Here is a 57,671-nt window from a genome sequence, read left to right on the forward strand (position 1 = left end):
CCTGGGGCCCATCATTTTGCGGGTTGAAACGGCCGCGATGTTCTGCTTGAGCGTGTTGACGCACGAGCTGATGCTGAACCGCCCTCATTAACCATCCTTACAAACCGATACAAAAATCTGGTGGGATTCTCGCCCCGCTTTGCTACGCTCTCCCTGTGCTGAACGAAACGCCAACTGAACGAGCCGCCCTGGAGTGGCTTTACAGCACCCAGCTTTTTGGCATCAAGTTGGGGCTGGATAATACGCGCAAACTGCTCGGCGTTCTCGGTTTGCCCAAGGAAGGGCAAAAATACATCCATGTCGCCGGCACCAACGGCAAGGGCAGCGTTTGTGCGTTTTTACACGGCCTGTTTCGGGCTTCGGGCCTCTCCGCCGGACTGTTCACCTCCCCGCACCTGGTGCATTTTCGCGAACGGATCCGCGATGGCGAGCGTCAAATCTCCAGCGCTGAGATTTCACGAGGGATCGAAACCCTCAAAAAAATCACCGCCGACTGGCAGACGCCGCCAACTTTTTTCGAGCTGACCTTTGCCCTGGGCATGGATTGGTTCCGCAAACGCGAACTGGAATGGGCCGTGCTGGAAACCGGCATGGGTGGCCGGCTCGATGCCACCAACACCATCACCCCGGAGGTGTGCGTCATCACCAACATCGGTTTCGATCACCAAAGCTCCCTTGGCAACACGCTTGAAGCCATCGCGAGCGAGAAGGCGGGCATCATCAAACCGGGAGTGCCCGTGGTCACCATCAAACAGAAACCCGAGGTGATGAAAATCATCGCCGACACCGCACGCGAACGCGGAGCCCCGCTGACGATCGTCACCACCCCGATTCGCGGATACCAGATCGGCCTGCTGGGCCAGCATCAGTTGTGGAATGCCACCCTTGCGGTTGCTGCATTCAAAGCCGCCGGTTTCAAACCCCGTGAACCGGTGCTTCGGCAAGGATTGCGCGACGTCGAATGGCCTGCGAGATTCCAGCGTTTTGACAACGAGAACATGGTGCTGGATGGAGCGCACAACCAGGATTCCATCGACACCCTTGTGCGCGTCTGGCAGCAGTTTTTCCAGCGCGAAAGGGCTCAAATCGTCTTTGGCTGTGTGAAGGGACGCGAACTCGTGCCTCTGCTTCGCTCGCTGCAATCGATCGCCGCCGGGTGGCACTTTACCAACTTTGAAAGTCAGCGCGCCGAACTTCCAGAAGACGTTCAGGGCCATCTAAAATCCCTCTACGGAGACCAGATGCAAAGCTCCGTCCATGCCAGCCCGGAACACGCCCTCAACAGCGCCCGCAAACATCCGGAACGTGTGCTGGTGACCGGTTCGCTCTATCTCGTCGGCGAAGTGCTGGCGCAGTTGCGCGGCGAGAAGGAGTGGTTCCAGAGCAGCTTGCAGTAGGAATGGAAATTCGCTGCTGCGGACCCTGCCGTTATTTCTCCGCAATCTTCACCTCGTCCCAAACCGCATCCATCTCTGCCAAGGTGCAGTCGGTCATCACCCGACCGCGCTCCGCCAGGGTTGATTCCACCTGTCCAAAGCGGCGCTCGAATTTGTGATTCGCAGCGACCAGAGCGGTCTCGGCATCCACCCCCAACTTGCGGGCGAGATTGACGACGGCGAACAACAAATCGCCAACCTCCTCCGCGATATTCTGCGGATCACCTGCGACAATGGCTTCTTCAATTTCCACCGTTTCCTCGCGAATTTTATCCAGCACCGGCGTCGCATCCGGCCAGTCGAATCCCACTTTGCCGGCTTTGCGTTGCAATTTTTGAGCACGCATCAATGCGGGGAGGCCATGGGAGATGCCGTCAAGATGGGCCGATTTTTGTGATCCCTTTTCCACCCGTTTGATCGCCTCCCACTGCGTCAACACCGCATCCGAGGTTGCCGCCGTCGCATCGCCAAACACGTGCGGATGACGTCGAATCAGCTTCTCGCTGATTCCGCGCGCGATGTCATCAAACGTGAATCCCCCGTCTTCGCTGGCGATCTCGGCATGAAACACCGGCTGCAGAAGCAGGTCTCCCAGCTCTTCACAAAAATGCGCCATGTCACCGCTTCGTGCCGCCTCTGCCACTTCGTAAGCCTCCTCAAGCAAATGCGGGATCAATGAGTCATGCGTCTGCTCGGCGTCCCATGGGCATCCGCCGGGCGCACGCAGTTCGTGCATAACGGCGCGTAGTTGCGCCATGGGTTCAAGTTCTGAGTGAGTTGGTCTTTGATGGGAGGCCACGTGGGCACCCTAGTCCAGCCCTGCGGGGTTTCCAGAAAAACCACAAACCACAGAGGCCTGGCCCTCAACCTTTCACGAGGCCTTCCTGACGCAGGAAGTTCTCCACCCAGGTGATGTCGTAGTTGCCTTGCTGGAAATCTGAGGTCGTCAGAATTTTGCTTTGTAACGGAATCGTTGTCTTGATGCCTTCAATCTGAAACTCGCTCAAAGCCCGACGCATGCGCTTGATGGCCGCATCGCGGGTGGCCGCGGTAACGATCAGTTTGGCAATCATGCTGTCGTAATACGGAGGCACCGTGTAACCGGAATAAACGTGCGTATCGACCCGCACCCCACGACCGCCAGGAGCATACCAATGGTGGATTTTTCCAGGGCTCGGCTGGAAATTGTTGAACGGATCTTCCGCATTGATCCGGCACTCGATGGAGTGGTGGCGCGGCTGGCTCTTCAAAATGTGTTCGGACAAGGGCATGCCCGCGGCAATTTGAATCTGCTCCTTGATCAGGTCACAACCATAGACTTCTTCGGTAATGGGATGCTCCACCTGAATCCGGGTGTTCATTTCCATGAAATAGAAATTTTTGCCGTCGTTGTCGACAAGGTATTCGATCGTCCCGCAGTTCTCGTAACCGATTTCGCGGCACAATTTCACGGAGGCATCGCCCATCTCTTTGCGCATTGCATCGGAGATCTTCGGCGACGGACATTCTTCAATGATCTTCTGGTTGCGACGCTGCATCGAGCAATCGCGTTCGCCCAGATGAATGACGTTGCCGTGGCTGTCGGCCACCATTTGGAACTCGATGTGATGCGGACGCTCCACGAGCTTTTCCATGTAAACCGATCCATCGCCGAAACACTTCAGCGCTTCCATGCTGGCCTGTTGATAGCTGGAGCGCAGGGTTGCCTCGTTGAGAACGGGACGCATGCCACGACCACCACCACCGGCGGAGGCCTTGATCATCACTGGCAATCCGATGGCGCGCGCCACTTCCATGGCTTCGTCCTCGGTTTCGATCACCCCATCGGACCCGGGAGTGATGGGCACTCCGAGCCGCCGTGCAGTAGCGCGTGCGGTGTTTTTGTCGCCCATCATCGAGATCACTTTTGAGGAAGGCCCGATGAACTTGATCTTGCAACGGTCGCAAATTTCCGCGAACTCGGCTTTCTCACTCAAAAAGCCGTAGCCGGGATGGATGGCGTCGACATTGGCGATCTCAGCCGCCGCAATGATGCGCGGGATCTTTAAGTAACTCTCCGTGCTGGGACCAGGCCCGATGCAGATGGCCTGATCGGCGAGCTGGACGTGCATGGAGTCGACATCCGCTTCAGAATAAACGGCGACGGTTTTGACATCGAGTTCCTTGCAGGCGCGAATGACGCGGAGCGCGATTTCACCACGGTTGGCGACGAGAACTTTTTTGAACATTGGCATGAAGATGAAGGACGGGAGACGAAAGAAAAAGCGGCAGTGACACTACTGAAAAACCGGCTTGCCGGTCATGGAATGACGGTCCCTGCTACTTCAGTTCGAACAGCGCCTGGCCGTATTGGACGGGTTTGGCATCGTCCACAAGGATTCGGGCGATGGTTCCGCGCGCCTCGGCTTTGATTTCGTTCATCACCTTCATGGCTTCGATGATGCAAACCACCGTATTCTCGTCGACCGTGTCACCCACATTGATGAACACTTTTTCTTTCGGTCCGGGCGAGCGGTAGAAAGTTCCCACCATTGGGGAATTGATGGTTGGTCCGCTGCTGGCTGCTTCAGGGGCTGCGGCTGCCGGAGCGGCTGCCACGGGGGCCGGAGCCACGGGAGCGGCTGCGATCGGTGCAGCCATCATTGGAGCGGCGGCCATGGCACCCTGGGTGACCGGCATTTTGGAAAGCAGATCTTTCGCCGCTTCGACATCGGTGCCGCGACGGAGTTTGATCTTGAACGAGCCGTGCTCGAGGTGGAAAAAAGAAAGGTCGTTCTTGCTCATGAGATCCACGATCTGGCGGATCTCTTTCAAGTCCAAACCTTGGTCTTCATGCTGGGAATGTTGTTCGTCCATGTAGTTGATGTTGAGGAGACAAACATGAAACGAGAATCGCCCGCTTGGCAAGAAGGAAAGTGTCCTCAGCCAACGTCGCGCTCGGGACGAGCCTTCTACTTTTTCTTCCACCGCATGGCCCGAAACGGATGGTTGTCGATCATGTTCGCCCGCACGCCCTCCAAATTTTCCCGGTAAAACTGCACGCCCACGTAATGATAAACCGGAATGATGGGCGGATCGGTGCTGACCAAAAGCTTCTCCGCCTCATTAAAAATGGCATGCCGACGTCCGATGTCCGCCTCGCGCATCGCCGCAGGAATCAACTCGTCATAACGCGAATTGGTCCAACCCGTGCGATTGTTGCCGTTGCCTGTGGTGAACATCTCAATGAAAGTGTTCGGATCATTGTAATCCCCCACCCAGCTGGAGCGGCACATGTCAAAAGACAGCTCGCGCATCGAAGCAAGCCAGATTTTTTGCTCCTGTTTGACCAGATTGACCGTGATGCCCAGATTCTCCCGCCACATGGCCTGCAGCTCGACGGCAATGTTCCGCTCAATGGTCTGCGGGAGATGCAGATACTCGATCCGCGGAAAACCTTTGCCGCCGGGAAAGCCCGCTTCAGCCAGCAATTCGCGGGCTCGCTTCGGATCGAAATCCAACCCAGTCGGGGGTTGATAATCTTTGCCCGCACCGGGGGGCACGAGGGAGAAAGCGGTGTTTTCACCCAACTGGGTGATCTTTTCGACGATGCGTTTTTTATCCACGCTTAGTGCAAGTGCCTGGCGCACCCGGGCATCCGTGAAAGGGGCTTTGGTCACGTTGAAGCGGATGAACCAGGTGCCGAGGAACGGTCCGGTGTGGAAATAAGGCTGCTCTTTCAACTTCGGGATGATCGATGGATGCAGCATCCCTTTGTCCATCAACAAGTCTGCCTGCTCCGTCATGAAATAGTTCAATGCGGTGTTCGCGTCTGAGATCGGCAGCACGTCCACCACTTCCATGCCGACGTTGGCCCGGTCCCAATAATCCGGGCTTCTGGTGAGACGAATGAAGTCATCAATGCGCCAGTCCTTGATGCGATAAGGCCCGTTGGTGACGATCGAGTCCGGCTTGATCCACCCACCGCCAAATTTTTCCACCGTCGGCACATGCACCGGGGCCAGCGTGAGAAAGGCGGTGAGGTCAATCCAATACGGAATCGGATTCTCCAGCGTCGTTTCCAAAGTCCGATCGTCCAGTGCTTTGACCCCGACCTGGGCGAAATCGGAGATCGTCCCTTCATGAAACGCCTTGGCATTAAGCAAAGGGTAAAGCTGTGACGCATAATCGGAAGCCGTCGCCGGGGTGAGCACCCGCTGCCACGAACGCACGAAATCATGAGCCGTCAGCGCCTCGCCATTGCTCCATTTCAATCCAGCCCGCAGGTGGAAGGTGTAACGTTTTTTGTCCTCGCTGACCTCCCAACGTTCTGCACAACCCGGTTCTGCTTTTCCATCGGCGGTTCCCCGACAAAGCCCCTCGAACAAGGCTTCACTCACCCGCATGCTGACCTGATCCGTGACCAGGGCGGGATCGAGCGTTTCGACCTCGGCGCTGTTCACGAACACGAGATCCGCACGCTCCCGCAGCTCGCCGCAGCAGGCAAGCATCAGGGCAGCGAGGCCGAGGCACAAAAAAGGGATGCGGTGTAAATCTCGCATCCCTTAAGATAATGTCGCGATAACGGCGTCGCGCGAATTTTTAATTCGCAGCGGGGGCAGGAGCCGGAGTCGGCGTGGGCTCAGCGGCAGGAGCAGGTGCTGGTTCCACAGGAGCTGGTGCCTCAGCCGCTGGAGCTGGAGTGGGTGCGGGAGTTGCAGCAGGTGCTGGCTCAGGCGCAGGTGTCGGAGCAGGAGCCGCAGGAGCAGGTGTTTCAGCAGCAGGCTGAGGAGCTGCGGCGGGCGCTGGGACCGGTGTTTCGGTTGGAGGAACAGGTGCGGTGGCAGCTGGGACAGCCTCAGGGGCAGGAGAAGCCTCGGTAGCCGGAATCGCCACTTCCGCAGGAGCGGTTGCGGCTGGTTTGATGTCGGATTCATCAACGAGAGGCTTCAAGTCCTGGTCGCCACTGCGATGAGCCATCAAAACGGCGACCGCAAAAGTGAGGATAAAAAGCATAATGCCCAGCCAGGTGGTGCCTTTTTGCAAAACGTTGGTCGTCTGGGCACCAAACATCTGATCGGTCATGCCGCCGCCGAAAGCTGCTCCAAGTCCTTCCTGGCGAGGACGTTGCATCAAAACGATAAGGATGAGGAGGGCGCAGACAATGCCTTCCAGCACCATGAGAAATCCGATTAAAATGTCCATAAGGGGTGGTGACTATGGCACAGATGTCTTCCCACACAAGGAAAAGATGCGTGCGCTTTCGGAGGCAACCGCCTGGCTGCTCCCTTTCAATCAAAAGCCAGTTTCATTTTGACCCAGCGATGATCTGAACCCAGTGCAGGGCCGACCTCGTAGGACATCACGTTCGCTTGGTCCGATACCAAAAAATGATCAAGAGGAATTCCCAGCACCGGAAGGATGGGGTTGAAAGGCAATCGGGGACCCCAGGTCGGCATGCATCCGAACCCTTGAGCCGCATGGCGCAAATTTGTCGTCTCCACAATTCTGCGAAAGGTCGGCGAAAACGGTGTGGTGTTGAAGTCTCCCGCCAGTATGGATACGTCGGCGGCCGGATCGGCCAACAATCCCTTCTGGTAGAGTGCCGCCTGCGCTTTTTGCTGCCATCTTTTGGTGCGATTGACCGGAGTGGGCGGATGAATGGCTCCAATCCGGATTCGCTTCCCGTTAATCAATAGGGTGGCCACCATCAATTCGTTGTCCCCCCAGGATTCTGACTTCGGTTTTCCTTCGGGCACCCTCGCTTTCCCAGCGGTTTCATTGGACGCCACCACATGCTCGAAATCCAGCAGGACAATTTCCGTTTTCTCCATGGGATGTTTGCTGAGCAACCAGTTGCCGTAGGGCGTCGCTGCCAGTTGGTGCGGATAGCGGTCCGCCAGCGGCTTCAATAGTTGCGCCCATTCATCGGTGACCTCCGTCAGGAAAAGCACGTCGAGATCCTCTTTTAAGAGCGCAGCCAACACTTTTTCAGGAGTCCGGTTCTTTCGGTAGACGTTAAAGACCATCATGGTGGCTGTCTGCGCGTCTGCACTCACCAACGGCTGCGAAACAGGGATGGAATATCGGGCCATCGGCCATGCGAATCCTGCCGCCAGACAGGATGCAAGGGCCGCGCGCTTCCAGCGTTTTTGGAAGGCAAAGTAGGCCCCCAGCATCGCCGCCGCCAAGGCTTCCTGAAGCACCAAATGGGTGAACTTTTCAAATTGGCCAACCCATTCCGCCCAGGGGGTTGCTAGCGCAGCAAGCGTCAGCAGTCCCAGGCCAACACAGGCAAGGAGATGCAGAACGCGGGGGAGGTGGCCGATCCATTGAGGCCGTTGCTTAAGGGGGTTTTTCACAGGTCTAACTCATGCAAGCATCAATAAGCAAGCCAGGGGCCCAGCCATTTTTCAGCGAATTCGACAGTGACGCCTTTGCGCGCAGCGTAATCTTCGACCTGGTCCTTGTTGAGTTTGCCGGTGGCGAAGTAGCGGGCTTCGGGATGACCAAAGTAAAGGCCGCTGACAGCGGAGCCGGGATGCATCGCCATGCTTTCGGTCAGGGTAACTCCGGTATGCTCGGTGGCGTCGAGGAGGCTGAAAAGAATGGGTTTCTCGGTGTGGTCAGGTTGTGATGGATAGCCGGGAGCAGGACGGATGCCGCGATAACGCTCTTTGATGAGGTCTTCGTTGGTGAGATCGTCCGGCTTTTCAAATCCCCAGTTGATGCGGGCCTGGAGATGCAGGTATTCGGCGGTGGCTTCGGCAAGTCGGTCGGCCACGGCTTTGATCATGATGCTGGTGTAGTCATCGTGAGCGGCTTTGTAGGTGTCGGCAAATTCATCGGCACCGTGAACCCCAACGCAGAATCCGCCAATGTAGTCGGTGCGACCGCTTTCTTTGGGGGCGATGTAGTCGGCGAGGGCGAAGTTCGGTTTGTCCTTTTTCACCATCTGCTGACGCAGAGTGTGATAGACGCATGCGATTTCTTTGCGGGATTCGTCGGTGTAGACTTCGATGTCGTCGCCAATGCTGTTGGCAGGATGGAAACCGTAGCAGGCCCGGATTTGAAACTGGCCCTCGGCGATGACGCGATCGAGGATGGCGTTGGCATCAGTGAAAAGTTTGGCGGCTTCGATGCCGACCTGCTCCTGGAATTCGGCAAGAGCGCTGCGGAAGATTTGTTCTTCGGGCATCCAGCGTCCGCGCAGTTCCCAGGTGTGGAAGAAAGGCGACCAATCGATGAATGGGCGCACGGTTTCGATGGGCAGCGGATCAAACGTGGTGATACCGAGTGTTTTTGGAACGGCGATTTCCTGGGTGGCCCAGTCGCAGTCGAATTTTTTGGTCTGCGCTTCGGCGAGGGGGATGAGTTTCGCGGCTTCGTTTTTGTTGGCGAAGTCGGAGCGAAGTTTCTCGTAGCGTTGGTTGTGGGAATCGACGAATCCGGCGCGTTGATCTTTACTGAGCAGCGCGGTCATCACCGGCACGGAACGTGAGGCGTCGACGACATGCACAACGGGCTCCTTGTATTTGGGCGCGATCTTGATGGCGGTGTGGGCAGCGCTGGTGGTGGCTCCACCAATCAGCAGTGGCAGACTGAATCCGGTGCGTTCCATCTCGGAGGCGACATGCACCATCTCGTCGAGTGACGGGGTGATGAGGCCGCTGAGGCCGATGATGTCGGCGTTTTCGTTTTTGGCGGCATCGAGGATTTTGTCGCAGGCGACCATCACCCCGAGGTCGATGACGCGGAATCCATTGCAGGCGAGGACGACGCCGACGATGTTTTTGCCGATGTCGTGCACATCACCTTTGACGGTGGCGAGGACGATGGTGGGTGCGCCTTTTTGCGCTGCTTCGGCCGGGAGGAGGTCTGAGACGGTCAGTCTTTTTTGCTGCTGTCCGTCTGGACTTCCGCTATCTGCTGTCGTTGCTGACCCGCTTCCTGGAGGGACTGCAATGTCAGATCTTGAACCAGGACGAACTTCTTCTGCCAGTATTCCGTCTTGGAGGAATCCGCTGCGAACTTCGTTTGTGTATCGAGGGTCTTCGGCATGGCGTTCAAATAGGTTACGTAAAAGAGTGTCGCCTTGGTTGGCCAGATCAGCAACTGAATTATGCAGGTGTGCTTCCAGCCAACCCGCATCCCGGATGACCGGGGTGGTGAAGATTGAGTTGTCCACCACCAAGAGACGAAAACGGATGAGGTGCTGATACTCCTTCACCAAAGTGAGCGTGCTGCGTGCGGATTGAAAGTGTCCTTTGGAGGAGCGCGACAGCGGGACGATGCGACCACCTGTCTCTTCCATGGCGCGGTGAACCATGTTCTCCACAGCTTGTGGCCACGGGCAATACACGAACCGGATTTCCACCCCATGGCCGTGGGTGAAAGCGGCTTCCACGTGGGCCTCGCTGCGAGCCAGGTTTTGCAGGGTGCCGTCCATGATCAGGCCGATTTCCTGATGATTGGCGAGTTTTTTCGTGGCAGTGGTTTTGCCGCTGCCCTGACCGCCGGCGTTGAAGACGATGAGGCTGTCGGCGGGGAGTTCGCGGAGCCTTTTGTGGTAGAGCCAGTCGATGAAGGCACCGGCGGGTTCGAGGGTGGCAATGCTCCATTTTTGGCGGGACTCGCGGGTGGCGGCGTATTCGGGGCTGAGTTCCTGGACGTTGTTGCGGTCGAGGACGTTGCCGAATTGGGCTTCGTAAGCTTTGGCGGTGAGTTCGAGATCGGCGGAGAGGTCGGCCGCGAACTGGATTTCGAGACGCCGTTCTTCGACATTGAGGCTAGGCTGGGGGGTATAAACAAATCCTTCGGTGAGGGTGATGGTGCCGCCGCTGGCGAGGGCTTCCACGGTTTTTTCTGCCGCCTCAACGAGCAGTTCGCGGGCGCGAGCTTTGGCGGCTTTTTCGGCCTCCATGAAGGGTTGCAAATAGGCGACAGATTTTTTCATCACGCGGGCGCTTTTGACGACCTGCGGGAGGAACATTTTCCCGGCACCGAAGAGGTCGCCGACGACACTCATGCCGTCCATGAGGGGTCCTTCGATGACCTTGAGCGGGATGGCGAGCTGGTCGAGGGCTTCCTGGGTGTCTTCGTCGATGAAGTCGGTGATGCCACGCAACAGGGCGTGTTCGAGGCGTTTGGCGACGGGGGCTTCGCGCCAGCTGAGGTCGGCCTCCTGTTTTTTGGCGCCGGTCTGGCCTTTGAATTGTTCGGCGTAGTCGACGAGGATTTCGGTGGCGTCGGGACGGCGGTTGAGGAGCACGTCTTCGACTTTTTCGAGGAGTTCCTTGGGGACTTCCTCGTAGAGTTCGAGCATGCCAGCGTTGACGATGCCCATGTCCATTCCGGCCTTGATGGCGTGATAGAGGAAGGCGGCGTGCATGGCTTCGCGCACCTTGTTGTTGCCACGGAAGCTGAAGGAAATATTGCTCACACCACCGCTGACTTTGGCGCCGGGAAGGTTTTCTTTGATCCAACGCGTGGCGTTGAAGAAGTCCATCGCGTAGTTGTTGTGCTCCTCCATGCCGGTGGCGACGGTGAGGATGTTGGGATCGAAGATGATGTCTTCGGGGTTGAAGCCGACTTCATCGACGAGGATGCGGTAGGCGCGTTCGCAGATGCGGATTTTGTCTTCGTAGGTGGCGGCCTGGCCTTGTTCGTCGAAGGCCATGACGACGGTGGCGGCCCCGTATTGTTTGACGGTGCGGGCGCGATCCTTGAAGGCTTCTTCGCCTTCCTTGAGGGAGATGGAGTTGACGATGCCTTTCCCTTGCAAGCATTTCAGGCCGGCTTCGATGACCTCCCATTTGGAGGAGTCGACCATGAAGGGAACTTTGGCGATCTCGGGTTCGGAGCCGATGATTTGCAGATAGCGCGTCATCATTTCGACGCCGTCGATGAGGCCTTCGTCCATGCAGATGTCGATGACGTTGGCGCCGTTTTCGACTTGTTGACGGGCGACGGAGACAGCTTCGTCGAGTTTGCCTTCCTTGATGAGTTTGGCGAATTTGGGGGAACCGGCGACGTTGGTGCGTTCGCCAATCATGAGATAGTTGGCGTTCTTTTCGAGGGTGAAGGCGTCGGAACCGCTCAAGCGCAGACGGGGTTCGATTTTGGGAATCGGGCGCGGTTCGATGCGTTCGACGGCTTTGGCGATGGCGGCGATGTGATCGGGGGTGTTGCCGCAGCAGCCACCGGCGATGTTCATGAGGTGGTTGGTGCCGAAGTCGGTCATGAACTCGCCCATGTGGTGGGGATCGAGATCGAAGCCGGTGGGCGACAGCGGGTTGGGCATGCCGGCGTTGGGATAGGCGGAGACGAAGGTGTCGGCTTTGGAGGCGAGTTCGGCAAGGAAGGGGCGCAGTTTGTCGGGTCCAAGCGAGCAGTTCAGGCCGACGGAGAGCGGGTTGACGTTGCGCACGGCGTTGAAGAAGGCTTCAACTTTTTGCGCGGAGATCATGGTTTCGCCACCGAGTCCGACGGCGGCGGAAATGCTGATGGGCAGTTCGATTTTGTCTTCGGCGAAGACCTGCTGGACGGCGACCAGGGCGGCTTTGGCGTTGAGGGCGTCGAAGATGGTTTCGACAAGAATGATGTCGGAACCGCCGGCAATGAGGGCGCGGGTTTGACGTTTGTAGTCCTCGACGACTTGATCAAAGGTGACGACGCGGAAACCGGCATCGTCGGCATCGGGCGAGACGGAGAGGGAGACAGTGAGGGGGCCGATGGCTCCGGCGACGTAACGTTTGCGACCGGTGTCGGTGCCGATGTTGTCGGCCCAGATGCGGCAGAGGCGGGCGGATTCGTAGTTGATATCCCAGGCGAGATCACGCAAAAATTGGTCGTCCATGACGCCCTGATAGAAGGCGGGGTCTTTGCGGCCCTTGCCGGTTTCGCGGGGATCTTCGACGAAAAATTCGCTCTGGGCGATGCTGCTGCCGGAGAAGGTGTTGGTTTCGATGATGTCGGCACCGGCGACGATAAATCGGCGGTGGATGTCGCCAATCACATCCGGGCGGGTGAGCGAGAGGATGTCGCCGTTGTTTTTGAGATCCTTGGGGGCGTCAGCAAAACGTTCGCCGCGGGTGTCGGCTTCGGTGAGGCCGTAACCGCGAATGGTGGTCCCCATGGCGCCGTCGATGACGAGGATGCGTTTGGAGAGGGCGTCTTCGAGTTCTTTGCGTTGGTTCGGCTGGGCAGGCATGGAGATCGTCAATTTAGCAAACGCTTTACGGGATTCAAGCGTTGCATGAACACATCATGATGTGTCGATGGGTAAGATAGACAAGCGGAATCGCTGTCAACGATGGTCCGGCGGGTAAAAGAGATTCGAATTGCCTGATAGGGACGAATTCGGATAGAATCGACCATTATTTGCTTTTGGTCTGTTTATGGAGTCCTTGATATCAAGAAACAAATTCGCTGGGATGGCGCGTGGGGCGTGCGCGGCGGCATTGATGCTTGGTGGGGCGACGTCGACTTTGTTGGGATCGACCGTTTTGGTGGACTTTAGTGATGCGTTGGGTTCTGGGGGGCCGGGGGGAACGTGGAATACCGTGGCGACGCCTGCGGCGATAACGGCTGGGGTTGGGTTGCTGGATGTTGGGGGGGTTGCTACAGGCATTTCGGTGAGTCGGACGGCGGGGAATTTGATTGAAAGCAGCAATACGGGGCCGCTGGTTTTTGTGCACGATTCGGGTGTTTATGCGGGTCTTCCTGCCTGGGCGGCGTCGACATCGAACAATCTGGCGGCGGGCGATATTTTTTATACGGACAATGGAACGGTTCAGGGGACGGCGACGTTGACGTTTACGGGTTTGACGGTTGGGAATGTGTTGAGCATGGATATTTTGTCGTCGAGGAATGCGGCTTCGGCGAGTGGTGGGTTTTTTGAATATTCTTTGGATGGGGGAACGACATGGGCGGGATTTTCGGTGCTGGACGCGAATGGGGTGCTGGAGACGGACAATGGCTGGGGACTTGGGGTGACCACCGTTCAGGGAGGAAAGTCATTCAATTCATTTACAGATGGATTTAGTGAACACCGTTATCTGAATGTTGCGGGTGTGGTGTTGACGGGAACGACGCTGCAATTGCGGTTGTGGGACGCAAACTTAACGAGTGGGCATTTTACGGCGTTGAATGCGCTTCGGCTGGAAGTGGGTGCTGTGCCGGAACCGGGTATCGGCTTTTTGCTGCTAGGGGCGCTTGGGGGAATGTTGTTGAAGCGGCGGCGCTGCTAGTCAGACCTTGCGCTGGTTGACGAGCAGGGTGACGACCACACCGAGGGCAACGCCGACCATGAGGATGAGGGTGAAGTTGGTCGGGGTGTCGGCAAGTCCACTTCTGATTTCCATACCGAAAATGCTGGCGATGGCGGTGATGGGAAGAAACAGGGCGGCGATGATGTTGAGTCGGTGGGCGGTGCCGGCCATCTTGTGGGCGGCTTCGGATTGCGCTTCGGACTGGCGGGCCACGGTGAAGTTGAGGCCGAATTGCGCGTCCTGGAGGAGAAGATCAGCGGAGCGTTCGATGGCGGCGGCCTGGTCACGCAGGGTGATGAGATCGCGGTCGGTTTTGACCAGTTCCCTCGCTTGCTGAAGGGCGCGATGGAGACCACGTGAGGCGCGCAGGATGGGGGCGAGTTCTTCTAAGAGCGAATGGAAATCTTGGGCACGGCTGGCTTTGCCTTCGAGTGATTCGAGTTCAAGGACCTTCTTTTCGTAAGTTTCGAGCAATTCCAGCAGGGAGGTCAGTCCTCCGCGACCTTCGGTGCAGCGCCATTCCCCTGTGGGGCTGCGCCAAAAAAAGGCGGGCGTGCGTTCGTGTTGGTCGGGGAGCGGGGGTTTGTGGAGGATCAGAAGCAGGTGGCTTTCTTCAAAAATGGCGCGTTGGGGACCGGCGTCGCGGCCGAGACGGGCGCGGATGGCTTCGGGCAGGGCCCACATTTTGGGGACAGGGCTGCTCTCGGGTTTGGTGGGTCCGGTCATGGGACGAGGGTGAAGGGTCAGTGGTTTGCGGTCAAGGAAAACTCGTCCTCGTCCTCGTTCTCCTAATCGTCCTCGATTTTCACGGATGATGGGCTCCATGGGGATCGAGTTTACCGTGGATTGGCAACCTTGAGGGCTGCGTTACGTTTGGTGGGGAGTAAGAGGAGAAGGGCTGCAGCTACCCGCTGTGGTTGATTGATAACTTTGTGGGTTGGTGTTGGCGCTGTTTTCGAGGACGAGTAGGAGAACGAGGACGAGGACGATTGAAGGCCTTCAGCCTCAGGTCTTGCGTTTGTGGACTCTGCACGGTATGCTGATACGTAACCCTTATTGCCATGGCTGAATCACCCAAAATCACTGCTTACCTGAAAACCTTCTGCGGCTGGAGCGAAGGCGTTCGTGCGATTTTTCGCAAATACGACCTCCCCTATGAAGAAAAGGACATCATCAAAAATCCGGCGTTTCGCTGGGAGATGGAACAGCGCAGCGGCCAGCCCTTGAGTCCTTGTGTGGAAATCAATGGCACGATGTTGGCCGACATCAGTGGTGAGGAAGTGGAGCGCTGGATGATTGAAAACCGCGTTCTCGAAGGCAGCGACAAGGAGGCGGATGCCCCCATCAATTCCTCCTGCACCGACGAACAGCATGAAGCGATGGCGCGTCAGGTTATGCCAGTGGGCAACATCAAGTTCATCGCCTGAGCTTTTTGAGCGACAATTTTTGCAGGTGAGCTGACTGGTCCGAATCGGAATCGGACTTGCAGCTCACCTATTTTTTTGCCTCAGGCAGTTTTGGGTGCCAGCGCGGGAAGGGGTTCTTCCAACACGCCGCGAACCTTGGGCCAGAGCAGAAAGGCTTCGATGACCATCCAGATTTCGACGGTGATGGTGATGAGGCCAAAGATGACAAGGAGGTAACTGCCACCGTTGAGCCATTTGTTGATGTCGATGAACAGGGCCCAGGCAGGCATGATAAGCATAAAAATCATGGGCAGCGAGGCAAGCCAGCTGGGAATGCCACGACGGATCAACCAGAACGCCACGACCATGAGGGCAAGGCCCGCCATCAACTGGTTGGTGGCTCCAAACAGCGGCCAAAGCACCAGACCACCGGTGCCGATGGTGTCCCAGCTCCAAGGTTTGCCGGGTCCGGGAAACAACGCGAGTCCAAAGGCGGTGATAACGGCGAACATCGTGGCTCCATGGGTGCCGCGCAGCAATCCCAACGGATTCCAGCCGGCGCTCTGTCCAGTGGCTGCGGCTTTGGCGGCAGCTTCTTGTGTCGGTTCAAATAAATCGGCGAGTTCCTGGATGACGTAACGTTGCAAACGCGTCGCGGAGTCGAGCGTGGTGCCTGCGAAACTGGCGACCAGCACGCCCATGAGCGCGGTGGCCATCGTGGCATCGATGCCCAGTGTCTGCACAAAATTGGAGGAACCGACCACGAACGCGCCGATGGCTTTGCCGCCGGTGACCATCGTCCAGTCGGCATAAGCCTGATTCCACAAGGCGGTGCCGCTGGCACCCGGAAATGCCGAGGGCCAGCCGAAGCCGATGCCGGCACCGACGGCGAGGATAACGAGAACGGCGAGGAACCCCTCCAAAAGCATGGAGCCGTAGCCGACAAATTTGGCGTCGGTTTCGCTCTTCAACTGCTTGCTGCTGGTGCCGGAACTGACGAGGCAATGGAAACCGCTGACGGCTCCGCAGGCGATGGTGACAAACAGGAACGGAAAAATGGGCGGCGCATGCAAGGGGGACATGTTGAGCGCCGGGGCAACGATTTCCAAAGGCATGCGCGTGGCTGCCGCACCTTCGCTGGCGACGGTGGCAGGGAATCCGAAGAAGGCGGCGATGAGCAACCCGCCAACAATCAGGGCGAGACTGCTGATGAGCTGCAGGCTGTTGATGTAGTCACGCGGCTGAAGGAGAATCCACACGGGCATGACGCTGGCGGCATAACAGTAGGCGAGAAGGATGGCGACCCAGACCCAGATCGGCCAGGCGGCGAGGGTGGCGTTGAGGCTTTGAATGGCGGCACCGAGAGTGCCTCCGGTCCATTCCATGCCCGGGCAACCAGCGCCGAGCCACACGGTGAGATACATCAGGGTGAGGGCAATGATGCTTGGCCAGAGAAGATTGCCGCCTTTGCGATGGACCTTGACGCCAATCCAGATGGCGATGGGAATTTGCAGAAACACCGGGAGGATGGACGCAGGGAATTGCACAAAGACACTGGCAATCACCCAACCGAAGATGGCCAGCACGAGCCACAGGGCAAAGAACAGAAGGACGAGGAAGAGAAGTCGGACACGGCGATTGATGAGACGACCGGCCACCTGACCCACGGTCATGCCGCGATTGCGCATGCTGACGACCAGCGTGCCGAAATCGTGCACCGCACCAATGAAGATGGAGCCGAACAACACCCACAACAACGCGGGCACCCATCCCCACATGATGGCCAAAGCAGGGCCAACGATCGGACCGGTGCCAGCAATGCTGGTGAAGTGGTGGCCGAACACAATGCTTTTGGAAGTGGGCACGTAGTCGACATCGTCACGCATCTCTTCGCTCGGCACTTTGGCCTTGGCATCCAGCTTAAATATTTTGCCACCCAACCAGCGGCCATACGTGTTGTAGGCGATCAGATAGAGAACAATGGAACCGAGGGCGATGAGAAGGGTGGACATGGCGGATGAATGACCTCTACGTAGGTGGAGGGGAATTCTGGCAAAGAACCCGCGTTCAATCCACGACTATTCCAAAAATGTTCGCCTGACTTTTCGCCTGGGGAGGCGACCACTGAAAACATCAGGGAGCGGTTGGTGCGGGCGCTGGCGCTGGCGCTGGCGTTTCGGATGGATTGCTCTCTGCCTCAGGAGTAGGACTTGTTGGAGCTGGTGCTGCTGCTGGAGGCGTTGTGGGTGCCGGAGCTGGTGTCTCAGCAGCAGGAGCAGGAGCGGATGTTGCCGGAGCTGGTGTCTCAGCGGCAGGAGCAGGAGCGGGAGCAGTTGTTGCCGGAGCAGCGGGCACCGGTGGCGCTTCGGAAGCCGGGGCTGGTGCTGGCGCCGGAGCTGGCGTTGGAGCGGCGGGAGGAGCCAGACTGCTGGGATCGGTCGCAGGCGGTGCAGGGACGGGGGCTGGTTCAGGAGCTGGAGGCGGCTTGGGAGCGTCGATCTCGGTAGTCGGAAGTCCGGCGTTGATCAGACGCAGACGTTGGTCGAGTTCCCCAACGAAGGTGCTCATTTTCCCGGGATAGGTTTGTGGAAGGCTCTCGAAAAGTTTTTTTGCTTCGTCAACTTTGCCTTCGGCCAACAAGATGTCACCGAGCTTGATTTGTGCAGCGGGTGCAAGCTCGTTGTCGGCATGGGATTTCAAAAAGGTGTCGAGAGTCTGACGGGCAGCGTCTTTTTCACCCAGGGCCGCCTGCTGGCTGGCGAGGGAAAACTGGGCCTCGGGAGCGAGGTTGTGTTCAGGATGCGTCGAGAGAAATTCCTGCAAAGATTTGACGGAAGACTCCTTTTTGCCCTCGTTCCACAAGACCTGGGCCTTGAGCAAGAACGCATTGCCCGCAGCAGCGGTGTCCGGATATTCCTGAATCAGCTTGTCGTAATCTTCAATAGTCCGGGCCGAAGTGAATTGTTCACCGGCAGCCGTTTCCTTTTGATGTTTGGTGTAACGAAGGAAGCCCAGAGTAGCGAGCAGCAACACGACAAGCAGCAAGAACAGGAGGATTTTCTTGAAGTTGTGCTCCAGAAAAAGTTCGGTCTTGCTGATGGGCGCGATATCAACCGGCTCATGCGTGGGAAGGGAGGAAGGGGCGTCGGCCATGGAAATTGATGGAAGGTGCGGGCAAATGAATTACTGAGGATGCAGGAGAATGATGCGAGATCAGGCCCCAACTTGGGCGCGTGCTTCATCAGCAAGCGGGGTCGAAAGATAACGTTCTCCGGTGGAGCAGGCGATCGTGACGATCAGCTTGCCTTTGTTTTCGGGACGTTTGGCGATTTCAATGGCGGCGACCACGTTGGCACCGGTGGAGATGCCGACGAGAAGACCTTCCTCTTTGGCGAGTCGACGGGCCATCGCAAATGCATCGTCGTTAGAAACTTTGACGGCTTCAGCGACCACGGGAAGATCGAGGTTCTTGGGGACGAATCCGGCACCAGTGCCTTGAATTTTATGCGGACCAGGCTGCACGGGTTCGCCGGCGAGGGTCTGGCTGATCACAGGTGAGGCTTCCGGCTCAACAGCATACGCCTTGAAGCTGGGTTTGCGTTTGCCGATCACGCGGCTGACGCCAGTAATGGTGCCTCCAGTGCCAACAGCGGCAACGAGGATGTCGATTTTACCGTCAGTGTCTTCCCAAAGTTCCTCAGCGGTGGTTTTTTCGTGGACGTCGGGGTTGGCCGGGTTTTCGAACTGCTGGGGCATCCAGGCGTTCGGGGTGCTTTCAACGATTTCGGTGGCCTTGGCGATGGCGCCTTTCATGCCTTGGGCTCCCGGGGTGAGGACGAGGTCGGCCCCGAGCAGCGCAAGAAGGGTGCGGCGCTCAAGACTCATGGTCTCGGGCATGGTGAGAATGAGTTTGTAGCCTTTGGCGGCGGCGACAAAGGCAAGTGCAATGCCGGTGTTGCCGGAAGTGGGCTCGACAATGATGGTGTCCTTGGTGAGTTTGCCGCTTTTTTCGGCGGCTTCAATCATCGCCATGCCAATACGATCCTTGACCGAACCGAGCGGGTTAAAGAACTCACATTTGAGCGCGATGGTGGCGTCAAGGCCTTCGGTCACACGGTTGAGTTTGACCAGCGGAGTGCGGCCGACGGTTTCGACGATGTTGTTGTAAAGACGGCCCATGGCTAGCGAATGGTTGGGTGGTTGGAGGAAAAAATGAGGGCCACGTGCAAGTGGCGGGAAGGTGTTTATAGGTGGAAGCGCCGTGGTTGCAAGACAAAAAGCGGCTTCCGGGATCTCAGAGCACGAGGGGGAGCGAAGGCAAGGCATCCATAATGCAGCTCCCAGCGGCCTTTGGGGTGCATTGATTACAACGATTGTGATTGAAAGTAAATTCTCATCGGATAATTTGGTGGTTGAACGCTAAAATTTTCCCTGCGCTCTGGGGATGCTTTCATCGTCATTCTTTCGGGTCATGAATCTTGGACTCTTTGCTCTTACCTTGATTGCCGTTGCTGCGGCTTTCCATTTTAAATCGGTGTCCGACGATCTCCGCTCCAAGCTCGATGAGCATGAGCAGACCAAGGCTCAACTCGAAGCGCTCCGCGAAGAATTTGACTACTTCAAAGTGAAACGTCGGGCTGGAATCATTGGACAAAAATTTCCTGTGCTGGAGCTGGTTGATGGTTCGAAACTCCATCAGGCTGAAGTCAAATCGATCAATGCCGCCACCATCAACGTCATGCACGAGGTCGGAGTGTCGCGCCTGAAGCTGTGTGATCTCAAGGATGAATTTTTGAAATGGGAAGCCGTCTGGAGCAAGTCGGAAGCCGAAAAAGAACTTCAGTTGCTGACACAGAGGGACGAGTTGGCCGCCAAGATATTCGCTGAGGAATCCGCAAAGATTCAGCGTGAACAGGTGCAGACCACGCTGACCTCTCACAGTCAAAATCAGTCTGCCGACCGCGATCGCAAGATTTCCGCATTGACCGCGCAAATGGGACAGATCGATGCGAAGCTTTATCAGTTGCGAATTGCCTATAACAAAAGGCAATCGTCCGTTGGCAGGGAGGTTAGCCGCCCCCTCGTCTCGAGCGGTTGCGCCACCTCGACTGTTACGACGCGTAATAAAATCAATGCGTCCGGGCCAGTATTGACCAGGCTGAGTTTGGAAATTGGAAATTTGGAGAGTTACCGGCAGAAACTGTTGGCTCAGCAGGAAGCTCTGCGGACTCAGCTTGAGTAGCATGCCGATCGACATCAGTTGAGTGAATTTGAACTGCGACGGCAAAAGTCAGTTTTCATCAAACGCCACATGACCGCTCTACTCAATGAGGCCCAGATCACATCACAGCTTTCCGATTTGCCGGGCTGGACCCGGGAAGGCACGGAGTTGGTCGGGGTCTTTGTATTCAAACAGTATCTGGACGGAGTGGCTTTTGCGGGCAGGGTTGGGGAGGCGGCGGAGGCGGCAAACCATCATCCGGAGATGCTGATTGGCTGGCGCAAGGTGACCGTGCGGGTTTCCACTCATTCAGCCGGCGGATTGACGGAGCTGGATTTTGCACTGGCGCGAAGGGCCAATGAACTGGCGGGTGAATGAATGAAGCGTCAGCCCGTTTCCCGCTTGTCACTGGACGGTTCCGACTTCAAGCTTGGCGGGTGAGATCGATTTTGTTGTTTCCTTTGTGGTTGGGTTTGAGCCTGGTGACCTCTGCCGATGCGCAGTCCCCTTCCCCAACGGTTGCCCGGGCGCTCAAACCGGAGACGTATCTGCTTCAAATTGAACCGAAAGCCATGCGCACGGCGAATTCGCGGCCTTATGGCAGTGCGCAAAAAACGGTCTTTACACCCGCCAAGGAGGTGGGCGGCGACGACTGGCTCGACCCTTACAACAAGGAGGACTTTGAGAAGCTCGGGATCAGTTGGGAGAGTTTTGTGGAGCGGGCCCGCAAAGCGGCTGACCGTCGGCTGGCGTCTCTGAAGCCGGAATTGGTGAAGGATCGCGAGGGCCGGGTTCTTTATGCGGTCTATCGCGGAGCAGAACCGGTATATTCCAGCCTTCTGGTGGCACCGTCGCTGGCGAAGGTGTTTGAAAAGATTTTTGGCGGCGAAGTCTGGCTGGCGACGCCGGATCGGAACAGTTTGTATGTATTTCCTGCGAATGCCGAGGTGGTGAACGACTTTGCTGGCGATCTTGAAGAACGTTTCCAAACCAATGCTTTTGCTGCGAGCGAAGAGATCTTCTCGCTCAACACGGCGGGTGAACTGCGTGCGGTGGCGGTGTTTACCGAACGTTGATTTTTTTCTGCACTTTCCTTTTCAAGCGAGTGGTTCGTGGCAGTGTGGCGGTCATGGCTTTTTTGAAGCGGTTCGAAATCTGGGTATTGCTTGCGGTGGTGATCGCGGGTTTGGCGTGGGTGTTTTTGTCGGGGCCGCCGGATGAGTTTGACGAAGAGGTGCTTCCGACGGAACCGGGTAAAGCGACCGTTTCCAGTCCGGCGCTGACGTTGCGAAAACTCGTAATCAAGCGTGATTACGGCAATGCGCGGCTGGATGTCGATGTGAAGCTGCGCAACGAAAAGTCGGAGAAACTGGTGCTTACGTCCCCTGCCGTCCGACTGATGAACGGTGCTGGACGCGAGGTGCCGAGTTTTTTTCTGCCTTTTGATGCCCTGCCTGAGGTTGCTGCGAAAAGCACCCAGGAGGCGCATCTGCGTTACTGGCTGGAGGAGGAAGACTTGCTGGGGACGCTGACCCTTGAGATCGACGGCCTCAAACTGCTGCTAAAGGACGGCACGGCAGTGCCGATGGACTCGCTGAAAAACGGCGAGGAAACGGTGCTCAAATCGACGAAATGGACATTGGATTAAGACTTTTTGCAGAACGATGAATGCGGATTACCTGCTGGTGGATGTTGGCAATGGCCGGACCAAATTTGGCATCGCCTCCCGCGATGAGGTCTTGCAGCAGCGGGACATGCCGACGTCCATGATTGGACCGGATGCGCTGCGCGAGCGCCTGGACGGCTGGCAGTGGGAGCGTGTGGTGGTTTCGTCGGTGGTGCCGGTGGCGACCGGGTTGTTGCGCGAGTATTTTGGCGAGGCCATGCTGAACCTGCGGCATGATGTCGGCCTGGGCATCGGCGTGCAATACCCGAAACCGGAAAGCATTGGTGCCGACCGGCTGGCGAATGCGGTGGCTGTGGCGCACTTGTATGGTGCTCCGGGAGTGGTGATTGATTTTGGCACGGCGGTGACGTTCGACATCGTGTCGGAAGAAGCCGCGTATATCGGCGGCGTGATCGCGCCGGGGTTGAATTTGATGACGGAGTATCTGCATGAACGCACTGCGCTGCTTCCAAGAGTGGTTCTGCGTGAGCCGGAATCAGCCATTGGCCGCTCGACCGAAGAAGCAATCTTGAGCGGAGCGGCCATCGGATACCGAGGCATGGTGCGCGGAATTTTGCAGGCATTGAAGCGCGAACTGGGTGATCCGGCGAAGTTGCAGGTCGTCGCGACGGGTGGTGATGCAGCCTGGATTGCCTCGCAATTGCCGGAAATTGATGGGGTGGACGCGGATTTGACCTTGCAGGGATTGCGTCTCGTGGGCAATTTGCACGCCCCTCTTCAGCCTTGAGCCTTGAGCCTTGAATCAAATCATGCAAAACAACAACATCACGTCCATCGGTGTGGATTTTGGCGGCACCACCATCAAGCTCGGCGTGTGTCGCGGGGCTGAATTGCTCGCCACGGATGAGCCGATTCCAACCCAGGGCCATGCCAGTCCGACGGCCTTGATCCGGGTGATTGCCGACCGCGTGACGGCGTTGCAGGCCAGATACCCTGAGATTGCCGCGGTGGGTGTGGGCGTTCCTGGACTGGTGGATTTCGACCGCGGTTTTGTGCACATTTTGACGAACGTGGCAGGTTGGAATCATATTCCGTTGAAGAAAGTTCTCGGGGACATGACGGGGCTTCCTTGTGTGGTGGAGAACGACGCAAACGCCATGGCGTATGCCGAATGGCGTCACGGCGCGGGAAAAGGTTTGCGTAACGTGGTGGCGTTGACGCTTGGCACCGGGGTCGGCGGCGGGTTGATTTTGAATGGCGAGATGTATCGCGGCAGCCACTTCTCTGCGGGTGAAATCGGACAGATGAGCGTCGACTACAATGGCGTGGTGGGGCATTACGGAAATTTCGGGGCTCTGGAAAAATACATGGGCAACCAGCAGATCGCGGAATATGCCATGCGTTGTTATGCCGACGCCGGGATGGTCAAAAAGGCTGAGGACTGCACCCCGAAAGCCATTGCGGAAGCCGCTGCAACTGGCGACGACGTCGCGTTGCAAATCTGGCATCAGATCGCCGACTGGCTCGGCACTGCGCTGGCGAGCATTGCCTGGCTGTTGAATCCCGATGCGTTTGTGATTGGCGGAGGCGTGGCCCAGGCAGGCGACTTGTTGTTCGAACCGCTGGAGAACAAAATGAAGTCAATGCTCTCGGCAGTGGTGCTGGAGGGCCTGACCATTGTGCCCGCCAAGTTCCAAACCGAAGCCGGCATCATCGGCAATGCGGCGCTTGCGGCAGATCTGGCTTTTGAGAAGTGAGTCGCCGAGATCAGTGAGGGACCTGTCTGGGCTAATCCATCTCGACGCCAATTTTCTCGGACAGGAAGGCACGCAATTTTTCAATGCCTTCGCCCTCGTTGGCGGAAATGGGGAAGATCTTGATGCGCTTGAAGCGTTCCTTCAACCGCTCGATGTTCTCGGCGGCGGCCGGAAGATCGGTTTTGTTGGCAAGGATGCACCAGGAACGTTTAGCCAGTTCTTCGCGGTAAAGTTTGACCTCGGTGCGCAAGGTTTCGATGTCGGTGACCGGATCGCGGGCTTCGCTGCCGGCGGCATCAACCACAAAAAGCAGAACGCGACAACGCATGATGTGACGCAGGAAGTCGTGGCCAAGCCCGACGTTCGCGTGTGCGCCTTCGATCAAACCAGGAATATCGGCAACGGTTCCGCGACGGGAATCGCTGAACTCCATGACTCCGACGTGCGGTTGCAGGGTGGTGAAGGGATAGTTGGCGATCTTGGGTTTGGCGCCTGAAAGTTTGGTGAGCAGGGTGGACTTGCCGGCATTGGGAAATCCGACCAGGCCGGCATCAGCGATGCTGCGCAGTTCAAAATGAAAAAATCCCAACTCGCCCTCTTCACCCGGAGTGAATTCGCGCGGTGCCTGGTGGGTGGGGCTTTTGAAATGGACGTTGCCTTTGCCGCCTTTGCCGCCTTTGCAAAGCACGTATTCCTGACCAACCGCCGTGAGGTCGGCATGAGGGATTTTGGTTTGGATGATTTCCCCGGTCTCGGGATCTTCGGTCTCTTCAATTCGGCTGATGAGCAGTCCGGCGGGAACGCGGTAGATCACGTTTTTGCCGGATCGTCCGGTCATCTGGGCGCCGGAGCCACGTGCACCATCTTCAGCCGCGAGCTTGGCGTTGAAAAAGAAATTGCGCAGACTGTCCGTGCTGTTGTCGACCATCAAAATGACGTCGCCACCTTTGCCGCCATCGCCGCCATCGGGTCCGCCTTTGGGACGGAATTTACCGCGATGGAAGTGGGCGCTGCCATCGCCGCCGCGTCCGGCTTTGGCATAAACTTTGATTTGGTCGACAAACATGAACTCGCAAGTTAGTCGCGGACGGGGCCGGGGTCAAGGATGGACACATTTCTTCGGGGAAGGGCCCTGAATCCTAGTTCTTGTTCGAAGTCGGTTTGACGTAATCTCCACGGCTGAAGAATTTCTCCAGCCAGACGTAGGCGATAATGAAGAAATAGCGGCTGCCCATCTCCTTCAGCTTGAGTTTGGCTTCACCGGTGCGGCGGTTTTTCCAAGAAATCGGGATCACCGTCCAGGTGTAGCCGCGCACGATGGCCTTCAGCGGGATCTCCACGGTCAGGTTGAAATGCGGGGCAATGAGAGGGCGGCAGCCTTCGATCACCTCGCGCCGATAGGCCTTGAAAGCGTTGGTGGTGTCGTTGAGCGGGATGCGGAAAACGTGTTTGATGCCAAGATTGACGAGGCGGTTGACGAACAGTTTGATTTTGGGGTAGTCCGTCACGGAACCGCCTTTGATGAAGCGGCTGCCGAGCACACATTCGTAACCCTCATTGAGCTTGTTCCAGTAAGCGACCACTTCGTCGGGAGAATCGCTCTCATCCGCCATCATGATGACGACGGCGTCGCCCTTCATGTGGTTCAACCCGTAGATGATGGCGCGTCCAAATCCATGCGGCCCCAGATTATTGAGGGGACGGAGGTTGGGAATGTTCGCCTGCATGCTTTCCAGCAATGCCCAGGTGCCGTCCTTGCTGCCATCGTTGACCACGAGAATTTCATGCGGCACACCGTGCTGGGTCAAGGTCGCATGAAGATGCTCCACCGTGCTGGGGAGGCTGCCTTCTTCGTCCCTGGCGGGAATGACAATGCTAAGAAGTTGAAGAGGAGGCATGAATCGATCTTGAAGTTCGGAAAAAAGTTCCTTAGTGCTGGAGGATTTTCTTTGCAGCGTCAACGGAAAATCCTTATGGACGGTGGGTATGTCTATCGCATTGATCACCGGCTCCTGTGGACTCATCGGCTCTGAAACCTGCAAACGCCTTCATGCCGAGGGGTATGAAGTGGTGGGTGTCGACAATGACATGCGCCGCTATTTTTTCGGTGCCGAGGCATCCACAGCGAAAACGCAGACCTCGCTCTCAGAGTTTCAACGTTACACCCATGAGTCCGTCGACATCCGCGATTGGGCGGCCGTGGAGGCGCTGTTCAAGAAACACGGCACCGCCATCGAAGTGGTGGTGCATACCGCCGCACAACCTTCCCACGACTGGGCCGCCAAGGAGCCGTTGACCGATTTCGGGGTGAATGCCCTTGGAACCCTGCACTTGCTGGAAGCCACCCGACTGCATGCCCCCGACGCGACCTTCATCTTTACCAGCACCAACAAAGTTTACGGCGACACCCCCAACCTGCTTCCGCTGGTGGAGACGGAAACCCGCTGGGAGCTGGATGCGTCCCATGTTTGGCACGAGCGGGGCATCGACGAGACGATGAGCATCGATCACTGCAAACATTCCGTTTTTGGTGCAAGCAAGGTGGCGGCCGACGTGATGGTGCAGGAGTATGGTCGCTATTTCGGCATGAAGACCGCCTGCTTTCGCGGCGGCTGCCTGACCGGCCCGGCCCACGCGGGAGCTGAGTTGCATGGCTTCCTCGCCTACCTGATGAAATGCACGGTGACCGGGCGGCCTTACTCTGTGTTCGGATACAAGGGCAAGCAGGTGCGCGACAACATTCACAGCCATGATTTGGTGGAGGCGTTCTGGCAGTTCATTCAAAAGCCTCGCTCGGGCGAAGTGTATAACTTGGGAGGTTCGCGGCACTCCAACTGCTCCATGCTGGAGGCGATCCGCCTTTGTGAAGACATCAGCGGCAACCAACTGACCTGGACCTACAAGGAAGACAACCGCATTGGCGATCACATCTGGTGGATCAGCGACGTCAGCCGCTTTCAGCAGCATTACTCCGACTGGAAATATCGCTACGATCTGCGCACCACGCTTGAGGAAATCCATGCTGCCTGCGTGGCGGGTTGACCTTATCCAGCGGAGATGTCCATCCAGTTGGGGCGCTCCGACGCGAACCCGGCGACTTCCTGAAACAAGCTCTCGCGGGTGATTTCCGGACGCCAATCCCACGTTTCACGGGCAAGCGAATCGTCCAGAACCAGCCAGGCAATGTCGAAAGGTCGCTCACTTCCATCGCGATGCACGGGCTTGTCGACACCGAAATGATGAGCGCACCATTCGCTCAGTTCAGCCAATGAGAAGGCGCTTTCCAAGCCCCCAGAGACGTTTGCGAGACGCGGTCTGGAGGTATCAGTGCCATAGGCCATCTGTTTGAGCAAAAGCGCGGCGAGGTCGTCGGGATGCAGGCAATCCCGCACTTGATGACCGTGACCGCCAAAGCCCAGATACCGCAATGGACGACCTTCCCGCCAGCTGTGAATCCAAAAAGCAATGATGCCTTGATCCGCGCGCCCGAATTGACCCGCTCCAGCCATGACCCCGCAGCGATTCACCCACACCGGCAATCCAAACGTGCTGTGGTATTCAAGGGCCAAGTCTTCGCTCATCTTTTTGCTGACCCCGTAAAGCGAAAGAGGTGGCGCCGTGCTGAAAGATTCAGTCACGCCCCCGGCACTCGCTCCTGAAGGAAGTTTACTTGTGTCGAGCACGAACCTCGAGCCCTCGGTCTTCGTTGGCAGCGCCACCAATGATGGAACGGAATACACCCGGCTGGTGCTGAGAAGGATGAAACCCGCGCCGTGACGTTTGCAGTATTCCAGCATGTTCACCGTCCCGGCAAGATTGTGCTCAATGACCTGACGGCTGCTGCTTTTGCCATCCACACCGGCCAGCACACTGGGATTCGCCGCCGCATCGATCACCCAATCCACCGCAGGCAGACTCTCAAAATCACTCACCGAGCGCACATCACCGTGGAAAAACTTCACGTCGAGTTTTTTGAGCAACTCGCGGTTGGATTCGCTCCCCGGACGGCAAAGGTTGTCGAGGCCAATCAGGGTGGCACTTTCCATGGCCTCGCGGAACCGCTTCAAAAGGCGGCTGCCAACAAATCCACAAGCTCCGGTGACGAGAATACGCATGCGATAAAAAAATGAACGAGGTGATCTAGGGATTCTTCCAAACAACGGGTCCCCACCAAACGTGCGCGGCAAGGCGTGTTTTGGTGGAGGCGGCTTCAACTATCAGCCGCTGTTTGGCATCAGGGCTGAAAGGAGGAAAATCAACATCAAAAAAGTGCGGTTGTTGATCAAGATCATGCTTCTGCGGGATCAGTGTCTGCGCGTATCCGGCAATTTTTTCTCCCCGTTTATTGACAAGATGAATGCCGACGCTCACCTCTTCAGGAGTTGCGCCGGGAGCACTCACCACTGCAAACCGACCCGTGACTCCTCGCACCTGCGCCGGAACGCTGAACTCAAACCGGTTGGGTGCCCGACCCCCACAAGCCTCCAGTCCTTCCTGCAATCCGACTTGAAGGCTGCCATTGGCTCTCACCACTTCCGGAATGCCTGGGAAATACGGATACAGCAGCCCTTCCACAGTGGAGGTGGTCTCCAAACGCGTCGCCGGAGGAACCCATTCGAGCAACGTGTAGTGATAATCCCTCTTGTATTCTCCATCTGCATCCGCTTCCGCCTTGAGTCGAAATGACACCACCTCATTTTTTCCGCCGACATTGGCGCGCCAGCTCAAAAAGTCATCAATTGTCTCAAGGTAAGGACTCAACTGCACCCCGGTGCTGGCCAAGCTGGGAATGAACCGACGATTCACCTTTCGCCCGTCCTGCATCTGCAGAGTGAGCACTCCCAAAGCGGGTTGGTAAGCAAACCCTTTGAGTTTTCCTGAGCGACTGCGCGGAGCATCAACCTTGAGGGCGATCAGAGTGTTGGGTGGCCGGGAAGGCAGTTCGATCGTCCGCCCCCAACGTGTCTTGCCTGACTGTAGCTCACGCCAGGTTCCTTGGGGAGCAATTGGTTGCGGTTTTTCAAGTAGCAAGAAACCCTTCTCACGCAGCCGTGGCGTCCACCCGGTCAGCAAGTCGAGCATCAATGGCGCATCGTCGAGCCATGGATGGCGGGCATCGATCGACTCCAATTGAAACAACACCCAATCCGGTCGCGAAGCAGATCGATAGTAGTCAAGATTCACCTGATGCAGATAAGGCGTGTAGCTGCTGTAACTTTGAAACACCGGACGCGGTTGGTAGTTCAGTCCGTTTAAGAATGCGTAGTTCTGTTGAAAATTGACAATGTCGACCTTCGCTCCCCGCACAAGATTGGTGATTTCTGGAAGCTGCCATTCGATCCTTTGTTCCGCAGGAATTTCGTTGAGTTGTGGCAGTTTGACGGAAGGCGAAGCAACGATGCGCTGGGCGGCGGTCTTCAGCGCCCAACCAGGGTGCATCCATCGTCCAGCACCTTGATAAGCGGCGGCAGCCGCAATGAACAACGCCACCAAGGCGGCACCGACGACCAAGGCAGGTCGCCAGGAAAACGTTTTTGGTTTTGTCCCAAAGGCTTCCAGCCCGGGAGCCACCGTCAGCAAACATGCATACGGAAACGCCATCGCCATGAAAAAATCCACGTGTCCCATGTCGGCTCGGACGAACCCGTGCTTCCAGGACAGAAACGCACAACCGAGCACAATTCCAGATTTCAATCCAGTCTCCATCCATCGACGACCAGAGACCGCCACATTGACCGCAGCACAAACAAGCAGTGCCGCTGCCAGCGCCAACCCCCATCCCAGCATGCCCGGAGCCGGCGGATAACTCATGGTTTCGCCATAGCCTGCCGAGATCTGCCAGGCACCGATGAGGTAGCTAGGAAAGCCGAACAGCGATTGTCCGGCCAGCATCCAACCCACCAGATGCAACCCGGCAAAAGTGGTAGGCACGGCGATCGCGAATTTCCATCGTCGCTGCATCAGAAGCAGCGTGGTGAATCCAAAAATCATCGCACTGATGGCGAGAAAGTCCGTGAACTTTACCAAAGCGACCACAGCGCATCCGGCCATCAATCCGAGCCATTCCAGTCGGTCCGCCCTGGTGCGTTTGGATCCATTCATAAGCACACATGCCACCCCGGCGGCAAGCAAGGTGGGCGTGCTCGGGAAGAGAATTATGAACGCCCAAAACGGAATGCGCAAAATCCAGGGAAGCCTTCCTCCCACACGCCAGCCGACATAGGCAATGAACATGGCATATGCCCACGCAAAGATCAGCCGCTCCACTGCAAACCCACCCAAGCCCCGCCCATCGAAAAGAAACCCGAGGGGTCCAAAGGTGTAAATCAAATCGCTGCCAAGCTGCCAGTTCCTCTGCGCGCCATACTCAAGCACCAACGGCCATGAATCATCAAGGCTTACTCCGGTGATCGACATGGTGCCTGCCAGTTTGAAATTGCCGGCAAAAATCATCAGCCATGCCAGCGGACCCAGGGCCCGCATCACCCGGTCAGTGCTTGGAGTTGACCACGAGCTTGCGGCCCCAACCGCGCCGACAATCCCGAGCGCGAGGAAGGCGAAGAGATAGATCGCAAGCGGCCAATTGGTCGGAGGTGGCGGTGGGATCAGTGGAAGTGGCGGAGGCGAAACCACGGCTGGCAGATCCACTTCAAAGGTGCGGAAAATCGTCTGCCGGATTGGATCTTTGACGAGTCGGTGTTCACTTGCAGGTGCCGCGTCATCAACGGGCAAAAGCGTTTCAGGATCGAGTCGGCTTATCCGTTTCCCCGTGAATGTCTGCACAACAAGACTCCGCAGAATGACTTCTTCATTCGTCCCTACCCAAGAAAGCGTCAGCGACTGCCTGCCTTCCGTGTCCACCGACAGGGGCAGCGCCAGCCTCTCTGCGATGTTGTCGCCCTGAAAAGCAGATTCCGCGATGACCTTTTTGCCTTCATCAGCATGCCCCAATGACAGCGCCAATCGACCGGGATTTGAGCTCGAAAATTCGACAACCACCAAAACTTGCCCGTCATTTTTCCCCGCCGGCTCCACCGCTGACAGCACCCGGACAGATGCGGCCAGCAAGAGCAGTGAGACAACAGACCACCGGAGGCAGGCAATGACACATTTTTGCAGACGACTGGTCGATGCGAAGATTTGGCGCATGTGAATGCCCAAGCGCATGGACATCCATTGTCAAACACGGATTGATCGACGTTTGACGAATTGTCCCACCGCTCGATCAAACGCCATCCACAAAACGCTTCTTCAAATGCGCCAGATAGGGGGCCGTATCCGTCGCCTTGCCGGTCGCTGCGATCATCAAATCCTTCGGCGACAGGACTGAACCCGCCGCGTGGACATTCGTCTGAAGCCACTTCAACAGCGGTGCATACTCCGCATTGGCAACGGCTTTTTTGATGCCTGCGTTTTTAACCGCCGCTTTGAAAAGCTGCGCTGCATTGAGATTACCCAAGGTATAGGTCGGAAAATAACCGAAGCCGCCCATCGACCAATGAATGTCCTGCAAACATCCGCGCGCATCATCCGGCGGCGTGCGTCCGAAGCTGGATTCAAACTCGGCATTCCACGCATCCGGCACCTCAGACACCTTCAGCGTGCCGTTGAAAAGTTTCCGCTCAATCGCAAAACGCAGCATGATGTGCAGGTCATAAGTCGCCTCATCGGCCTCCACCCGGATGAACGAAAATTCCGCGCGGTTCACGCCGAGAAGGAATTGCTCCAAAGTCAGCTTCTTCAAATGCGGAAACAGCGATTGAGCCCTTGGAAACCAGCGCTCCCAAAACGCGCGCGAACGTCCCACATGATTCTCCCAAAAGCGCGACTGCGATTCGTGAATGCCCAGTGATACCGCCGTGCCGGAGGGCAACCCCCACTCCTCTTCAGGCAGCCCTTGCTCATACATGCCATGTCCGGCCTCGTGCAGAACGCCGAAAAGGGACGAAAGAAAATCACGCTCATCATAGCGGGTCGTCAACCGCACATCACCAGGTCCGAATCCCGAACAAAACGGATGCGTGGTGGTATCAATGCGACCCGCATCGAAATCAAAACCCACGGACTCCGCCACTTCGCGATTCAACTGCTGCTGTTTGGCAATCGGACACGAACCCAGCAACGCTTTCATCGGTGGCGCTTCCCGTTCCGACCGCTCAACCGCCGCCCTGGCAATCTTTACCAGCGACGGACGCAATGAATTGAACAATGCCTCCACATCGTTCGCCGTGATGTCGCGTTCGTGCTCGTCCAACAGCACATCAAACGGCTCCGCCCCGTCGCTGATGCGACCCGCCATCTCGCGTGAAATTTCCACCAACTTCTGCAAGTGCGGTGCAAACCCTGCGAAATCCGATTCACCACGCGCCTTCGCCCAAGCCGCCTGACCCAGCGAGATCGCCGCACTTTGCTGCTCCACCAATCGCTTTGGAATGCGCACCGCCCGATCCACCTTCCAGCGAAACAACTTCACATTGGCTTTCGCGACGGAATGCTCCTCCGCCACCGACACCTCATCTTCCGCCTTTTCCAGCAACCCCTGAAACCGTTTTGAAGTCAGTCGTTCGTGAGCAAGTCCGCTCAAATGCGCAAGAATGCGGGAGCGATGCGTGATGCCCTTGGGCGGCATGTAGGTTTCCTGATCCCAACCCAAAACATGGGTCGCTCCATTCACCAGGGCGACATCACGCGCCGCCTGACACAATTGATCATACGAGGAAAGAACCAAAGCCATGACTGAATGGTGAGCCCTCGCGCCTCAACATGCAAGCATCAGACACGGCAAAACCAAACTCGAACCAAGTCCACCTAGCGCCCCGAAGCCAGACGGCGATAGGCAAGCTTCTTGGAAAACGAGTCATCCGATTTTGGCTCGGGTGCGGTCTCCGTTTTCGATTCCTCTTCTTTCTTGGCCTCCGGTGCCACCGGCGTCACTGCGACCGGTTGATCCTTTGGCAGCACCGTCACCTCCACCGCGACCACGCCCGCATTGGTCATGCGCAATTCCCTCGCCGCACGGGTTGATACGTCAATGATGCGCCCTTTCACATAAGGGCCGCGATTGTTGATTCGCAGCGTTACCTCGCGGCCATTGCGCAAATTTTTCACCAGGACCTTGGTGCCAAACCGCAACGTCGGATGTGCCGCCGTCAGCGTGTTCTGATCGTAGATTTCGCCGTTTGCCGTTTTTCGACCATGCCAGTAGCCTCCGTAAAATGATGCCTTGCCGCGATACACACTGGAATCGGCGGAGGTTGCCTGAAGGGTGGTTGATTTTCCGCTGATCAAAAACAAGCCAATGGTGGCGAGGAGAACGGAAGTGAAGCGTGGAGTCGGGCGAATCAGTATAAGCATGTCACTATCAAGGGATTTCGTGCAAATCGGGCAAGAAGCCTGCCGCACTCCGACCAGCTTGGCAACCCTGAAACGACTTTTGCATACCCCAAAAAACGGCCTTGCTTCACCTCAGATGCCCACCCAATACTCATTTTGAACGACTAACGGGCATCAATTCCCCTTTTACATCCGGGTAATATTCTATCGAAAATACCCCTCTTCATAGTCGTTTCGCGTCTAAATTTGGCGTTTTTATCGCCTAAAACATGGAAAGTAGAAGGCCCGTCCCGGGCCTTACCATCATTCATTCAAGGCTCGGGACGAGCCTTCTACTCTCTTTCCCCTCAACCCGGCGGCCACCCCAACTCTCTCCCGGCCAGCAAATGCACATGCAAATGCGGCACCGATTCCCCGGCGTCGCGGCCATGATTGATCACCAGACGAAATCCTTTACTCGTCTCACTCACTCCCAATTGCTGCGCAATCTTCCCTGCTGCGACCATCAACGCCCCAAGCGTCGACTGATCACTTTCTACCGCTTCTCCCACCCTCGGGATCACCCGCTTGGGCACAATCAACACATGAATCGGAGCCTGCGGATTCACATCGTTGAACGCCGCCACCAGGTCATCCTGATAAATGATTTTCGCAGGAATCTCACCCGCGATGATTTTCTCAAAAATCGTCATGTCTCCATCTCAGCACGGGAAGCCCTCCAAGGCAACTTCCGGAACCAACACGTTTGCCTTGCTTGCGCCACCCAATCTCCCCGGATTACCAACTACCCATGGCCAGACTCAGCGCCAAAATGCTCCACGGCCTTCTGGAAGCCACCCGCATCATCCACGATCACGAACATGGCACGTTTCATGACCGGCTGTTCCGCGCCTTGGACCTGGTCTACTCCGATTCCGTCTACGCCCTCGAACTCTACGGTCGCGGCAACTCTTACTCCGCCGAAACCAACGTCCCCTTCGACCCTGCGCACAAACTTGAGATCCTCAACCGCACCAACGAACTGGTGCAACTTCAAAGTCCCATGTTCCAGCGCCTCGCCGCCGGCGAAACTCAGCCCATGCGCCTGAGCGACTTCATCAGCCTGCGCGAACTGCGCAGAACCGACCTCTACCAGGAAATCTTCCGTCCCGTCGGCATCACCCGTCAGATCGGCATCCCCATCCGCTCCTCCTACTGCCTCGGCGGACTCACCATCAACCGCGATCATCGCGATTTCACCGTTGAAGACCACCTCGTCGCCTCACTGCTCGCCCCGCAAATCGCCACCGCTTTTGAAACTGACACTCTCCTCAAAAGTCTCACCCCCGCCATCCAGCGCAACCAGTCGACTGACCTCGCCCAACTGCGCCGACTCGGTCTCACCCGTCGCGAAGCCGAAATCTTTCTCTGGATGATCGAAGGAAAACGCGATGGAGAAATCGCCATCATCCTCAGTATCAGCGTCCGCACCGTCAACAAACACGTCGGAACCATCCTTGCCAAACTCAACGCCGAGACCCGCACCGCTGCCGTCGCCACCGTCTTGAACCAGGAAATCCTGCATTCATCAGACGCTGGCCCTTTATTACGGAACCCTTAACTACCGCGACGTCCGCCAGCCTTCCTCTTGAGAACCTTCACTTGGCATTTGACAACCATTCCCTTCCCGGTAATTTACCCGCCCCTCTGAAACTGCCTGCGTCTTTCTACCGGGCCCTTGCAACTCTTTAATCCACCGTCACCATGCCTAAACGCACCTATCAACCCTCCAAGCGCACCCGCAAGCAGCAGTTCGGTTTCCGCGTTCGCACCAAGACCGTCAACGGTCGCGCCATCCTTGCCCGCCGTCGTAAAGCAGGTCGCAAGCGTCTCCTTCCTAAAGGCGTTGAAGTCCACTTCAAGCGCCACACCCATCAGCACAACACCAGCGGTCGCCCGACTTACTAAGTCAGCCACCGGGTTCCTGCCCGGGCAAGAATCCTCGCGTCACGCATGGGTCTGCCCACCTCCAGTCGGCTGAGGTCCACCACGGAATTCAGCCTTGTGCGCACCAAGGGAACCTCGTTCCCTGCCCGATTCCTGGTTTTCAGCGTGCTGAAACTCGACGAACCCGACACGCCCACGCGTTTCGGGTTCATTACTTCCAAAAAGGTGGGCGGAGCCGTGCAACGCGTTCGTTTGCGCCGCCAATTTCGCGAAATCGCCCGCCTCAATCCCCTCAAAAGCGGCTACTGGATTGTCACCATCGCCCGCTGGCGCGCTCCCCAGGCCAGTTTCGAAGAACTGAAACAAGACTGGCTCAAAGCCGCCCGTCGAGCCCGTGTCCTTGCCCCGGCACCCGCAGCGGAATCCCCACCCGCCACTTCGTCGTCGTCGTCATCATCATGAAGACTGTCGTTCGCATCCTTATCCGTGGCTACCAGTGGGTGATCTCACCCGTCATCCACTTCATTGGTGGACCCGGCACCGGCTGCCGCTTCACCCCCACCTGTTCCCAATATTTTCTCGAAGCCGTCGAAATCCACGGATTTTTTCGCGGCACCTGGCTCGGCGTCTACCGCATTCTGCGCTGTAATCCGTGGGGCGGAACCGGTCACGACCCCGTCCCTCCTGCGCGTGACGATCACAACACCACTGCGCATTGCACTTGCGAATCGTCTGCTTCTGGCCACAAGTCTCCTCCCGCCGATTCGCCCCCCGACCCCGGCAACCCTTAGTTCAGTTAGTCAGTCACTCCCATACCCACCGCCCTCTTTTAATTTCATGGATCGCAAAGCTTGGATAGTCATCACACTCTGTGCCATCGGCATGGTCCTCAACGGTTGGTGGATGATCAAACACCCACCGCCACAGCCAGCCCCGGCACCAAACCCGCCCGCCGCTGCGACCGCCACCCCTGCGGCCGGCACCACCCCTGCAACCGCAGCAACTCCCGGTGCTCCTGTCGCCGGAACCCCTGCTGACACTGCCGCTCCCGCAGCCGCTGTCGAAGAAAAAGTCGTCCTCACCAACGACAAAGTCGCCTACACCTTCACCACCAAAGGCGGCGGTATCTTGTTGGCCGAACTCCACGACATCAAGGAGACCGTCACCATCAACACCGTCGGCAAAGCCGCCATCGGCTCCTTCGGCAGCGAGGCCAAGGTCTATGACGACCTCTTCTATCGCATCGTCGACAAGTCCGACAAACACATCGTCTTCGAAGCCACCAGCCCGGATCAAGTCGTCATCCGCAAGGAATACCGCTTCACCGAAGGCCCTGGCAGCAACGATCACCTGATTCATTTCCAGATTCACCTCGACAACAAAGGCCCCACCAAACACAGCCGCGACAACTACTACCTCTACACCGGTGCCGCCGCCTCCCTGCGCCCGGATGAGGTCGAACTCCCCGCCTACGTCTGGAACAATGCCGGCAGTTCCGACTACTTCGCGACCAGCAAGTTTCGCGACGGACCTAATTTCATCGGCATGGGTGGCCCCATCACCCAGCTTCCCCATCAAGCCTTCGACCGCCTGCGCTGGGCCGGCGTCATGAGCCGCTTCTACGCCACCCTCATCACTACCAAGGACGATCAACCCGCCAAAGTCTGGGGCGAACGTTTTCTTGTCGACCACTCCAAGGACGAATTTGCCACCAATGCCAAATCCGCCACCGACTACGCCATCCACGGCGGCGTCAGCCTTCCTCCCATCGACCTCGAACCCGGTGCCTCCAAGTCCTATGACTTCCGCATCTACATCGGTGCCAAAATTTTCCATGATCTGAAGAAGATCGATCTCGACGGCGGCAAAGAAGGCCCACCCGACCGCCAGATGCGTCAGGTCATGTTCTACGGCATGTTCTCCGTCATCAGCCGCATCCTCGTCGGCGGTCTGCGCACTTTCCACGACTGGACCGGCAACTGGGGCGTCGCCATCATCCTCCTCACCATCTGCGTGCGCACCGTGCTCTGGCCCGTCCAGGCCCGCTCCAACCGCACCATGAAACGCATGGGCCTTCTCTCCCCCAAGCTCAAGGAGCTTCAGGAAAAATACAAGGACGAGCCGCAGAAGATCAATACCGAAATGATGAAGCTCTACCGCGAGTATGGCGTCAATCCCCTCGGCGGATGTCTCCCCCTGCTCATCCAGATCCCCATCTTTTTCGGCTTCTACGCCGTGCTTCGTTTCGCCGCCGAACTGCGCAGCCAGGACTTCCTCTGGGTCAAAGATTTGTCGCTGCCCGACACCATCCACACCCTGCATTTTGGAACCTCCATTCCCTTCATCGGCGACCACTTCAACATCAATCCCCTGCCATTGATCATGGGCATCACCATGTTCCTGCAGATGAAGCTCACCCCGCAACCGGCCAGCGCGGACAAGATGCAGCAGCGCATCTTTCTGCTCATGCCCTTCATCTTTCTGATCTTCTGCTACGGCTTCGCCTCCGCCCTCGCCCTTTACTGGAGCGCCCAAAACGTCTACAGCATCTTCCAGGCACAAATCAGCCGCCTCTGGCAGACCGATCCCGTGCTTGAAAAAGTCGCTCCAGCGGACAATAGTTCCAGCAGCGGTTCCTCCTCGACTACGAAGAAGAAATCCGGCCCACCCCGTCTCGGCGGCGGCGGCACCAATTCCGCGAAAAAGCGCAAATAAATGATCGGATGAAAAAATGACCCCTCTCGAACACGCCCGACAAATCCTCGACACCCTCCTCGGGCATCTTGGATTCGTCGTGCAAATCGAAGAGGAACAGGCTCCCGAAGGTCCCACGCTTCAAATCCTCACCGAGCAATCCGACCTGCTGATCGGTCGTCGCGGTGAGGTGCTTGACGACATCCAATACCTCGTCAACCGCATCCTCCAGCGTCGCGACCCGCAGGCCCCACGAATCCGCGTCGACGTCGAATACTTCCGCACCATGCGTGAGGACCGCATGCTGGCCAAGGTCAACGAACTCGCCGACCGCGTCCGCAGCACCGGCCAGCCCCAAGTCCTCAACCCCATGAACAGTTATTACCGTCGCCTCGTTCACAACCTGTTCCTCCAGGACCCTCAAGTCGCTAGTGAGAGCGAAAAAGGCGACGACCGCTTCAAGCGCATCACCCTCAAGCGCCGGAAGTAGAAAATTTTGGAGTGCGGCGATTTTCGCCGCTTTCCCAACGCTCTCTTCCCACCAACCCGCTCTCATTTCACATCGCGGCCTCTCTCCCCCATCTACTTCGGTAATGTCGACCCCGACACTTTCCCTTGCAAATTTCCCGTCCCCCGTTATCTTCCATGCTCCCCTCGTCCCACCCAGCCCCGGGGAACGTTTTCCACTGCCACTTATGAAATCCGAACTCGTCGACAGAGCCGCCCTAATCATCACGGATCCTCCAATCCTCATCAACATGGTTTCCAAGCGCGTGCGCCAGCTCAACATGGGCCGCCCTGCCCTCGTCGAACGCCGTCCCGGCATGCGTGAAGCCGACGTCGCCCTCACCGAAATCATCGAAGGCAAAATCAGAGCCGAGTTTCTTTCGGACATCGAACCTGCTTAATCGCGCTCGAGTTCGCTTTTTGCGGTTCTTTGCCAAACCTTCCCTCTCACCGTGGCCGACATAGCCTCCAACCGCAAGGCGGGCCGCGACTACCATTTCCTCGAAAAATACGAGGCTGGCATCGCCCTCAAGGGCACCGAAGTCAAATCCATCCGGCTTGGCTTCATGAACCTCAACGACGCCTTTGCCCGCGTTGATCGAGGTCAGGCATTTCTCTACAACTGCGACATTCGTCCCTACGAACGCGCCAGCCACGAACAGCACGAAGCCCGCGCCCCACGTCGCCTGCTCCTGCACAAAAAGGAGATCTTCAAACTCCTCGCCGCCACCCAGCAAAAAGGCCTAACCCTCGTCGCCACCCGCGCCTACTGGAAAAATAAGAAGGTCAAAGTGGAAATCATCGTCGGTCGCGGCAAGACCCACGGCGACCAGCGCCAGGATCTCAAAGACCGCGTCGAAACCCGCGAAGCCGCCCGTGAAATGGCCCGGTTCAACGAACGCAAAGGTCACTAACAAGGGAACACCTTCTGGAGAAAAGGAGCGCCCACAACCACGACCTGGTTGGTCGCTCACTTCCGACTTCCGACTTCCGACTTCCGACTTCGAAGTCCCCCTCACTTCAGCGACGGATCACGTGGCTCCGACTTCCGCCACAGAAACCCGCACAAAAACGTGATCGCGAAATTGATTGGATACAACCACGCATACGTCATCTGCAAGCGGTGCTCCTTGAACCAATCCCCCTCGCCCGCCACCACAAAAATATCCCCGCGCACCCACGTCGTCATCAAAACCGACAATACCAGCCCCACCCACAGCGCCGCTGTCTTTGCTGGAATGCGCCACAACGCCAGCAGGAAAATCGCCAGCAACGAACCATAGGTGTAGGACACCATCCCAAACGCCAGACTCAACAACTGGATGTTCGCCGACTCCTTCAACTGATACAACACCACCGTCATCCCGGCCAAAAACACCGCCCAACCCAACACCGTCATCCGCGAGATGAACACCAGCTTTTTCTCATCCGGCATGTCCTTCTCCCGACCGTGATACCACAACGAAATCGACGTCTGTGACAGCGCGGCCAGCGCCGAATCCAAACTCGAAATTGCCGCCGCAAACGCCCCCGCCAGCAACAACCCGGTCAACCCCGCTGGCAGCACCGTGGTGATCCACACCGCAAACACCAGATCGGTGTCTTTCGCAAACTCCGCCGCCGTCCCCGCATCCGGCGGATACACGCTGTAATAAGCAAACAACCCCGCGCCCACCATCAGCATCACCAGCGTCGCGATCTGCCCCACCCCGCTGAAGATGATCGCCTTCGTCGCATCCGACGCATTCCGACAGCAAAACATCCGCTGCGCGTTCAACTGATCCGTCCCATACGCCGCCAAATTCTGAAACGGCATCGCCAGCAGCGCCGTCCACATGGTGAACTCCGTGTCCCGCACCCACTCCACCATCCCCTGCTCCGAACCCACTCCCGGCATCCAGCGCCACAATTCGAACTTGCCCGCCTCCCCCGCAATTTGCAAAAACTGTGGAAACCCTTCCGGCAAACTGATGGTGATCCACACCAACGCCAAAATCCCCGCAAACAAAAACATCCCGAACTGGATCACATCCGTCCAGATCACCGTCGTCATCCCCCCCATCCATGTCCACAACACCCCAAACACCGAAATCACCAAAATGCTCTCCACCATGTCGAACGGTGTCACCGTCCGCAACACCAGCGCCGGCACCAACACCCGCACACTCTGACCCAACACCGACCCCACCATGAACAACAAGGTTGTAATCGTCTTCGCCGACTTGCCCAGCCGGTTCGCAATGAAATCATACGGACTAAAAATCTCGTGCTCATAAAATGCCCGCACAAAATAAACCCCCACAATGCATCGCGCGATGATCGACCCGATCGCCCACTGCAAATACGTAAAATTCCCGTTCGCCGCAAACACCGCCCCAGGCACCCCGATGAACGTCACCGCACTGATCTCTGTCGCAATGATCGAACCCGACACCGCCGGCCATGGCAACGACCGTCCCGCCAGAAAGAAATCCTTGATCGTCGACTGCTTCCCGCTCAGCCGATGTCCAATCCAAGTGCAGAACCCCAGGTAGGAAAACAACACCACCCAGTCCAGCCAACGGAAATGCTCATGCACCGGAACAGCAGCAATAAAATCAATCATACAAAAAAAGAAACCAAGCTAGAGGACGACACTGTCGCCATTGGACTCCCAACCACCCGCCCCGTAAAGCAGAATCAGAACCAGATTTAGAATCGGAATGATGCGCCCGCTTCAACACCCAATCTCCAAAAAACTCCATACCTCCCTTTTCAATCCCCTCAATGCGCGTAGTATGCCGGTTCAGCAGGATCGGCACCATGAAATTTGAAGACCTCAGAGGCATTTTGCAATACGTTCCCCAGTTTCGGGAACGCATTTTTGTCGTGGCATTGGATGGCCGCGTCATGCGCCTCCCCAACTTCAATTCGCTTCTCCAGGACATTGCCGTGCTCCAGTCACTGAGCATCCACGTCGTGCTCGTTTTCGGTGCCCGATCACAAATCCAACAGCTCGCCGCCCTGCGCGACGTTAATCTTTCCAGCGACGACGGCATGGGCCTCACCGATGCCGCCACCCTTTCCGTCAGCACCGAAGCCATCTCGCGCCTCACCAACGAACTCATGGCCGCGCTCACCGCCCTTGAGCTTCGCGTCGCCGTTCCCAATGCCCTCGCCGTCCATCCCGCCGGCGTCATCAACGGCATCGACCTCCAATACACCGGCCGTATTGAACGTGTCGATGAACCCATGCTCCAGTCCCTGCTGAAGCAAAACATCATCCCATTGCTCCCACCGATGGGCTTCGACGGACACGGCACCACCTTGCGCCTCAACTCCGACGAAATCGCCGTCGATGTCGCCCTTGCCCTCGACGCCGCCAAAGTCATCTTTGTCGCCGAAGAAGGCCTCATTGACGCCAACGGCGAACGCCTCGCTCAACTCCCCGTTGCCCAGGCCCGCGACATCTCGCGTCGCAAAGACACCGGCATGGACCCCAGCCTGTTGTCCAAACTTCGCCACGCCGCCCTCGCCTGTTCTGAAGGTGTGCCCCGAGTCCACATCATCGACGGTGGACAAAACGAAGTCCTCCTCGCCGAGTTGTTCAGCAACGAAGGCGTCGGCACCATGATCCACGCCGACGATTACCAGCAGATCCGCAAAGCCCACCTCAGCGACATCCCCGTCCTGATGACCATGATGCGCGAAAGCATTGAAGACGCCGCCCTCGCCCCCCGCAGTCGCGAACAAATCCAGCAACGCATCAACGACTTCTTCGTCCTCGAACTCGACGGCAACCCCGTCGGCTGCGTTGCCGTGCATTCCTACAACCAGCCCGACGAAACCAAAGTCTCCGAGCTCGCCTGCCTCTTCGTCCGTCGCGCCCACAAGAACCAGGGCCATGGACGCAAGCTTGTCACTTACGCTGAAACCATCGCCCGCGAACGCGGCAGCGCCTGGCTCTTCGCCTTGAGCACCCAGGCCTCCCGATTTTTCGAAGAAAAAATGGGCTACCAGCTCGCCACCAGCGGCATTCTCCCCGAGCCGCGCCGCGAAGCCTACCTCAGCAACGGCCGCAACTCCCGCGTCCTCACCAAGACCCTTTAGTCTCTCCGTGACACCGGCTTGCCGCCGGTGGGTCGAACAGGCATTTTGCCTGTTCCCTCAGTGACCAGCGCCCCCAACCCCACTCACCCGTCGCCGCTAACCCCCGCGACGGGTTTTTCGTGCCCGCTTACCAACAATCGTCAAAAATCGCACCTCCCCTGCTGAATACTTCGCCACCACCATTGTCTAATAAAACAATGAATTCGCACGACCATGCACACCCAGTCACCACAGAGGTTCTCGTGGATGCTGGCAGAAGGCTGGCTAGGCCGGTTTTTTGACCTTCCACGTAAAGACCACAATCCAAGCATCCCCCGCATCGGCCTCGCGCTGTCATGCGGCGGTGCCAGAGGACTCGCCCACATCGGCGCCATTCAAGTCCTCGAAGAAGAACGCATCCCCATCGCCACCATCATCGGCAGCAGCATGGGCTCCTACGTCGGCGCTCTGTGGGCTTCCGGCGTGAGCGGCAAGGAACTCGAAATCCTCGCCGCCGAAATCAAAGACCGCCGCACCCTCATGCGCCTCATCGATCCCGTCTGCCCACCCACCTCCGGCTTCATCTACGGCCATAAAGTCCGCAAACACCTCGAACGCACCCTTGGCGACCTCACCATCGCCGACCTCAAAATCCCCACCCTTATCGTCGCCACCAATCTCGACACCCTCAACGGCGAAATCTTTCCCCCCGACACCCCCGTCGCCGCCGCCATCCAGGCCAGTTGCGCCATCCCCGGCATCTGCAGTCCCGTCTATCTCAACGGCAAACGTTACATCGACGGCGCCGCCGCCCAACCTCTTCCCGTCTCCATGCTGCGCGACCACACCAGCGTCGACGCCACCATCGCCGTCAACGTCATGGCCCCCAGTGCCGCCGTCGCCGCCACCCTCGATGTCTCCCCCCCCCCGCCGCTCGACCCCATCGGCACCAGCGCCCGCCTGCGCCGCTTCTTCAACCGCAACCTCAACCTCTTCGCCTACGGCAACGTGCTCGACACCTTCAAACGCTGCCTCAGCTCCGCCCAACTGCGCCTCCTCGCTTACGAATCCGCCGCCGCCGACGTCCTCATCCACCCCTACCTCACCGAGTCGCGCTGGTATGACTACGAAAACTTTCAACGCTACATCGACGCCGGACGGAAAGCCGCCCAGGACGCCCTCCCCCACATCCATTCTCTCATGAACCTGAAAACCAATACCACCAACCCACCCAACTCCAATGACACCCTTCCTTTCATCACCCCTGTGGGACACAGCAGCGCCTGAGTTCTGGCAAGAATGGCAGATCCGCCGCCTGCGCGACTACCTCGCCCACCGCGTCCTGCCCTACTCCGCCCACTACCGCAAACTCTTTGAGGCGAACCACCTCTCCGTGCACGATCTGCGCACCCTCGACGACATGCGCAAAATTCCCTTCAGCAGCAAAGTCGACCTCACCGTCCCCCGCGAACAACAACGCGAGTTCGTCCTCATCCCCGACGAAAAATCCCTCAAACGCGAACCGCGTGTGATCCTCACCGCCCTGCTGCGCGGTCGCAACTTCGTCAAAGACAAACTCGACGCCGAGTTCCGCCCCGTGCTCCTCACCAGCACCACCGGTCGCAGCAGCGACCCCGTCCCGTTTGTCTACACCAAACACGACCTCGCCAATCTCGAAACCTCCGGACGTCGCCTCATGGAAGTGGGCCGCAGTCAAAAAGACTACCGCCACGTCAACATGTTCCCCTTCGCCCCCCACCTCGCCTTCTGGCAAACCCACTACGCCGGCACCGCCTTCGGCACCTTCGTCCTCTCCACCGGCGGCGGCAAAACCATCGGCACCGACGGCAACATCAACATTGTCGAAAAAATCCAGCCCGACATCCTCATCGGCATGCCCACGTTTGTCTACCACGTCCTCTCCCAGGCCGTGGCCGAAAACCGTCACTGGCCCAACCTCAAACGCATCGTCCTCGGCGGCGAAAAAACCCCCGCCGGATTGCGCGCGAAACTACGCGACCTCTGCGGCCAGCTCGGCGCCCTCGGCGTTTATGTCATCAGCACCTACGCCTTCACCGAAGCCAAAATGGCCTGGCCTGAATGCCCCACCCTTCCCCATGAAGGCTCCAGTGGTTTCCACCTCTATCCCGACCTCGGCATCGTCGAACTCGTCGACCCCCAAACCGGCGACCCCGTCCCCCCCGGCAGCCCCGGCGAAATCGTCTACACCCCCCTCGACTCACGCGGCACCGTCGTCCTTCGTTACCGCACCGGCGACATCGCCAGCGGCGGCCTCACCTGGGAACCCTGCCCCCACTGCGGACGCAATGCCCCACGACTCCTCGGCCCCATCTCCCGCGTCAGCGAACGCCGCACCCTTCACCTTGACAAGGTCAAAGGCACCCTCGTCGACTTCAACGTCCTCGACCACCTGCTCGACGACATGCGCGGCCTCGGAGCCTGGCAGATCGAACTCCGCAAACGTCACGACGACCCCCTCGACTGCGACGAAATCCATCTCCACGTCCATTCCGAAAATCGCACGCCGCAGCAAGAGTCCACCCTTCGCCAGCAGCTCAACCGTCGATTCCAGGAAGTCACCGAACTCACCCCCAACGCCATCCACTTCCACACCCTGGAAGAAATGCGCACCCTCCTCGGCGTCGGCAAACTCCTCAAAGAAGAAAAACTCGCCGACCACCGTCCCAAACCCACCACCGCCCAGGCGGTTTCCTCATAATTTTAGCCTTCATCACTTAGCCTTTATCCTTTCCTGATATGACTCCCTTATTCATCTTCGACGGCACCCGCACCCCCTTCACCCGTGCCGGAACCACCCTCGCCGACCTCAGCGCTGTCGACCTCGCCCGCGCTGCCGTCACCGCCCTCTTCACCCGCACCGGCTTCAACCCTGCGCTCATCGACGAAACCATCTTCGGCTGCGTCGCCTCACCCGCCGACGCCGCCAACCTCAGCCGCATCATCGCCCTCCGTGCCGGTGTCCCCAAAGAAAAACCCGCCATGACCGTCAACCGCAACTGCGCCAGCGGATTGCAGGCCATCGCCACCGCCCAGGAAAAACTCGCCTCCGGCAACGGCAGCCTTTTTCTCGTCGGCGGCGTCGAAAGCATGTCCCAGATGCCTCTGCTCTTCCGACACGAAGCCGCCATCAAATTTGCCATGCTCTCCCGAGCCAAAACCGTCGGCACCCGCACCCGCGCCCTCGCCGCCTTCCGACCTCAAGACTTCATGCCCCTGCTCGCCCTTAAGATGGGCCTCACCGATCCCATCGCCGCCCTCAACATGGGTGAAACCGCCGAGATCCTCGCCCGCGAATTCCGCATCAGTCGCGACGCCCAGGACGCCTTCGCCGTCCGCTCCCACCTCAACGCCGCCGCCAACCAAACCCACCTCGCTACCGAAATCACCCCCGTCTACGCTGGCACCCAAAAAGTCCGCGCCATCACCGAAGACAATGGTGTCCGACCCGACAGCTCCCTCGAAAAACCCGCCAAACTCCCCGCCATCTTCGATCCCCTCATGGGCAGCGTCACCGCCGGCAACTCCTCGCAAATCACCGACGGAGCCGTCGCTCTTCTCGTCGGCGACGAATCCCATGCCTACACCTTCAAGTCCGATCCCCTCGGCCGCGTTGTCAGTCAGGCCTTCACCGGCTGCGACCCCGCCCGCATGGGACTCGGACCCGTCAAAGCCATCGAGCTCGCCCTCCAACGCGCTGGATGGAAACTCGACGATGTCGACCTCATCGAAATCAACGAAGCCTTCGCCGCCCAGACCCTCGCCGTGCTTAAATGCCTCCGCGACAAATCCGCCGCCCAACGCGCCGGCCTCTCCACTCCCCTCGGCGAAATCGACAGCGACCGACTCAACCCTCAAGGCGGCTCCATCGCCCTCGGCCACCCCGTCGGAGCCAGCGGTGCCCGCCTCATCCTCACCGCCCTCAAACAACTCCAGCGCACCCACAAAAAACGCGCCCTCGTCACCCTCTGCGTCGGCGGCGGCCAGGGAGCAGCCCTCTGCCTTGAGAGGGAATGACCAATGTCCAAGCGCCAATGACCAATGAAACACCCAACCCTTTCCCACCTCCATTGACCTTCCTCATTCGGATTTTCCTTGGTCATTGAGCCATTGCTCATTGGTCATTTATCCCATTTCCACATCTCACCCCACTTCTTTTCCCATGAATCCCATCATCTTAGATCCCACCCAAGATCCCGATCAAGACCACACCAACGTCTTGCATCCCCATCACCCCCACCATCACATCGACGCCCCTGCCGCCTTCAAACGCGACATCGACAGCGACGGCATCTGCTGGCTGACTTTCGACACCCCCGACTCCAGCGCCAACGTCTGGAACCACGCCACGCTTGACCAGTTCGACGCCCAAATCGAAGAAGTCCATCGCGACAGCACCATCCGCGCCCTCGTCATCCGCAGCGCCAAACCCCGCGTCTTCGTTGCTGGAGCCGACCTCAAAAATCTCTCTACCCTCCCCCCTGACCAGCTCAACGAACTCCTCATCCTCGGCCAGGACGTCTTCACTCACCTCGAATCCCTGCGCATCCCAAAAATCGCCATGATCCACGGCGCCTGTGTCGGCGGTGGATACGAAATGGCTCTTGCCTGCGACATTCGCATCGCCAGCGATGACGATGCCACCCGCATCGGCCTTCCGGAAACCCAGCTCGGCCTCATCCCTTCCTGGGGCGGCAGCACCCGACTGCCCCGACTCATTGGCGTTCCCAAAGCCCTTGACCTCATCGTGCGCGGCAAAACCCTCAAACCTCATCACTCCAAAAAGCTCGGCCTCGTCGACCACGTCCTGCCCATCGAAAACCTCGAAGCGTTTGCCAAGAAACTTGCCCTTTCCGAGCACCCACCGCTCGACCACCATCGTTTCCATCCCACCCAGCTCAGTCCCCTTCCCCAACTGCTGCGCCTCTACACCAAAACCACCCTGCGCAACAAATACCCCTGGATGGCCAAGAACCCCACCGCCCCGCTCAGTGCCATCGATGTCGTGACCCGCGGTGCCACCCGCACCGTCGAAAAATCCCTCGCCATCGAGCAACGCACCATGCGCGAACTCATCGGCACCACCAGCACCAAACGCTTCATCGAAACCTTCTTCCGCAAGGAGGCCGCAAGCAAAAAACTGCCCGCCCATCTTGCCGAAGTTCGCACCACCCCCATCACCCACGCCGCCGTCATCGGCTCCGGAGTGATGGGCTCCGGCATCGCCTACACCCTCGCCAGCCGCGGCACCCGCGTCGTCCTCGCCGACACCACCCCCGACGCCCTTGCCAACGGCTTCACCCGCATCCGCAAACTTCTGCGCGGCGGCGTCAAAAGCCATGCCATCACCAGAGTCCAAGCCCGCGATCTCGACGACCGCATCCAACCCACCCACGAAACCGTCCCCCTCCAACACCAGCAACTCATCATTGAAGCCATCGTCGAAAACCTTCCGGCCAAAAAGGCCCTCTTCGCCGATCTCGCCAGCCGCACCAGTCCCACCACCATCCTGGCCAGCAACACCTCCGCCCTCTCCATCACGGAGATGGCCAAGGACGTTCCCCATCCCGAACGCGTCATCGGCCTGCACTTCTTCAACCCCGCGCATCTCATGCCCTTGGTTGAAGTCGTCACCCATCCCGGCAACACCCCCGAGGTGATTGCCACCGCCATCAAATACATCCAAAGCCTCGGCAAAACCCCTATCCTCGTCAACGACCGCCCCGGCTTCGTCGTCAACCGCATCCTCATGCCTTATCTCCTCGGTGCCGTTGCCCTCGCCGAACAACTCCACGATCCTTGGGAAATCGACGACGCCATGCTCGAATTCGGCATGCCCATGGGGCCCCTCCGACTCCTCGACGAAATCGGTTTCGATGTCGCCCTTCACGTCGAACAAACCCTGCGCGCCGAACACGGCAACCGACTCCCCACCACCAACCTCCTCCAGCGCCTCGTTGAATCCGGCCATCTCGGAGCCAAAAACCACAAAGGTTTTTATCGCGCCCACCACGAAAAATCCGGCCCTCAACCCAATACCGACATCCTCAAATACCTCACCCCTAAATCTTACCCTCCCTACAAAGAGAAGTCCGACATCGCCAATCACCTGAACCAGTTCATGCAGGAAGAAGCCGCCCTGTGTCTTGAAGAGGGTGTCACGGCGACTGCCGCCAACATCGAACTCGCCATGATTCTGGGCACTGGTTATCCGCCTTTCCGCCGCCTGTTGCCCTAGAAATCCTCCTCCTACTCTTACTCCTCCTCCTACTCCTACTCCATCTCAGAGGACGAGGAGGAGAACGAGGACGATCCAACCACCAACCCACCTCACCACCATGAATCCCACCCTTCCCCAACCCCCCATTCCCCCATCCGTCCTCGACACCTCGAAAATGTCTGCCGGACAACGCGCTGCCATCGAAATGACCGAAGCCGCCCGCGACGAAAGCGCCAGCACCCTCAGCTTCGCCGCCAGCCTCTTCAATGGTGATCCCGACTTCACCACCCTTCTCCCCTATCCCGTCCAAAGCGTCGAAGACCGCGACCAGGGCGACGCCTTCCTTCACCGCATGGAATCCTTCCTTGCACTCGAAGTCGACCCCGACGCAATCGACCGCGACAGCGAAATCCCCGACCACGTCCTCCACGGACTCGCCCAACTCGGCGCCTTCGGCATCAAGATCCCCACCAAATACGGCGGACTCGGCCTCAGCCAAACCAACTACTCACGCACCGCCGCCCTGCTCGGTGGCATCTGCGGAAACCTCACCGCTCTGCTCTCCGCTCACCAAAGCATCGGCGTCCCCCAACCCCTCATCGTGTTCGGCACCGAGGAACAAAAACAAAAATTCCTGCCCCGCTGCGCTCGTGGTGAAATCAGCGCCTTCGCCCTCACCGAACCCGATGTCGGCTCCGATCCCGCCCGCATGAAAACCACCGCCATCGCTGACAGCGACGACTACCTCATCAACGGCGAAAAACTCTGGTGCACCAACGGCACCAAAGCCGGCCTCATCGTCGTCATGGCCAAAACCCCCACCGAAAAACATCCCCACGCCACCACCGCCTTCATCGTCGAAACCAGCATGCCCGGTGTCGAAATCGTCCAACGCTGTCACTTCATGGGCCTGCGCGCCCTCTACAACGGCGTCATCCGATTCCACAACGTTCGCGTTCCCAAAGAAAACATCATCGGTGGCGAAGGACGTGGTCTCAAGGTCGCCCTCACCACCCTCAACACCGGTCGCATCACCCTCCCCGCCGCCTGTGCCGGGCTCGCCAAACGCTGCCTCGAATGGACCACCCAGTGGGCCGCCCAACGCGAACAATGGGGACAACCCATCGGCAAACACGCCGCCATCGCCGACAAAATCGCCCGCATGGCCGCGCACACCTTTGCCCTCGAAGCCATGGTCCATTACGTCAGCTTCCTCGTCGACCGCGACAAATCCGCCGACGTCCGACTCGAGGCCGCTTTGGCAAAACTCTGGGGCACCGAACGCAGTTGGCAGATCGTCGACGACACCATGCAGATCCGCGGCGGACGCGGTTACGAAACCGCCGACTCCCAACGCGACCGCGGCGAAAAAATCCCCATGCCCATCGAGCGTTTCTTCCGCGACTCCCGCATCAACACCCTCTTTGAAGGCAGCAGCGAAATCATGCGCCTCTTCATCGCCCGCGAATTCCTCGATCCTCATCTCAAACTTGGTGCCGCCATCTTCAACACCAAACTCCCCCTCACCACCCGCGCCCGCACCTTCGTCAAAGCCGGCTGGCACTACGCCCGCTGGTATCCCAGCCGCTGGCTCCCCGGCCGCAGCGCCTCCACTCATGCCATCACCCATCCCCTCCTCGAAGACGAGCTGCGCCACATGCAGGCCCTCAGCCGCAAGCTCTCCCGCAGCGTATTCCACGCCATGCTCAAGTTCGGTCCCAAACTCGAGCGCGAACAACTCGTCCTCGGCCGGCTCGTCGACATCGGTGCCGATCTCTTCGCCTGGAGCTGCGCCATTTCCCGCGCCGAATCCATCGTCGAAAACTCCAGCCAATCCCAAGCTGAAGTCGACCACACCATCAAGCTCGTCCAACACCTCGGCTCCCTCATGCAGGAAAACATCCACACCAACTTCCAAAACCTCTTCCGCAAGATCGATCATCAAGGTTACTCTTTGGCGAAACATCTCCTCGAACATCCCCATTAAGCATCTTTCTTCTCATGTGGACTTGTTTGATGACACGTGACAGATTGGAAAAACCCATCCAACGATGCGTATCATCAAACTTCTCGCCGCGATATTCTGCCTGCTGATATCGGTATCAGCAGCCGCTCGCCAATTTAAGACCGATCACATCGCTCCGCTGGTCTTCTCCGCCCTCGCTCTTATCCCCCTCCTCTTCATTCGACCACAGTGGTTTAGACTTTCGTGCCTCATCCCGTTGATTGGGGTTGGCCTGATCTTGATCGATGCCTACGTTCTTCGACATCGAATCGCCGTGGAATACCGTTGTTGGAACCCTCTGTGGGATATCACCAGCATTCGTGAGATAATCTCATCCCCATCTGGAGACACGACCGTTTACCTAATCAACAGCAGTTTCACAGATTCTTCTTACTGGATTTATCTTTCGACTGGTGGTTTGTTTCCCAAACATGGTTATCTGACTCACACGAGCAGCGACATGTATCGTCGCAATTTGGTCATTGGATGGAAGGATCAGTGGTTCTACATCGGCGAACGCCTCATCTCCTTTGCTTACAACGAGGTATCAAATGAAGTCCTTAGCTACTCCGGATGGAATCCCCGGCTCGGCAGCACTGACCGCTCGCTTGAAGCTTTTGATCAGGATATCCGTCAAAAAATTGATATTGTCCCGAGCCAATAGATGTCTTGTTTCAGTCTCGACATCAAAACACCATGCCAACCATGAAACCCCAAGGCTCCGCCACCACCTTCCACGTATCCAACCTCGATATCTCCCTCAAATACTACACCGAAATCCTCGGCTTCTCCGAACGCTTCCGCTTCGGTGACTACGGCGGAGTCGAGTATGGGGAGATCCAAATCCACCTTTCCGGCCCTGCAGCCACCAACAAGAAAGCCGTCGGTCAGGGCAGCATCTACATCTTCTGCGACGACGTGGATGCCTACCACGCCGAAGTCCAGGCAAAGGGCGCCAAAATTCAGGCTCCTCCGAAGAACTACGACTACGGTATGAGAGATTTTGTCATCGAGGATCCCGACACCAACCTGATCGGCTTCGGCCAAGAGTCAGCTGCTTCCGTATCGAGATGAGGCAACGCTCCCATGCCCATGACCAAACCCAAACATTCCATCTTTTCGATGCCTTTTGCGAAAGTCTATCCGCTCTATGTTCAAAAGGCGGAACGCAAAAATCGAAGCAAAGAAGAAGTTGATCAGCTGATTCGTTGGCTGACGGGATATGATCAAATTGGCCTGCAACGGCAAATCGAACGACAGATCGACTTTGAAACCTTTTTCGATCAGGCCCCGTGCCTTCACCCCAACAGCCATCTCATCAAGGGTGTGGTATGCGGAGTTCGCATTGAAGAGATTGCAGATCCTTTGATGAAGAAAATTCGGCTTCTCGACAAACTTATCGATGAGCTTGCCAAGGGTAAAACCATGGAGAAAATTCTGAGACAATAAACATTTTATGAAATACGCCTTCTTGGTCCTGCTCGCCGGTTGCGCCTTTTTGAGCGTGGTTCACTCTGCTGAAATTCCAGTTTTTAAGGTGAAAGCAGGAGATATAGAAAACATCGTTGTTGATGCGACGCCAAGCAAACCCTGGATCTTTTCAATCACGTTGACAGCACCGAAGCTTGCCCAATACCAGAAGTTCACTGAAAAGAATCTCAACCGCCAGATCTCCTTGGTGGTTGCAGATGTGGAGATTTACCAACCCATGATTCAATCGGTGGTGAAATCGAATCCACTGACCTTCCGCATGTTTGAGAAAAAGAAATTCCTTTCGATCCTGGCAGCTCTTCCGGCCGATCCTGAATGAGGCCCAGGCTTGACACCTTCTTGCGATGCCAGAGACGGATGCTAAACTTGCTCACAGTTGAACCTGCGACCTATGGATTTGCGCTCTTTAAACGGACGGTGGTTCATCCACTACACCAACTTTCCCCTATGGTTGAAAGGAGACAAGACGCATCCGGTCATCACTTATGATGCTCGGCAGTCATCGCGCTCCATGCGTGATGTGGTGACTTATCAAAAGAACGGCAAGGAACGGTCCATCAAAGGCGTGGATCGCCAGATATCCGACAAGCAATTTCGCTGGCGCGGATCAGCCCTTCTTGCCCTCATCACCAGCGACTGGAAGATTGATCATCTCTCAAACGACGACAATTGGATGATCATCAGCTTTCAAAAAAGTCTGTTCACTCCGAAAGCGAATGACATTCTCGCTCGCGGCCCGATGATCTCCCCATTGCTGGCCGCAGAGATGTTGGAGGTCTTTGAGTCTTTGCACCGAGGTCAAACGCTCCAGCATGTCTATCACACGAACTTACCATGATCACACCGGAATCTACCCCACAAGCCATCGTCCGACATGAAGGCCACACCGCGCGCGAACGCAGTGCCTGTGGCTGGCGCGACCGACTGATCAGTCACGAGGATGTCGCGCTTGAGCCTGCAGCCTGGGCACATGCGGTCGATATCGACGGAGCCAAACCGCATTATCACCAACATTCCACCGAACTGTATTATGTGCTGGAGGGCAGCGGTTGCGTCATTCTCGATGGAATAGAGGAACCCGTTTCCAAAGGGTCGCTGGTGCACATTCCGCCTGGAGTGGTGCATGGGGCCCGCGGTCGGATGAGAGTGCTGGTGGTGGGGATTCCAGACATAGCGGATGACGACTATTTTGAAGTGCCGGAGGAGAAACTTTTGACTGTAGAATAGCTCAGAAGCAAGGACCGCGAAGTTGCACTTCGCGATCCCGCTTTGATTCACGCCTCGATAAAGTCGGAAACGAACTGGTTGACGGGTTTGTCGCGCAGTTGGTCGGGGGTGCCGACTTGCTGGATTTCGCCCTGGCCCAAGACGACGACGCGGTCGGCGAGTTCGAAGGCTTCGTCCTGATCGTGGGTGACAAACAAGGTGGTGAGCTTGATGTTGTCGTGGAACTCGCGCAGCCAGCGGCGCAGTTCTTTGCGGACCTTGGCATCGAGCGCTCCGAAGGGCTCGTCGAGAAGGAGGACCTGCGGATTGACGGCGAGGGCACGGGCCAGCGCGACGCGTTGACGTTGACCGCCGGAGAGCTGATTCGGATAACGTCCGCTGTATTCGGGCAGCTGGATGCGCTCCAGCAAATCGGTGACGATCTCCTTGCGTTTGATTTTGGGGAGTCGCTCAAAACGTTTTTTGACCTTGAGTCCGAACTCGATGTTTTGGGCGACAGTAAGGTGATTGAACAGGGCGTAGTGCTGGAACACAAAACCGGCTTTGCGGTCGTAGGCGGATTGATAAGTCACCTCGCTGCCGTGGAAGTTGATTTTGCCTTTGCCTTCATCGGGGAACTCGAGTCCGGCGATGATGCGCAGCAGGGTGGTTTTTCCAGATCCAGAGGGGCCAAGCAGGGCGACCAGTTCGCCGGTGTTCACATCCAGGGAGATGTCGCTGAGCACGGAGGTGCGGTCGAAGTGTTTGCTGATGTGTTCGATGTGGATGCTCATGGGTGGGTGTGAATTTCGTGGTTTTGGGCGGCTTCGCGCAGCGTCTGCTCGGCGCGCCAGGCGGCGATGCTTTTGATGACAAGGGTGAGGACGGCGACGAGGGCGAGGACTGAGGCGACAGCGAAGGCGGGGACGAACTGGTATTCGTTGTAGAGCACTTCGATGTGCAGCGGCATGGTATTGGTCTGGTTGCGGATGTGGCCGGAGACGACGGAGACGGCTCCGAACTCACCGAAGGATCGGGCGTTGCAGAGGATGACGCCATAAAACAGGCTCCAGCGGATTTTGGGGACGGTGATGCGCCAGAAGGTCTGCCAGCCGTTGGCACCGAGGGTGAGGGCGGCCTCTTCTTCGGCGCGACCGAGGGCTTCAAGCTGCGGGGTGACCACGCGGGCGACGAAGGGGAAGGTGACGAAGATGGTGCTGAGCACGATCCCGGGCAGGGCGAAGATGATCTTCACCGACTCCATCGGATGCCATCCCCAGCCTTCTCCTTCGATGAAGCGAGGCACCAGGATCGGCGAGCCAAAGAAGGTGGGATCGGCGAGCCAGGGTCCGAGCAAACCTTGGCGGCCAAACAGCAGCACATAGATGAGTCCTGCAACGACAGGTGAGACCCACAGGGGCAGTTCGATGAGGATGCTCAACAGTCGCTTGCCACGGAACTTGAACTGGGCGACGGCCCACGCGGCCGCGAGTCCGAAGATGGTGTTCAAGGGGACGGCAATGAGCGCGACGATGAGGGTCAGCTTGATGGAGTGGACGGTGGCACGATCATCGAACGAAGCGAAAAAGGCGGCTGATCCTTTGCGCAGCGCCTCTTCGAAAATCAGCACCAGGGGCAGCAGGAAGAAGGTGACGAGAAAGCTGAGGCAGAGTGTCAGGATGATGCCCTTCATCCACCACGGATCGGTGGTGGCGCGACGGGCGAGTGAATGTTTGGCGCGCACGCGGGCGCGACTGTCTTCGATGTTGAGGGAGGCGATTCCGGCCATGGGTCAGAAGGGAAAGGGGTCAGGCTTTGATTTTGCTGTTCCAGGCCTGAAACAGGTTGGAGAGGAGAAGGATGGTGAAGGAGATGACCAGGAGGATGACGCCCAGCGCGGCGGCACCCGTGTAGTTGTATTGCTCAAGCCGGGTGACGATCAGCAAGGGGGCGATTTCGGTCTTGAAGGGCAGGTTGCCGGAGATGAAAACGACGGAGCCGTATTCGCCAACCGCGCGACCGAAGGCGAGGGTCATTCCGGCCAGGGAGCTGGGCAAAAGGGTGGGGATGATGACCTTGGTGAAAGTTTGCCAGCGGCTGGCTCCGAGGCAGGCGGCGGCTTCTTCGACCTCAAGGGACAGGCCTTGGATGATAGGCTGCACGGTTCTCACCACAAAAGGAAAGCCGATGAAGATGAGCGCGACGGTGACGCCGATGGGGGTGTAGGCGACTTTGATTCCGAGGGGTTCAAGCAGGCTGCCAATCCAGCCATTTTGGCCGTAGAGCGAGCAGAGGGCGATGCCGGCAACGGCGGTGGGCAGGGCGAAGGGAAGGTCGACCATGGCATCGAGGATGCGTTTGCCGGGGAAGGTGTAACGTTCCATGGCCCACGCGGTGAGCACGCCGAAGAAGCCACTCACAAGCGCTGCGATGAAGGAGGCGGTGAAACTCAGCTTGAGTGAGGCGAGCACCTGTTTGTTGGTGAGGGTGCTGACGAAGACGTCAATGCCTCCACCGGATGCCTTCCACGCCAGCGCGGCAAACGGAATGATCACGATCAGGCTGAGATAGGTGATGGTGTAACCAACGGATAAGTTGAAGCCTGGGAGGATATGTCGGTTGCGGGACATGGATGGGTGAGGTGGAGAGGCGATCTGGAGATCGCCTCTCCTTGGTGTCAATTACAGGTTGGGGGCGTGGGCGAGGAGGAGCCGGTATTGGGCGAGGATTGCTTTGACAGCATCGACGTTGGCGGCTACCTGTTTTTCCATGCTGGCACGGTTTGGGGTTTCGAAGACAATCTCGATGGGGCGTGGATGCTGGTCGGGCGGGGCGCTCAGCACGCCTTGATAACCTTCGGTAACGATGCCGTCCTTGGCGAGGAAACCATCAATCAAGGGCTCGCGATTGATTGGCAGGTGTTTCTCGGCGGCGGCCAAGGCGGGTTTCAAAACCTGTGCGCTCAAGACGTCGCCACTGACAAAACCGTAGACGCCATCGCTATCTTCATCGGCGTGAAGCGAGATGATGATATGGTAACGTTCGCGTTTAAGCTCGTTTTCGAGATAGACCACTTCAGGCTCCTGCGATCCGGTCCAGAACTCGCGGTTGAGGTCGCGATCATTGATGGAGTGCCGGGTGCCGAGGTTACGGCCGGAAGGATTGCAAATCGGATAAACGTGGAGGGAGAAATCGTGGATTTCTTCGGGGTCATTCCAGGCCCAGCGGATGAGGTCGAAGGCGGCGTGGGTGCCGGCTTCCTCATCGCCATGGAGACGGGCAAAGATGCCAACCTTGATGATCTGTTGTTTTCTTCCTGGCGTGTAGACCAGCTTGGGAATGGTGATCGGGGGGGCGTGGCGGGCACGGGTGGCCTGCTTTCTGACGTAACGCTCTTCGTAAGTCGGCTCAAGAATTTTCATGGCTGTGTTCGGTCCAAGGAGAGGCGGTCTCCAGCCCGCCTGGTCAGTAAGTTGATGCTGTCTGGAAATAACCGTGAAGTTATTGCGGCGCGTAGATCTGGTCGAAGTAACCGCCATCACCGAAGTGGGTTTTGTGCGCCTCTGCCCAACCGCCGAATTTTTCGTCGATGGTGAACAATTCCACCTTCACAAACTGCTCGGCATATTTGGCGGCGGCTTTCTCGGAACGTGGGCGGTAGAAGTGTTTGCCGGCAAGGTCCTGGGCTTCTTCGGTGTAGAGGAAGTTCAGATAGGCTTCGGCGGCTTCACGGGTGCCTTTTTTATCAACGACTTTGTCAACAACGGCGATGGTGGGTTCAGCGAGGATGCTGAGGGACGGGACAACGGTGGTGAATTTGTCGGCACCGAACTCGCGCTGGACCAGGAAGGCTTCATTCTCCCAGGAGATGAAGACGTCACCGATGCCGCGCTGCACGAACGTGGTGGTGGAACCACGGGCTCCGCTGTCGAGCACAGCCACATTTTTGTAGATCGCTTTGACGAACTCTTTTGCGGTGGCGTCGCTGCCGCCTGGTTGGCGACGGGCGTATTCCCAGGCCGCAAGGTAATTCCACTGGGCACCACCGGACGTTTTGGGGTTTGGGGTGATCACGGACACGCCTTCTTTGGCGAGGTCATTCCAGTCTTTGATGCCCTTTGGATTGCCCGCGCGGACGATGAAAACGATCGTGCTGGTGTAGGGAGCCGAGTTTTGGGGAAGACGAGACTGCCAGTCCTCCTTGATCAATCCGGCTTTGGCGACGGCGTTGACATCATTGGCCAGCGCGAGGGTGACCACATCGGCCTCCAGGCCGTCAACGACTGAACGGGCTTGTTTGCCGGAACCACCGTGGGATTGGTCAATGCTGATGGTCTTGCCGGATTTTTCTTTCCAATGTTTGGCGAAGAGTTCGTTGTATTCCCCGTAGAATTCCCGGGTGGGATCGTAGGAGACATTGAGAAGGCTTTGTGAGAAGGTGGAGCCTGCGATGAGACCGCTGACGGCGAGGCCAAGGAGGGTTT

General features: G+C 57.8%; 53 protein-coding genes and 3 pseudogenes (2 of these 56 running past the window's edge). 32 read left to right on the plus strand and 24 right to left on the minus strand.

Annotated features, from left to right (window positions below; translation table 11 throughout):
- Nucleotides 1–91, plus strand: partial view of a 16S rRNA (uracil(1498)-N(3))-methyltransferase gene (locus tag FEM03_RS04655; RefSeq protein ID WP_138085022.1) — the final stretch only. 662 nt of this gene lie to the left of the window's left edge; only the last 91 of its 753 coding nucleotides appear in the window; its start codon lies beyond the left edge, outside the window; its stop codon occupies nt 89–91.
- A gap of 64 nt (nt 92–155) precedes the next feature.
- Entirely contained in the window at nt 156–1,397 is a 1,242-nt protein-coding gene (locus FEM03_RS04660; protein ID WP_166442627.1) for a bifunctional folylpolyglutamate synthase/dihydrofolate synthase, read from the plus strand.
- A 31-nt stretch (nt 1,398–1,428) separates the two neighbouring features.
- On the opposite strand, the gene mazG is transcribed toward FEM03_RS04660, so the two are convergent.
- The 7 genes from mazG to FEM03_RS25875 form a co-directional block, all read right to left on the minus strand.
- Nucleotides 1,429–2,193: a nucleoside triphosphate pyrophosphohydrolase gene (mazG, locus tag FEM03_RS04665; protein ID WP_138085024.1), complete on the minus strand. Its 765-nt coding sequence runs from the start codon at nt 2,191–2,193 to the stop codon at nt 1,429–1,431.
- Nucleotides 2,194–2,299: 106 nt separating this feature from the next.
- A complete protein-coding gene (gene accC / locus FEM03_RS04670; RefSeq protein ID WP_138085146.1) occupies nt 2,300–3,664 on the minus strand; it encodes an acetyl-CoA carboxylase biotin carboxylase subunit in 1,365 nt (454 codons plus the stop codon).
- A gap of 91 nt (nt 3,665–3,755) precedes the next feature.
- On the minus strand, nt 3,756–4,292 hold the full coding sequence (accB, locus tag FEM03_RS04675; RefSeq protein WP_138085025.1) for an acetyl-CoA carboxylase biotin carboxyl carrier protein: 537 nt from the start codon (nt 4,290–4,292) through the stop codon (nt 3,756–3,758).
- 95 nt (nt 4,293–4,387) lie between these two features.
- A complete protein-coding gene (locus FEM03_RS04680; RefSeq protein ID WP_138085026.1) occupies nt 4,388–5,977 on the minus strand; it encodes a peptide ABC transporter substrate-binding protein in 1,590 nt (529 codons plus the stop codon).
- A gap of 40 nt (nt 5,978–6,017) precedes the next feature.
- Nucleotides 6,018–6,620: a preprotein translocase subunit SecG gene (gene secG, locus FEM03_RS04685; protein WP_138085027.1), complete on the minus strand. Its 603-nt coding sequence runs from the start codon at nt 6,618–6,620 to the stop codon at nt 6,018–6,020.
- 86 nt (nt 6,621–6,706) lie between these two features.
- Nucleotides 6,707–7,777, minus strand: a complete 1,071-nt coding sequence (locus FEM03_RS04690; RefSeq protein ID WP_138085028.1) for an endonuclease/exonuclease/phosphatase family protein — start codon at nt 7,775–7,777, stop codon at nt 6,707–6,709.
- 20 nt (nt 7,778–7,797) lie between these two features.
- Nucleotides 7,798–12,627: a vitamin B12 dependent-methionine synthase activation domain-containing protein gene (locus FEM03_RS25875; protein WP_138085029.1), complete on the minus strand. Its 4,830-nt coding sequence runs from the start codon at nt 12,625–12,627 to the stop codon at nt 7,798–7,800.
- A 223-nt stretch (nt 12,628–12,850) separates the two neighbouring features.
- Here FEM03_RS25875 and FEM03_RS04700 point away from each other — a divergent pair, with 223 nt between their 5' ends.
- Nucleotides 12,851–13,666, plus strand: a complete 816-nt coding sequence (locus FEM03_RS04700; protein WP_166442628.1) for a PEP-CTERM sorting domain-containing protein — start codon at nt 12,851–12,853, stop codon at nt 13,664–13,666.
- On the opposite strand, the gene FEM03_RS04705 is transcribed toward FEM03_RS04700, so the two are convergent.
- Entirely contained in the window at nt 13,667–14,413 is a 747-nt protein-coding gene (locus FEM03_RS04705; protein WP_166442629.1) for a CorA family divalent cation transporter, read from the minus strand. It abuts the gene before it with no gap.
- Between the two features lie 335 nt (nt 14,414–14,748).
- On the opposite strand from FEM03_RS04705, the gene FEM03_RS04710 reads away from it, so the two are divergent.
- A complete protein-coding gene (locus FEM03_RS04710) occupies nt 14,749–15,114 on the plus strand; it encodes a glutaredoxin family protein (RefSeq protein ID WP_138085032.1) in 366 nt (121 codons plus the stop codon).
- An 80-nt stretch (nt 15,115–15,194) separates the two neighbouring features.
- Here FEM03_RS04710 and FEM03_RS04715 read toward each other — a convergent pair whose 3' ends face one another.
- Complete coding sequence (locus FEM03_RS04715) at nt 15,195–17,105, minus strand: carbon starvation CstA family protein (protein WP_138085033.1); 1,911 nt, start codon at nt 17,103–17,105, stop codon at nt 15,195–15,197.
- A 198-nt stretch (nt 17,106–17,303) separates the two neighbouring features.
- On the opposite strand from FEM03_RS04715, the gene FEM03_RS25035 reads away from it, so the two are divergent.
- A complete protein-coding gene (locus tag FEM03_RS25035; protein WP_240772670.1) occupies nt 17,304–17,600 on the plus strand; it encodes a hypothetical protein in 297 nt (98 codons plus the stop codon).
- 106 nt (nt 17,601–17,706) lie between these two features.
- Here FEM03_RS25035 and FEM03_RS25880 read toward each other — a convergent pair.
- Together FEM03_RS25880 and cysK are read right to left on the minus strand one after the other, a co-directional pair.
- Nucleotides 17,707–18,246: pseudogene (locus FEM03_RS25880) on the minus strand (tetratricopeptide repeat protein); the annotation flags it as partial.
- Between the two features lie 60 nt (nt 18,247–18,306).
- Nucleotides 18,307–19,272, minus strand: coding sequence for a cysteine synthase A (gene cysK, locus FEM03_RS04725; protein WP_138085035.1), 966 nt, complete (start codon nt 19,270–19,272; stop codon nt 18,307–18,309).
- Nucleotides 19,273–19,564: 292 nt separating this feature from the next.
- On the opposite strand from cysK, the gene FEM03_RS04730 reads away from it, so the two are divergent.
- The 6 genes from FEM03_RS04730 (at nt 19,565) to FEM03_RS04755 (ending at nt 23,698) form a co-directional block, all read left to right on the plus strand.
- Entirely contained in the window at nt 19,565–20,335 is a 771-nt protein-coding gene (locus FEM03_RS04730) for a hypothetical protein (protein WP_138085036.1), read from the plus strand.
- A gap of 69 nt (nt 20,336–20,404) precedes the next feature.
- Nucleotides 20,405–20,692, plus strand: coding sequence for a 4a-hydroxytetrahydrobiopterin dehydratase (locus tag FEM03_RS04735; protein ID WP_138085037.1), 288 nt, complete (start codon nt 20,405–20,407; stop codon nt 20,690–20,692).
- Nucleotides 20,689–21,390, plus strand: a complete 702-nt coding sequence (locus FEM03_RS04740) for a hypothetical protein (protein ID WP_166442630.1) — start codon at nt 20,689–20,691, stop codon at nt 21,388–21,390. Before FEM03_RS04735 ends, FEM03_RS04740 begins: the two co-directional genes overlap by 4 nt.
- A gap of 29 nt (nt 21,391–21,419) precedes the next feature.
- Nucleotides 21,420–21,962 (plus strand): hypothetical protein, encoded by a 543-nt coding sequence (locus tag FEM03_RS04745; protein ID WP_206170874.1) that lies wholly within the window; start codon nt 21,420–21,422, stop codon nt 21,960–21,962.
- Nucleotides 21,963–21,978: 16 nt separating this feature from the next.
- Nucleotides 21,979–22,728 carry a type III pantothenate kinase gene (locus FEM03_RS04750; protein ID WP_138085040.1) on the plus strand — a complete coding sequence of 250 codons (750 nt, stop codon included), beginning with the start codon at nt 21,979–21,981 and terminating at the stop codon, nt 22,726–22,728.
- A 10-nt stretch (nt 22,729–22,738) separates the two neighbouring features.
- The gene (locus FEM03_RS04755) at nt 22,739–23,698 is read left to right on the plus strand and encodes an ROK family protein (protein ID WP_240772672.1); all 960 of its coding nucleotides are present in this window, start codon (nt 22,739–22,741) and stop codon (nt 23,696–23,698) included.
- A gap of 31 nt (nt 23,699–23,729) precedes the next feature.
- Here the strand turns inward: FEM03_RS04755 and obgE are convergent, their stop codons facing one another.
- Nucleotides 23,730–24,764 (minus strand): GTPase ObgE, encoded by a 1,035-nt coding sequence (gene obgE, locus FEM03_RS04760; RefSeq protein WP_138085041.1) that lies wholly within the window; start codon nt 24,762–24,764, stop codon nt 23,730–23,732.
- Between the two features lie 73 nt (nt 24,765–24,837).
- Complete coding sequence (locus FEM03_RS04765; RefSeq protein ID WP_138085042.1) at nt 24,838–25,596, minus strand: glycosyltransferase family 2 protein; 759 nt, start codon at nt 25,594–25,596, stop codon at nt 24,838–24,840.
- 88 nt (nt 25,597–25,684) lie between these two features.
- Here FEM03_RS04765 and FEM03_RS04770 point away from each other — a divergent pair, with 88 nt between their 5' ends.
- Nucleotides 25,685–26,740, plus strand: coding sequence for an NAD-dependent epimerase/dehydratase family protein (locus tag FEM03_RS04770; protein ID WP_138085043.1), 1,056 nt, complete (start codon nt 25,685–25,687; stop codon nt 26,738–26,740).
- Between the two features lie 2 nt (nt 26,741–26,742).
- Here FEM03_RS04770 and FEM03_RS04775 read toward each other — a convergent pair whose 3' ends face one another.
- From FEM03_RS04775 to FEM03_RS04795, 5 genes are all read right to left on the minus strand, one after another.
- Nucleotides 26,743–27,813, minus strand: coding sequence for an NAD-dependent epimerase/dehydratase family protein (locus FEM03_RS04775; RefSeq protein ID WP_138085044.1), 1,071 nt, complete (start codon nt 27,811–27,813; stop codon nt 26,743–26,745).
- Nucleotides 27,814–27,838: 25 nt separating this feature from the next.
- A complete protein-coding gene (locus FEM03_RS04780) occupies nt 27,839–30,766 on the minus strand; it encodes a hypothetical protein (RefSeq protein ID WP_138085045.1) in 2,928 nt (975 codons plus the stop codon).
- Nucleotides 30,767–30,923: 157 nt separating this feature from the next.
- Nucleotides 30,924–32,432: a carboxypeptidase M32 gene (locus FEM03_RS04785; RefSeq protein WP_138085046.1), complete on the minus strand. Its 1,509-nt coding sequence runs from the start codon at nt 32,430–32,432 to the stop codon at nt 30,924–30,926.
- A 74-nt stretch (nt 32,433–32,506) separates the two neighbouring features.
- Entirely contained in the window at nt 32,507–33,052 is a 546-nt protein-coding gene (locus FEM03_RS04790; RefSeq protein ID WP_138085047.1) for a septal ring lytic transglycosylase RlpA family protein, read from the minus strand.
- Between the two features lie 326 nt (nt 33,053–33,378).
- Nucleotides 33,379–33,723: a histidine triad nucleotide-binding protein gene (locus FEM03_RS04795; protein ID WP_138085048.1), complete on the minus strand. Its 345-nt coding sequence runs from the start codon at nt 33,721–33,723 to the stop codon at nt 33,379–33,381.
- A gap of 98 nt (nt 33,724–33,821) precedes the next feature.
- Between FEM03_RS04795 and FEM03_RS04800 the strand changes: the two genes are divergently transcribed.
- The 8 genes and pseudogenes from FEM03_RS04800 (at nt 33,822) to smpB (ending at nt 39,072) form a co-directional block, all read left to right on the plus strand.
- The gene (locus FEM03_RS04800; protein WP_138085049.1) at nt 33,822–34,631 is read left to right on the plus strand and encodes a helix-turn-helix transcriptional regulator; all 810 of its coding nucleotides are present in this window, start codon (nt 33,822–33,824) and stop codon (nt 34,629–34,631) included.
- Between the two features lie 143 nt (nt 34,632–34,774).
- Nucleotides 34,775–34,903: pseudogene (gene rpmH, locus FEM03_RS25045) on the plus strand (50S ribosomal protein L34); the annotation flags it as partial.
- Nucleotides 34,904–35,023: 120 nt separating this feature from the next.
- Nucleotides 35,024–35,419 (plus strand): ribonuclease P protein component, encoded by a 396-nt coding sequence (rnpA, locus tag FEM03_RS04810; protein WP_138085051.1) that lies wholly within the window; start codon nt 35,024–35,026, stop codon nt 35,417–35,419.
- Entirely contained in the window at nt 35,416–35,748 is a 333-nt protein-coding gene (gene yidD / locus FEM03_RS04815) for a membrane protein insertion efficiency factor YidD (RefSeq protein ID WP_138085053.1), read from the plus strand. Before rnpA ends, yidD begins: the two co-directional genes overlap by 4 nt.
- A 46-nt stretch (nt 35,749–35,794) precedes the next feature.
- Complete coding sequence (gene yidC / locus FEM03_RS04820; protein WP_138085054.1) at nt 35,795–37,672, plus strand: membrane protein insertase YidC; 1,878 nt, start codon at nt 35,795–35,797, stop codon at nt 37,670–37,672.
- 16 nt (nt 37,673–37,688) lie between these two features.
- Nucleotides 37,689–38,141 (plus strand): Jag family protein, encoded by a 453-nt coding sequence (locus tag FEM03_RS04825; RefSeq protein ID WP_138085055.1) that lies wholly within the window; start codon nt 37,689–37,691, stop codon nt 38,139–38,141.
- 205 nt (nt 38,142–38,346) lie between these two features.
- On the plus strand, nt 38,347–38,559 hold the full coding sequence (locus FEM03_RS04830; RefSeq protein WP_138085056.1) for a DNA-directed RNA polymerase subunit omega: 213 nt from the start codon (nt 38,347–38,349) through the stop codon (nt 38,557–38,559).
- A gap of 51 nt (nt 38,560–38,610) precedes the next feature.
- Complete coding sequence (smpB, locus tag FEM03_RS04835) at nt 38,611–39,072, plus strand: SsrA-binding protein SmpB (protein WP_138085057.1); 462 nt, start codon at nt 38,611–38,613, stop codon at nt 39,070–39,072.
- A gap of 101 nt (nt 39,073–39,173) precedes the next feature.
- On the opposite strand, the gene FEM03_RS04840 is transcribed toward smpB, so the two are convergent.
- The gene (locus FEM03_RS04840) at nt 39,174–40,763 is read right to left on the minus strand and encodes a sodium:solute symporter family transporter (protein ID WP_138085058.1); all 1,590 of its coding nucleotides are present in this window, start codon (nt 40,761–40,763) and stop codon (nt 39,174–39,176) included.
- Nucleotides 40,764–40,960: 197 nt separating this feature from the next.
- Here FEM03_RS04840 and argA point away from each other — a divergent pair, with 197 nt between their 5' ends.
- The 12 genes from argA to FEM03_RS04900 all read left to right on the plus strand — a co-directional run bounded on the left by argA (nt 40,961) and on the right by FEM03_RS04900 (nt 53,208).
- Nucleotides 40,961–42,247, plus strand: coding sequence for an amino-acid N-acetyltransferase (argA, locus tag FEM03_RS04845; RefSeq protein ID WP_166442631.1), 1,287 nt, complete (start codon nt 40,961–40,963; stop codon nt 42,245–42,247).
- A 213-nt stretch (nt 42,248–42,460) separates the two neighbouring features.
- Complete coding sequence (locus tag FEM03_RS04850) at nt 42,461–43,513, plus strand: patatin-like phospholipase family protein (protein WP_138085060.1); 1,053 nt, start codon at nt 42,461–42,463, stop codon at nt 43,511–43,513.
- Nucleotides 43,467–44,966 carry a phenylacetate--CoA ligase family protein gene (locus FEM03_RS04855; protein ID WP_138085061.1) on the plus strand — a complete coding sequence of 500 codons (1,500 nt, stop codon included), beginning with the start codon at nt 43,467–43,469 and terminating at the stop codon, nt 44,964–44,966. The genes FEM03_RS04850 and FEM03_RS04855 overlap by 47 nt, the downstream gene beginning before the upstream one ends.
- Nucleotides 44,967–45,004: 38 nt before the next feature.
- Complete coding sequence (locus FEM03_RS04860) at nt 45,005–46,282, plus strand: thiolase family protein (protein ID WP_138085062.1); 1,278 nt, start codon at nt 45,005–45,007, stop codon at nt 46,280–46,282.
- A 145-nt stretch (nt 46,283–46,427) separates the two neighbouring features.
- Nucleotides 46,428–48,503, plus strand: a complete 2,076-nt coding sequence (locus tag FEM03_RS04865) for a 3-hydroxyacyl-CoA dehydrogenase NAD-binding domain-containing protein (RefSeq protein WP_138085063.1) — start codon at nt 46,428–46,430, stop codon at nt 48,501–48,503.
- Nucleotides 48,504–48,603: 100 nt separating this feature from the next.
- The gene (locus FEM03_RS04870; RefSeq protein WP_138085064.1) at nt 48,604–50,472 is read left to right on the plus strand and encodes an acyl-CoA dehydrogenase family protein; all 1,869 of its coding nucleotides are present in this window, start codon (nt 48,604–48,606) and stop codon (nt 50,470–50,472) included.
- 64 nt (nt 50,473–50,536) lie between these two features.
- Nucleotides 50,537–51,154: a hypothetical protein gene (locus FEM03_RS04875; RefSeq protein WP_138085065.1), complete on the plus strand. Its 618-nt coding sequence runs from the start codon at nt 50,537–50,539 to the stop codon at nt 51,152–51,154.
- 32 nt (nt 51,155–51,186) lie between these two features.
- Entirely contained in the window at nt 51,187–51,564 is a 378-nt protein-coding gene (locus tag FEM03_RS04880) for a VOC family protein (protein ID WP_138085066.1), read from the plus strand.
- An 18-nt stretch (nt 51,565–51,582) separates the two neighbouring features.
- Nucleotides 51,583–51,939, plus strand: coding sequence for a DUF2200 domain-containing protein (locus tag FEM03_RS04885; protein WP_138085067.1), 357 nt, complete (start codon nt 51,583–51,585; stop codon nt 51,937–51,939).
- Between the two features lie 7 nt (nt 51,940–51,946).
- Nucleotides 51,947–52,300, plus strand: a complete 354-nt coding sequence (locus FEM03_RS04890) for a hypothetical protein (RefSeq protein ID WP_138085068.1) — start codon at nt 51,947–51,949, stop codon at nt 52,298–52,300.
- A 132-nt stretch (nt 52,301–52,432) separates the two neighbouring features.
- Nucleotides 52,433–52,819: a hypothetical protein gene (locus FEM03_RS04895; RefSeq protein WP_138085070.1), complete on the plus strand. Its 387-nt coding sequence runs from the start codon at nt 52,433–52,435 to the stop codon at nt 52,817–52,819.
- Nucleotides 52,816–53,208 (plus strand): cupin domain-containing protein, encoded by a 393-nt coding sequence (locus tag FEM03_RS04900; protein ID WP_138085071.1) that lies wholly within the window; start codon nt 52,816–52,818, stop codon nt 53,206–53,208. Before FEM03_RS04895 ends, FEM03_RS04900 begins: the two co-directional genes overlap by 4 nt.
- Before the next feature lie 56 nt (nt 53,209–53,264).
- Here FEM03_RS04900 and FEM03_RS04905 read toward each other — a convergent pair.
- From FEM03_RS04905 to FEM03_RS04925, 5 genes and pseudogenes are all read right to left on the minus strand, one after another.
- Nucleotides 53,265–53,981: pseudogene (locus tag FEM03_RS04905) on the minus strand (sulfate/molybdate ABC transporter ATP-binding protein); the annotation flags it as partial.
- On the minus strand, nt 53,978–54,976 hold the full coding sequence (gene cysW / locus FEM03_RS04910) for a sulfate ABC transporter permease subunit CysW (RefSeq protein ID WP_138085073.1): 999 nt from the start codon (nt 54,974–54,976) through the stop codon (nt 53,978–53,980). The gene cysW and the pseudogene FEM03_RS04905, both read right to left, overlap by 4 nt.
- A gap of 19 nt (nt 54,977–54,995) precedes the next feature.
- Nucleotides 54,996–55,817, minus strand: coding sequence for a sulfate ABC transporter permease subunit CysT (gene cysT, locus FEM03_RS04915; protein WP_138085074.1), 822 nt, complete (start codon nt 55,815–55,817; stop codon nt 54,996–54,998).
- 51 nt (nt 55,818–55,868) lie between these two features.
- A complete protein-coding gene (locus FEM03_RS04920; protein WP_166442632.1) occupies nt 55,869–56,609 on the minus strand; it encodes a M14 family metallopeptidase in 741 nt (246 codons plus the stop codon).
- Nucleotides 56,610–56,688: 79 nt separating this feature from the next.
- A protein-coding gene (locus FEM03_RS04925) for a sulfate ABC transporter substrate-binding protein (RefSeq protein WP_138085076.1) crosses the window boundary here: on the minus strand, nt 56,689–57,671 show its 3' portion. It continues 22 nt past the right edge of the window; 983 of the gene's 1,005 nt are visible here — the last part of the coding sequence; the start codon falls outside the window, past its right edge; it ends in the stop codon at nt 56,689–56,691.

It is taken from the genome of Phragmitibacter flavus (genome assembly GCF_005780165.1).
GTDB classification, from domain to species: domain Bacteria; phylum Verrucomicrobiota; class Verrucomicrobiia; order Verrucomicrobiales; family Verrucomicrobiaceae; genus Phragmitibacter; species Phragmitibacter flavus.

Coding starts and splice junctions, on each gene's coding strand:
- accC (WP_138085146.1), bottom strand. CDS start 3,664: ATGTTCAAAAAAGTTCTCGTCGCCAACCGTGGTGAAATCGCGCTCCGC.
- rnpA (WP_138085051.1), top strand. CDS start 35,024: ATGGGTCTGCCCACCTCCAGTCGGCTGAGGTCCACCACGGAATTCAGC.
- FEM03_RS04890 (WP_138085068.1), top strand. CDS start 51,947: ATGAAATACGCCTTCTTGGTCCTGCTCGCCGGTTGCGCCTTTTTGAGC.
- FEM03_RS04785 (WP_138085046.1), bottom strand. CDS start 32,432: ATGGCTTTGGTTCTTTCCTCGTATGATCAATTGTGTCAGGCGGCGCGT.
- FEM03_RS04800 (WP_138085049.1), top strand. CDS start 33,822: ATGGCCAGACTCAGCGCCAAAATGCTCCACGGCCTTCTGGAAGCCACC.
- FEM03_RS04770 (WP_138085043.1), top strand. CDS start 25,685: ATGTCTATCGCATTGATCACCGGCTCCTGTGGACTCATCGGCTCTGAA.
- FEM03_RS04730 (WP_138085036.1), top strand. CDS start 19,565: ATGAATCTTGGACTCTTTGCTCTTACCTTGATTGCCGTTGCTGCGGCT.
- FEM03_RS04920 (WP_166442632.1), bottom strand. CDS start 56,609: ATGAAAATTCTTGAGCCGACTTACGAAGAGCGTTACGTCAGAAAGCAG.
- FEM03_RS04865 (WP_138085063.1), top strand. CDS start 46,428: ATGAATCCCATCATCTTAGATCCCACCCAAGATCCCGATCAAGACCAC.
- FEM03_RS04840 (WP_138085058.1), bottom strand. CDS start 40,763: ATGATTGATTTTATTGCTGCTGTTCCGGTGCATGAGCATTTCCGTTGG.
- FEM03_RS04715 (WP_138085033.1), bottom strand. CDS start 17,105: ATGTCCACCCTTCTCATCGCCCTCGGTTCCATTGTTCTCTATCTGATC.
- FEM03_RS04900 (WP_138085071.1), top strand. CDS start 52,816: ATGATCACACCGGAATCTACCCCACAAGCCATCGTCCGACATGAAGGC.
- FEM03_RS04750 (WP_138085040.1), top strand. CDS start 21,979: ATGAATGCGGATTACCTGCTGGTGGATGTTGGCAATGGCCGGACCAAA.
- cysW (WP_138085073.1), bottom strand. CDS start 54,976: ATGGCCGGAATCGCCTCCCTCAACATCGAAGACAGTCGCGCCCGCGTG.
- FEM03_RS04740 (WP_166442630.1), top strand. CDS start 20,689: ATGAATGAAGCGTCAGCCCGTTTCCCGCTTGTCACTGGACGGTTCCGA.
- yidD (WP_138085053.1), top strand. CDS start 35,416: ATGAAGACTGTCGTTCGCATCCTTATCCGTGGCTACCAGTGGGTGATC.
- FEM03_RS25875 (WP_138085029.1), bottom strand. CDS start 12,627: ATGCCTGCCCAGCCGAACCAACGCAAAGAACTCGAAGACGCCCTCTCC.
- FEM03_RS04855 (WP_138085061.1), top strand. CDS start 43,467: ATGACACCCTTCCTTTCATCACCCCTGTGGGACACAGCAGCGCCTGAG.
- FEM03_RS04775 (WP_138085044.1), bottom strand. CDS start 27,813: ATGCGTATTCTCGTCACCGGAGCTTGTGGATTTGTTGGCAGCCGCCTT.
- obgE (WP_138085041.1), bottom strand. CDS start 24,764: ATGTTTGTCGACCAAATCAAAGTTTATGCCAAAGCCGGACGCGGCGGC.
- FEM03_RS04875 (WP_138085065.1), top strand. CDS start 50,537: ATGCGTATCATCAAACTTCTCGCCGCGATATTCTGCCTGCTGATATCG.
- FEM03_RS04700 (WP_166442628.1), top strand. CDS start 12,851: ATGGCGCGTGGGGCGTGCGCGGCGGCATTGATGCTTGGTGGGGCGACG.
- FEM03_RS04710 (WP_138085032.1), top strand. CDS start 14,749: ATGGCTGAATCACCCAAAATCACTGCTTACCTGAAAACCTTCTGCGGC.
- FEM03_RS04795 (WP_138085048.1), bottom strand. CDS start 33,723: ATGACGATTTTTGAGAAAATCATCGCGGGTGAGATTCCTGCGAAAATC.
- FEM03_RS04870 (WP_138085064.1), top strand. CDS start 48,604: ATGAATCCCACCCTTCCCCAACCCCCCATTCCCCCATCCGTCCTCGAC.
- accB (WP_138085025.1), bottom strand. CDS start 4,292: ATGGACGAACAACATTCCCAGCATGAAGACCAAGGTTTGGACTTGAAA.
- FEM03_RS04825 (WP_138085055.1), top strand. CDS start 37,689: ATGACCCCTCTCGAACACGCCCGACAAATCCTCGACACCCTCCTCGGG.
- mazG (WP_138085024.1), bottom strand. CDS start 2,193: ATGGCGCAACTACGCGCCGTTATGCACGAACTGCGTGCGCCCGGCGGA.
- FEM03_RS04765 (WP_138085042.1), bottom strand. CDS start 25,596: ATGCCTCCTCTTCAACTTCTTAGCATTGTCATTCCCGCCAGGGACGAA.
- secG (WP_138085027.1), bottom strand. CDS start 6,620: ATGGACATTTTAATCGGATTTCTCATGGTGCTGGAAGGCATTGTCTGC.
- FEM03_RS04790 (WP_138085047.1), bottom strand. CDS start 33,052: ATGCTTATACTGATTCGCCCGACTCCACGCTTCACTTCCGTTCTCCTC.
- FEM03_RS04860 (WP_138085062.1), top strand. CDS start 45,005: ATGACTCCCTTATTCATCTTCGACGGCACCCGCACCCCCTTCACCCGT.
- FEM03_RS04830 (WP_138085056.1), top strand. CDS start 38,347: ATGAAATCCGAACTCGTCGACAGAGCCGCCCTAATCATCACGGATCCT.
- FEM03_RS04705 (WP_166442629.1), bottom strand. CDS start 14,413: ATGACCGGACCCACCAAACCCGAGAGCAGCCCTGTCCCCAAAATGTGG.
- argA (WP_166442631.1), top strand. CDS start 40,961: ATGAAATTTGAAGACCTCAGAGGCATTTTGCAATACGTTCCCCAGTTT.
- yidC (WP_138085054.1), top strand. CDS start 35,795: ATGGATCGCAAAGCTTGGATAGTCATCACACTCTGTGCCATCGGCATG.
- FEM03_RS04735 (WP_138085037.1), top strand. CDS start 20,405: ATGACCGCTCTACTCAATGAGGCCCAGATCACATCACAGCTTTCCGAT.
- cysK (WP_138085035.1), bottom strand. CDS start 19,272: ATGGGCCGTCTTTACAACAACATCGTCGAAACCGTCGGCCGCACTCCG.
- FEM03_RS04680 (WP_138085026.1), bottom strand. CDS start 5,977: ATGCGAGATTTACACCGCATCCCTTTTTTGTGCCTCGGCCTCGCTGCC.
- cysT (WP_138085074.1), bottom strand. CDS start 55,817: ATGTCCCGCAACCGACATATCCTCCCAGGCTTCAACTTATCCGTTGGT.
- FEM03_RS04850 (WP_138085060.1), top strand. CDS start 42,461: ATGCACACCCAGTCACCACAGAGGTTCTCGTGGATGCTGGCAGAAGGC.
- FEM03_RS04885 (WP_138085067.1), top strand. CDS start 51,583: ATGACCAAACCCAAACATTCCATCTTTTCGATGCCTTTTGCGAAAGTC.
- FEM03_RS04880 (WP_138085066.1), top strand. CDS start 51,187: ATGCCAACCATGAAACCCCAAGGCTCCGCCACCACCTTCCACGTATCC.